The organism is Marinobacter litoralis (assembly GCF_003336705.1).
GTDB classification, from domain to species: Bacteria; Pseudomonadota; Gammaproteobacteria; order Pseudomonadales; family Oleiphilaceae; genus Marinobacter; species Marinobacter litoralis.
In genome coordinates this window covers 679,158-736,828 of record NZ_QMDL01000002.1, presented here as the reverse complement: position 1 = coordinate 736,828, position 57,671 = coordinate 679,158, and the positions used below count along the sequence as shown (strand labels likewise).

Annotated in this window: 49 protein-coding genes, 1 tRNA gene, 1 other RNA gene and 1 pseudogene (2 of these 52 cut by a window edge); 30 read left to right on the top strand and 22 right to left on the bottom strand. The window is 54.4% G+C overall.

All coding sequences use genetic code 11. The annotated features are described in order from the left end of the window. From DOQ08_RS08975 to DOQ08_RS08965, 3 genes are all read right to left on the bottom strand, one after another. Positions 1–472: the 5' portion of a BCCT family transporter gene (locus DOQ08_RS08975; protein WP_114334555.1), read on the bottom strand. Its footprint begins 1,109 nt before the window's first position; the window shows 472 of its 1,581 coding nt (coding positions 1–472); it begins with the start codon at positions 470–472; its stop codon lies off the left edge, out of view. Positions 473–704: 232 nt separating this feature from the next. Then, positions 705–1,760, bottom strand: a complete 1,056-nt coding sequence (locus DOQ08_RS08970; RefSeq protein ID WP_114334554.1) for an MBL fold metallo-hydrolase — start codon at positions 1,758–1,760, stop codon at positions 705–707. A 19-nt stretch (positions 1,761–1,779) separates the two neighbouring features. Beyond that, positions 1,780–2,577 carry an SDR family NAD(P)-dependent oxidoreductase gene (locus tag DOQ08_RS08965; protein WP_114334553.1) on the bottom strand — a complete coding sequence of 266 codons (798 nt, stop codon included), beginning with the start codon at positions 2,575–2,577 and terminating at the stop codon, positions 1,780–1,782. A gap of 140 nt (positions 2,578–2,717) precedes the next feature. Between DOQ08_RS08965 and DOQ08_RS08960 the strand changes: the two genes are divergently transcribed. Further along, positions 2,718–3,725: an AraC family transcriptional regulator gene (locus tag DOQ08_RS08960; protein ID WP_165823637.1), complete on the top strand. Its 1,008-nt coding sequence runs from the start codon at positions 2,718–2,720 to the stop codon at positions 3,723–3,725. On the opposite strand, the gene DOQ08_RS08950 is transcribed toward DOQ08_RS08960, so the two are convergent. The 5 genes and pseudogenes from DOQ08_RS08950 to smpB all read right to left on the bottom strand — a co-directional run bounded on the left by DOQ08_RS08950 (position 3,667) and on the right by smpB (position 6,999). Next, on the bottom strand, positions 3,667–4,596 hold the full coding sequence (locus tag DOQ08_RS08950) for a chemotaxis protein (RefSeq protein WP_114334552.1): 930 nt from the start codon (positions 4,594–4,596) through the stop codon (positions 3,667–3,669). The two genes, DOQ08_RS08960 and DOQ08_RS08950, sit on opposite strands and share 59 nt — an antisense overlap. A gap of 260 nt (positions 4,597–4,856) precedes the next feature. Next, a pseudogene (locus tag DOQ08_RS16070) lies at positions 4,857–5,457 on the bottom strand (putative adenosine monophosphate-protein transferase Fic). Continuing rightward, positions 5,450–5,614: a YhfG family protein gene (locus tag DOQ08_RS15950; protein ID WP_227537558.1), complete on the bottom strand. Its 165-nt coding sequence runs from the start codon at positions 5,612–5,614 to the stop codon at positions 5,450–5,452. The pseudogene DOQ08_RS16070 and the gene DOQ08_RS15950 overlap by 8 nt, the downstream one beginning before the upstream one ends. A gap of 478 nt (positions 5,615–6,092) precedes the next feature. Continuing rightward, positions 6,093–6,456, bottom strand: a transfer-messenger RNA (tmRNA) gene (ssrA, locus tag DOQ08_RS08930). A 63-nt stretch (positions 6,457–6,519) separates the two neighbouring features. Next, positions 6,520–6,999 (bottom strand): SsrA-binding protein SmpB, encoded by a 480-nt coding sequence (gene smpB, locus DOQ08_RS08925; protein WP_114334549.1) that lies wholly within the window; start codon positions 6,997–6,999, stop codon positions 6,520–6,522. 181 nt (positions 7,000–7,180) lie between these two features. On the opposite strand from smpB, the gene DOQ08_RS08920 reads away from it, so the two are divergent. The 3 genes from DOQ08_RS08920 to DOQ08_RS08910 are packed head-to-tail and all read left to right on the top strand — an operon-like array spanning position 7,181 to position 9,564. After that, on the top strand, positions 7,181–8,779 hold the full coding sequence (locus DOQ08_RS08920; RefSeq protein ID WP_114334548.1) for a sodium-dependent transporter: 1,599 nt from the start codon (positions 7,181–7,183) through the stop codon (positions 8,777–8,779). A 57-nt stretch (positions 8,780–8,836) separates the two neighbouring features. Continuing rightward, positions 8,837–9,286, top strand: coding sequence for a type II toxin-antitoxin system RatA family toxin (locus tag DOQ08_RS08915; RefSeq protein ID WP_114334547.1), 450 nt, complete (start codon positions 8,837–8,839; stop codon positions 9,284–9,286). Then, positions 9,286–9,564, top strand: coding sequence for an RnfH family protein (locus DOQ08_RS08910; protein ID WP_114334546.1), 279 nt, complete (start codon positions 9,286–9,288; stop codon positions 9,562–9,564). The genes DOQ08_RS08915 and DOQ08_RS08910 overlap by 1 nt, the downstream gene beginning before the upstream one ends. A gap of 4 nt (positions 9,565–9,568) precedes the next feature. Here the strand turns inward: DOQ08_RS08910 and DOQ08_RS08905 are convergent, their stop codons facing one another. Next, a complete protein-coding gene (locus DOQ08_RS08905) occupies positions 9,569–9,901 on the bottom strand; it encodes an outer membrane protein assembly factor BamE (RefSeq protein ID WP_114334545.1) in 333 nt (110 codons plus the stop codon). A gap of 122 nt (positions 9,902–10,023) precedes the next feature. On the opposite strand from DOQ08_RS08905, the gene fur reads away from it, so the two are divergent. Further along, positions 10,024–10,446 (top strand): ferric iron uptake transcriptional regulator, encoded by a 423-nt coding sequence (gene fur, locus DOQ08_RS08900; protein WP_114334544.1) that lies wholly within the window; start codon positions 10,024–10,026, stop codon positions 10,444–10,446. Between the two features lie 73 nt (positions 10,447–10,519). Here fur and recN read toward each other — a convergent pair whose 3' ends face one another. Next, positions 10,520–12,199: a DNA repair protein RecN gene (gene recN, locus DOQ08_RS08895; RefSeq protein WP_114334543.1), complete on the bottom strand. Its 1,680-nt coding sequence runs from the start codon at positions 12,197–12,199 to the stop codon at positions 10,520–10,522. A 266-nt stretch (positions 12,200–12,465) separates the two neighbouring features. On the opposite strand from recN, the gene grpE reads away from it, so the two are divergent. The 7 genes from grpE (at position 12,466) to greA (ending at position 22,399) form a co-directional block, all read left to right on the top strand. Beyond that, positions 12,466–13,071 carry a nucleotide exchange factor GrpE gene (gene grpE, locus DOQ08_RS08890; protein ID WP_114334542.1) on the top strand — a complete coding sequence of 202 codons (606 nt, stop codon included), beginning with the start codon at positions 12,466–12,468 and terminating at the stop codon, positions 13,069–13,071. A 92-nt stretch (positions 13,072–13,163) separates the two neighbouring features. Further along, the gene (gene dnaK, locus DOQ08_RS08885) at positions 13,164–15,077 is read left to right on the top strand and encodes a molecular chaperone DnaK (protein ID WP_114334541.1); all 1,914 of its coding nucleotides are present in this window, start codon (positions 13,164–13,166) and stop codon (positions 15,075–15,077) included. 77 nt (positions 15,078–15,154) lie between these two features. Further along, positions 15,155–16,285: a molecular chaperone DnaJ gene (gene dnaJ, locus DOQ08_RS08880; RefSeq protein ID WP_114334540.1), complete on the top strand. Its 1,131-nt coding sequence runs from the start codon at positions 15,155–15,157 to the stop codon at positions 16,283–16,285. An 11-nt stretch (positions 16,286–16,296) separates the two neighbouring features. Next, positions 16,297–17,100 carry a 4-hydroxy-tetrahydrodipicolinate reductase gene (dapB, locus tag DOQ08_RS08875; RefSeq protein WP_114334539.1) on the top strand — a complete coding sequence of 268 codons (804 nt, stop codon included), beginning with the start codon at positions 16,297–16,299 and terminating at the stop codon, positions 17,098–17,100. A 382-nt stretch (positions 17,101–17,482) separates the two neighbouring features. Beyond that, a complete protein-coding gene (carA, locus tag DOQ08_RS08870) occupies positions 17,483–18,613 on the top strand; it encodes a glutamine-hydrolyzing carbamoyl-phosphate synthase small subunit (RefSeq protein WP_206074820.1) in 1,131 nt (376 codons plus the stop codon). Positions 18,614–18,693: 80 nt separating this feature from the next. Beyond that, positions 18,694–21,912: a carbamoyl-phosphate synthase large subunit gene (gene carB / locus DOQ08_RS08865; protein ID WP_114334538.1), complete on the top strand. Its 3,219-nt coding sequence runs from the start codon at positions 18,694–18,696 to the stop codon at positions 21,910–21,912. Between the two features lie 4 nt (positions 21,913–21,916). Then, positions 21,917–22,399, top strand: a complete 483-nt coding sequence (gene greA / locus DOQ08_RS08860) for a transcription elongation factor GreA (protein WP_114334537.1) — start codon at positions 21,917–21,919, stop codon at positions 22,397–22,399. A 65-nt stretch (positions 22,400–22,464) separates the two neighbouring features. Here greA and yhbY read toward each other — a convergent pair whose 3' ends face one another. Further along, positions 22,465–22,773, bottom strand: a complete 309-nt coding sequence (gene yhbY / locus DOQ08_RS08855) for a ribosome assembly RNA-binding protein YhbY (RefSeq protein WP_114334536.1) — start codon at positions 22,771–22,773, stop codon at positions 22,465–22,467. A 276-nt stretch (positions 22,774–23,049) separates the two neighbouring features. Here yhbY and ftsH point away from each other — a divergent pair, with 276 nt between their 5' ends. From ftsH to pnp, 13 genes are all read left to right on the top strand, one after another. After that, on the top strand, positions 23,050–24,993 hold the full coding sequence (ftsH, locus tag DOQ08_RS08850; protein WP_264756355.1) for an ATP-dependent zinc metalloprotease FtsH: 1,944 nt from the start codon (positions 23,050–23,052) through the stop codon (positions 24,991–24,993). Between the two features lie 95 nt (positions 24,994–25,088). Further along, positions 25,089–25,919: a dihydropteroate synthase gene (gene folP, locus DOQ08_RS08845; protein WP_114334535.1), complete on the top strand. Its 831-nt coding sequence runs from the start codon at positions 25,089–25,091 to the stop codon at positions 25,917–25,919. Beyond that, the gene (gene glmM, locus DOQ08_RS08840; protein ID WP_114334534.1) at positions 25,919–27,262 is read left to right on the top strand and encodes a phosphoglucosamine mutase; all 1,344 of its coding nucleotides are present in this window, start codon (positions 25,919–25,921) and stop codon (positions 27,260–27,262) included. The genes folP and glmM overlap by 1 nt, the downstream gene beginning before the upstream one ends. An 81-nt stretch (positions 27,263–27,343) precedes the next feature. Then, a complete protein-coding gene (tpiA, locus tag DOQ08_RS08835; protein ID WP_114334533.1) occupies positions 27,344–28,102 on the top strand; it encodes a triose-phosphate isomerase in 759 nt (252 codons plus the stop codon). A gap of 24 nt (positions 28,103–28,126) precedes the next feature. Continuing rightward, positions 28,127–28,489 (top strand): preprotein translocase subunit SecG, encoded by a 363-nt coding sequence (gene secG / locus DOQ08_RS08830; protein ID WP_114334532.1) that lies wholly within the window; start codon positions 28,127–28,129, stop codon positions 28,487–28,489. A gap of 9 nt (positions 28,490–28,498) precedes the next feature. After that, a tRNA-Leu gene (locus tag DOQ08_RS08825) sits at positions 28,499–28,583 on the top strand. A 316-nt stretch (positions 28,584–28,899) separates the two neighbouring features. Further along, positions 28,900–29,361 (top strand): ribosome maturation factor RimP, encoded by a 462-nt coding sequence (rimP, locus tag DOQ08_RS08820; RefSeq protein ID WP_114334531.1) that lies wholly within the window; start codon positions 28,900–28,902, stop codon positions 29,359–29,361. A gap of 53 nt (positions 29,362–29,414) precedes the next feature. Beyond that, positions 29,415–30,908 (top strand): transcription termination factor NusA, encoded by a 1,494-nt coding sequence (gene nusA, locus DOQ08_RS08815; RefSeq protein ID WP_114334530.1) that lies wholly within the window; start codon positions 29,415–29,417, stop codon positions 30,906–30,908. A 20-nt stretch (positions 30,909–30,928) separates the two neighbouring features. Beyond that, entirely contained in the window at positions 30,929–33,469 is a 2,541-nt protein-coding gene (gene infB / locus DOQ08_RS08810) for a translation initiation factor IF-2 (RefSeq protein WP_114334529.1), read from the top strand. Next, positions 33,469–33,900 (top strand): 30S ribosome-binding factor RbfA, encoded by a 432-nt coding sequence (gene rbfA / locus DOQ08_RS08805; protein ID WP_114334528.1) that lies wholly within the window; start codon positions 33,469–33,471, stop codon positions 33,898–33,900. The genes infB and rbfA overlap by 1 nt, the downstream gene beginning before the upstream one ends. Continuing rightward, positions 33,897–34,820, top strand: a complete 924-nt coding sequence (gene truB / locus DOQ08_RS08800; protein WP_114334527.1) for a tRNA pseudouridine(55) synthase TruB — start codon at positions 33,897–33,899, stop codon at positions 34,818–34,820. Before rbfA ends, truB begins: the two co-directional genes overlap by 4 nt. Positions 34,821–34,897: 77 nt before the next feature. Next, entirely contained in the window at positions 34,898–35,167 is a 270-nt protein-coding gene (gene rpsO / locus DOQ08_RS08795) for a 30S ribosomal protein S15 (protein ID WP_114334526.1), read from the top strand. A gap of 346 nt (positions 35,168–35,513) precedes the next feature. Continuing rightward, the gene (gene pnp, locus DOQ08_RS08790) at positions 35,514–37,628 is read left to right on the top strand and encodes a polyribonucleotide nucleotidyltransferase (protein ID WP_227537586.1); all 2,115 of its coding nucleotides are present in this window, start codon (positions 35,514–35,516) and stop codon (positions 37,626–37,628) included. A 231-nt stretch (positions 37,629–37,859) separates the two neighbouring features. Here the strand turns inward: pnp and DOQ08_RS08785 are convergent, their stop codons facing one another. The 3 genes from DOQ08_RS08785 to DOQ08_RS08775 all read right to left on the bottom strand — a co-directional run bounded on the left by DOQ08_RS08785 (position 37,860) and on the right by DOQ08_RS08775 (position 41,112). Further along, complete coding sequence (locus DOQ08_RS08785) at positions 37,860–38,729, bottom strand: alpha/beta hydrolase (RefSeq protein WP_114334524.1); 870 nt, start codon at positions 38,727–38,729, stop codon at positions 37,860–37,862. Beyond that, positions 38,699–40,564 (bottom strand): Lnb N-terminal periplasmic domain-containing protein, encoded by a 1,866-nt coding sequence (locus tag DOQ08_RS08780; RefSeq protein WP_114334523.1) that lies wholly within the window; start codon positions 40,562–40,564, stop codon positions 38,699–38,701. The genes DOQ08_RS08785 and DOQ08_RS08780 overlap by 31 nt, the downstream gene beginning before the upstream one ends. A gap of 83 nt (positions 40,565–40,647) precedes the next feature. Next, positions 40,648–41,112, bottom strand: a complete 465-nt coding sequence (locus DOQ08_RS08775; RefSeq protein WP_114334522.1) for a DUF3015 domain-containing protein — start codon at positions 41,110–41,112, stop codon at positions 40,648–40,650. 297 nt (positions 41,113–41,409) lie between these two features. On the opposite strand from DOQ08_RS08775, the gene DOQ08_RS08770 reads away from it, so the two are divergent. Then, complete coding sequence (locus tag DOQ08_RS08770; RefSeq protein WP_114334738.1) at positions 41,410–41,850, top strand: hypothetical protein; 441 nt, start codon at positions 41,410–41,412, stop codon at positions 41,848–41,850. Between the two features lie 66 nt (positions 41,851–41,916). Here DOQ08_RS08770 and DOQ08_RS08765 read toward each other — a convergent pair whose 3' ends face one another. From DOQ08_RS08765 to DOQ08_RS08740, 6 genes are all read right to left on the bottom strand, one after another. Continuing rightward, entirely contained in the window at positions 41,917–42,618 is a 702-nt protein-coding gene (locus DOQ08_RS08765) for an ABC transporter ATP-binding protein (RefSeq protein ID WP_114334521.1), read from the bottom strand. Between the two features lie 9 nt (positions 42,619–42,627). After that, on the bottom strand, positions 42,628–43,383 hold the full coding sequence (livG, locus tag DOQ08_RS08760; RefSeq protein WP_114334520.1) for a high-affinity branched-chain amino acid ABC transporter ATP-binding protein LivG: 756 nt from the start codon (positions 43,381–43,383) through the stop codon (positions 42,628–42,630). Positions 43,384–43,388: 5 nt separating this feature from the next. Further along, positions 43,389–44,660 (bottom strand): high-affinity branched-chain amino acid ABC transporter permease LivM, encoded by a 1,272-nt coding sequence (locus DOQ08_RS08755; RefSeq protein ID WP_114334519.1) that lies wholly within the window; start codon positions 44,658–44,660, stop codon positions 43,389–43,391. Then, positions 44,660–45,583, bottom strand: a complete 924-nt coding sequence (livH, locus tag DOQ08_RS08750) for a high-affinity branched-chain amino acid ABC transporter permease LivH (protein ID WP_114334518.1) — start codon at positions 45,581–45,583, stop codon at positions 44,660–44,662. The genes DOQ08_RS08755 and livH overlap by 1 nt, the downstream gene beginning before the upstream one ends. Positions 45,584–45,679: 96 nt before the next feature. After that, positions 45,680–46,792 carry a branched-chain amino acid ABC transporter substrate-binding protein gene (locus tag DOQ08_RS08745; RefSeq protein ID WP_114334517.1) on the bottom strand — a complete coding sequence of 371 codons (1,113 nt, stop codon included), beginning with the start codon at positions 46,790–46,792 and terminating at the stop codon, positions 45,680–45,682. A 113-nt stretch (positions 46,793–46,905) separates the two neighbouring features. Continuing rightward, the gene (locus DOQ08_RS08740; RefSeq protein WP_114334516.1) at positions 46,906–47,817 is read right to left on the bottom strand and encodes a tetratricopeptide repeat protein; all 912 of its coding nucleotides are present in this window, start codon (positions 47,815–47,817) and stop codon (positions 46,906–46,908) included. Between the two features lie 201 nt (positions 47,818–48,018). On the opposite strand from DOQ08_RS08740, the gene DOQ08_RS08735 reads away from it, so the two are divergent. Then, positions 48,019–48,513, top strand: coding sequence for a MarR family winged helix-turn-helix transcriptional regulator (locus tag DOQ08_RS08735; protein ID WP_114334515.1), 495 nt, complete (start codon positions 48,019–48,021; stop codon positions 48,511–48,513). Positions 48,514–48,722: 209 nt separating this feature from the next. Here the strand turns inward: DOQ08_RS08735 and lon are convergent, their stop codons facing one another. Further along, a complete protein-coding gene (lon, locus tag DOQ08_RS08730) occupies positions 48,723–51,173 on the bottom strand; it encodes an endopeptidase La (protein WP_114334514.1) in 2,451 nt (816 codons plus the stop codon). A 135-nt stretch (positions 51,174–51,308) separates the two neighbouring features. Here lon and trxA point away from each other — a divergent pair, with 135 nt between their 5' ends. Next, positions 51,309–52,172, top strand: a complete 864-nt coding sequence (trxA, locus tag DOQ08_RS08725) for a thioredoxin (RefSeq protein ID WP_114334513.1) — start codon at positions 51,309–51,311, stop codon at positions 52,170–52,172. Positions 52,173–52,238: 66 nt separating this feature from the next. On the opposite strand, the gene DOQ08_RS08720 is transcribed toward trxA, so the two are convergent. Then, the gene (locus DOQ08_RS08720) at positions 52,239–53,603 is read right to left on the bottom strand and encodes a KamA family radical SAM protein (protein WP_114334512.1); all 1,365 of its coding nucleotides are present in this window, start codon (positions 53,601–53,603) and stop codon (positions 52,239–52,241) included. 649 nt (positions 53,604–54,252) lie between these two features. Here DOQ08_RS08720 and aceE point away from each other — a divergent pair. Together aceE and aceF are read left to right on the top strand one after the other, a co-directional pair. Then, complete coding sequence (gene aceE / locus DOQ08_RS08715; RefSeq protein ID WP_114334511.1) at positions 54,253–56,916, top strand: pyruvate dehydrogenase (acetyl-transferring), homodimeric type; 2,664 nt, start codon at positions 54,253–54,255, stop codon at positions 56,914–56,916. 10 nt (positions 56,917–56,926) lie between these two features. After that, positions 56,927–57,671, top strand: the 5' portion of a protein-coding gene (gene aceF / locus DOQ08_RS08710) for a dihydrolipoyllysine-residue acetyltransferase (protein WP_114334510.1). It continues 929 nt past the right edge of the window; only the first 745 of its 1,674 coding nucleotides appear in the window; the start codon lies at positions 56,927–56,929; its stop codon lies off the right edge, out of view.

Genomic DNA, 57,671 nt, shown 5'->3' with positions numbered 1-57,671 from the left:
AAGCCAAAAAACCCCAGTGCATAAACGATTGCGCCATGGCACTGGCCACGGCCTCAACGGTGCCGGGCTCAGTGTCAAATGCCGGTGGCGTGACCACAAAGTGGTAAACCGGCTCGCCGGCCGCAAAGAATACGCCGCCCCCGGCCAGTAGTGTGCACATAATGATGGAGAGCCAGCGGAAGGTGCTCATTTCCGGGCGGTCCAGATTACCGATTTTTGCTTTTGCAGCGGGAGTGCAAGCCAAGCCAATTGCAATAAAGAAGGTTGCCAGTAGCAACATCTGGAAGTACGTGCCAAAGAACTTGGCAGTCCAGGTGAAGCCGCTGCCGATCGCATCAGCGACGCCTTTGAGGTCGAACAAAGAAAAGCCTACAAACAGCGCAATAAAGCCAACACTGAGCGTAAGTACTACCGGGTCACCAAGTTGAGCTATCGAATAGTCTCCACCTGATTTTTGGTTACCCTGAGCCATAACATGAGCCTTTTTTAATGCATCTTTTAATCTTGGCGCGCGACAGTGCCACAAATAAACCAGCAATTCCAATGCATGGCAGGATTTTCTGCAAACGCACAAAATGAAGGTTAATCGGCATTAGGATGCCGATTAACTCATACAAGTGTAGTTATTAGTGGGATATTTGCTTGCCCGGCTTGGTAATTACGGCAGATCGGGCAGGGGGCATGGCTTTATACATGCCCACGCATTAAGTCGGCGTGTGCAGCCTTCCGTGACGGGCTTCACCAACGTAAAACGCAGGCTTGGCGCCTGGAAATGCCCAAAACGGCGTCATTTCGGAAGAAGGGAATACGTTAGGGAAACGTGGGTCGCGCTGAGAAGGCCCGGCGATGGTCTTTTCCTGCACCATCGAGATGTACTGGTCGATGGAGTTCTCGAGCGTGTTGCCATTGATGATGACCTCGGTTCCGATTGTTTTGGCGTATTTCGCTACGCCGCTGGCGGCCGAAAGGTGCGGAGCGTAAGAGTCCACGCTGACACCGTTCTCGCTGGTGACCCACAGGCCTTCATCGGTGTGAACAACAATGGAGTGATTGCCCTCGGTGTGCCCCGGCGTGTGCACCAGCGCGACGCCATCGCCCAGCATGATCGAGCCGTCAAATTTGATGACCTTGTCTTCGGGCACTCCGGCAATGCCTGACGGGCAATACCAGTCTGCTTGGTACGGATTTAAATCCTGGGCAGATTCCCACTCACGCCAGTGCACCAGCAACTTGGCATTCGGGAATACCGCCTGCTCCTGATCGGTGCCCAGCCAGCGGCGCACATCCTGAGTATGCAGGTGGTCGTAGGTGATGTAGTCGATGTCTTCCGGCTTCAGGCCTAGGCTGGCAACAACCGCCGGCGCGGTGGTTTGCCGGTCCACAATCATGTTGGTGAAAAGACTTGGCGTGTTGTCCTGCAGGCGCCGGAAAAATGGCGTTTCGCCGTTGCGCTTGTAGTCGGATGGCGACACCAGCATGGTCTTTACGCCTTCCTCAGTATCAAACTGCACCACAAAAACGCGGTTCTGTATATGCACGTACTCCACCAGTCGTTCCCGAGAGAAGGCGTTGCGCAATCCGTACCGTGCGGGGTAGGGCACTTTCACGAGATCGAACGATCGGAAATATCGCGCTTTCGGCCCTGCCAGCATGGTCTTCCGGAAACCCTCTGCGGCGGCGCGGGTGTCTTCAACGCGGGCTTGCTGGCCGTACGCACTGCGTGAATTGTCAAAGTCGGTGATCTGTTTGAAAAGTGTCATCGGTTATCTCTTGTTGTTCTCAGCGGAAGTTGTCGGATTCAAAGTTTTTGCGGCCACGTTCCACGGCACGGCGCGTCATGCGCAAGAAAAAGGTTGGCACCGCATTGGAAAGCCGGCCCAGCAGCTTGTCTTGCCACGGCAGGAAGTATTCCAAAGGTTGTTTTTTCAGAACCGGCCCGAGTACGGCTTGGGCGACGTCTTCAGGCGTTAACGCTCGGCTGCTGGCAAAGGTTAGTGCGGAGTTATCGTCGCCGCGCTGCTGTTCCAGCATGGCAGTTTTGACCGGGCCTGGGCCGACCAGTGACACCGCAATACCGTGACGACGAAGGTCACCAGCCGCGGCAATGCTAAAACCGCGCACGGCAAATTTACTGGTGGCGTAAACCGCATTACCCGGAACCGCGCACAAGGAAGCCAGTGAGCCGATGTTAATAATATGGCCGCGATGGCCGCTGGATAGCATGTGCGCGGCAGCTGCGTTGGTGCCAAAAATCACGCCTTTCACGTTCACGTCCAGCGTCAGATTGATGTCTTTGCTGTCCAGGTCGCCGGTACGGCCGCTGCGAAGCACCCCGGCTCCATTGATCAGCACGTCTACTTTCACCTGATCAGAAGCAAGGCGCTGGAATAATGCCTGCCATTGATCGTTGTCCCTAACGTCGAGGGTTTCGCAGCGCACCGCGCTCTGGTTTGCCCAGCGCTTGGCGAGCCCCTCGGCGTTCATGTCGGCGGCGATGACGCTGTGGCCGCTCTGAATCGCTTGTTCAATGATGCATGCGCCTATGCCGCATGCGGCACCCGTTACCATTATTAACATCGATGTTCCTCTCGACCGGGTTGGACATTACTGTTCGACGGATTTCTAACGACAACGGTGACAAAGTGCCTCGTCACTCGCTTGACACGGGCTGCCACGTTTTTAACACTTTACGCCAGCCCATCGATGTCGAGAGTTATATGACCGTTCGCCGCCGATCTATTCCGGCCAGCTTTGCCCTTGCGCTTTATGAGTATCTTGACCAGCGTGGTATCGATGCCGACGCGCTTTTGCCGGTGCCGAGGCCGCCGCAGGACTCCCTATTAAATGCAGATATACCGATAGAACTCTGGCGGCAGCTACTTGAGTGCGCCGCGCAGCATTTGGATGATCCACAGCTGGGGCTTCACCTCGGGCAAACCATCATACCGCGCCATGCGGGGGTGCTTGGCTATGTGATTATGGCTTCTGAAAACCTCGGGGAAGCCATTGCCCACTTCCATCGCTACCAGCGACTGATCTACGACGTGACTCCGCTGATCGTCCGTCAGGATGAGCAGGCGATGGAGCTGGTTTGGGATGCGGAACATGGCCGTCCGGGGCCGTTGGTGGACGAAACGGCCGTTACGGCGCTGGTTAATTTCATCCGACGCCTGACGTTTTCGGGCCTTGTGCCAAAGAGGGTGGATTTTATAAATGCCACGCCCGCGAATATTGACGCCTACACCGAGTACTTCGGTTGCCCGGTCAGGTTCGAGCAGCCAGAAACCGTAATCCGTATAGCGGCCGACAGCTTGGGCCACCCGCTACGAACCTCGGACCCCGCGATGCTGACGATGCTGGAAGCTCAGGCCGATGCGCTCTTGGCCCGCTTGCCATTGAAATCTCCGTTGGTCGATGAGGTGCGCCGGCGGATTGGGCGGTTGTTGTCGGAACAGCAGCCGGATATCGGCACCGTTGCCGCCAATATGGGGGTGTCCACACGCACGTTGCAACGCCAGTTAGCAGCGGAAGGCTCCAGCTTTCTGAAAGAAGTTGCGGCAGTACGGCGCGAAATTGCGGAGCGCTACTTGCGGGAAACCAACTTGGGACTGGTCGATATTGCGCTGATACTGGGTTATTCGGAGCACAGTGCGTTTACGCGGAGTTTCATCCGATGGACCGGGATGACGCCGATTGCGTATCGGCGCGGAAGGTCGAGGAGCTAGCTCCCCGCAGCATGGCTTGCAGTAATTCCTCGGCATCAAACTTGGTTAGGGCTTCGTTGGCTCCGACTTGATTGGCATAGCTAAGACTCATCTCGCTGTTTAGTGAGGTGTGCAAAATGATGTAAGGCTGTTTGAGGGACGAGTTATCTCGTACATTGAACGCCAGCTCATAGCCATCCAGCCCCGGCATTTCGATGTCGCTGACTAATATCTCGATGGGATGACCCGAGCCGTGCTCTTTGAGCAATATGTCGAGTGCGTCGCTACCGTTAGTGGTGACGTGGTAGTGAATGCCTTTGCTATCGAGGACATCGGATAGTTGCTTACGGGCGACCTGGGAGTCGTCGACCAGCAGAATATTCAGGGAACCGAGTGTTTCGCTCTGCACCTCTGAAAGCATCACTTCTTGAGTGTCGAGAGACTCTGGGTACACCTTGGCCAACAAAAGTTCCACGTCCAGCAGCTGAATGATATTGCTACCAGTATCGAGCAGTCCTGTAATAAAGACGTTAGCGCCAAGCGCCTTGGGAGGCGGCATCACGCTTTTCCAGTCAGTCTCGATAATTTGCTGAACGCCGCGAACCAAAAAGCCGATTTCCCGTCGCTGGACGTCAGTCACTATGATGGATGCGTTCTCCCGCTCTTCTTTGGTGAGAGCCGGATAGCCAACGGCCGCTGACATGTCAATCACCGGCACCGCAGAACCTCGAAAAGTCGCGGTGCCAATCACCGCATGATGGCTGTGCGGCAGCTTGGTCACGCGACGGAAGGGCAGTATTTCGCGGATTTTCAGCGTACCGATACCAAATAGCCTCGAACCGAACAGGCGGAACAGCAGAAGTTTCTGGGACTGCTTCCCTTGATTGGACATAAAACGATCCTAAAACGAAAGGGGACTCTGCGTTGGAGAGCGCCGTGGGCAGAGTGTCGGTGTATAAACGAAAAAAGCCCCTGAAGTCAGGGGCTTTGCACCTATTTTATGGCCCACAGAAAATCACAAAAACTCATAAAACAGCCACTTACAAAAACGGCATTTCACACATAACCACTCAAAACCGCAGTTACGTTGACGCATTGTGGACACATTCAGTCGCTATAACATAGCGGCGCTATTGCGCGAGAAATTCAGTTTCAGGGTGCCAATGGCTCACCAATACAGTTTTCAAAAATATCTGCAAGGGGAGCGTAGTTACAAACCACGGTGGCTTCGTTTGCTTTAATCCACCTCTCCGGATTTATTCCTTCCCATGTGATGTCGAACCCAGCGTTCACGATGAGATGTTCGAAGAAGATCCTTTGAGCCCGTCCGTTGCCCTCTCTGAACGGATGAATCATATTGATGTCACCGTAGTATTCTGCGGCCTTTGCGACCAACTGATCCCTGGAGAGCGAAGTAAGGTAGTCCTCTTTTCTGAGCATGCCGAATATCTTGCCGGATTCCTTCTCGATCCATTGCACATTGCAGAACCGAGTGTCCGCTTTCGAGATATCAACCGTTCTCAATTTCACCGGCCCAAGAGTAGATCTCCTGGAGCAGCACACGATGAATCGCTTTAAGGTAGTTCAAGTCATAAGGTGGAGGGCTGAACTCGATGGTATCGGCATTGACGTTCGAGATCTCTCGTTCTGCTTCGTGTAGCAGCTCGCCATCCCTAATGTCGAGAAGGTTGATTAGAACATCTGAGTTTTCATAGCAGTAGCTGTCGTTGCCGACGCCATACTTATTAAGCACACTTCATAGCCAGCTTTTTGTATTTCTGGATCAGTGTGGTTTTGCTCGGCATTTTGGCGCTTTCTTTCATGTGAAAGCCTTCCAGACGCATGCTGGCACGGTAGTTCGCCATCCTGGTCTTTCTCACGTGTGCCGCTTTCTGCTCGTCTGAGGGCATTCTAGTGTCTGCGTTTCGAGCCATCGTAATATAACCCTCTATTCGTTCGATAAACTTGCTCGGTTTTAGCATGATGATACGTTCAAAGAAGCTTCAACCAGCCAATCGTCAGTATATCAGTTCTTCAAAGTCTTACCATTAAGGCTAGAGCTGTTTTGGCTCTATGAGTTTGTTGTATCGTTAGTCCGCGCTATCGCCGAGTCCAAGCCACTTGGGCATGTTTCGATACCTATCGGCAAAAGACGACCTCACACTAGACCCGCCTGAAAACGGGTGTTTTGCTTGTTTCAAGCTCTGCATCCAGCCCATCTCATAGGCGACTCGGATCGGTAGGGGGTCTCGTAGACTCTCCTCGCTTATCGTGCTCATAAGATTCAGAAGGGAGTGTAATCCCTCCAGAAAATAATCGAGGTTTTGAGTAGAGGTAGTACCTGCAGACAAAAAAAGCCCCTAAATTAGGGGCTTAATTCGGTTGGTTTGGTGGAGACGGCGGGAATTGAACCCGCGTCCGCCAGCACTATGCCTTGAGATCTACATGTTTATGTCCTTCTATTGATTTAACCTCAAGCGACCCGAAGGCCAGGGTGCAAGAGGCGAGTTCTTTAAATCTTAGCCGCTAGCCAGTGAACTCTGGATAACGGAGCATCCCGTAAGCGATGACGTCCTGAGATGTTGCTTCCGGGCTACGGGCGACCCGGTCAGGACGACTAGCAGCTTACGCTGCTAGTGCGTAGTTTTCGTCGTTTGCGACTATTGCATTGCAGCTTTGGATTAACGAGATTCGCTGCCATCTCGACATGCACCCAAGGGTTCGCCACCAGCGTCGAAGCCATGTCGTCCCCTTATCCACAGTATATGTGGGCGCCTTGCTTAACTTCAAGGCTTGTTTGTTGCGGTTTGTACGATCAGCCGGCGTTTTCGCGCATGATTCGTTGTTTCTGACGGTTCCAGTCGCGCTCTTTCTCGGTGGCGCGCTTGTCGAACAGCTTCTTTCCTTTCACCAAGGCGATTTCACATTTCACCTTGTTGCCTTTCCAATACAGTGCAAGAGGTACGCAGGTCTGGCCGGCCTGGCTGGTTTCGCCAATCAGCTTGGCCAGTTCTTTGGCGTGCAGAAGCAACTTGCGCGTGCGGGTCGGGTCGGCTATCACGTGAGTGGAGGCAGCGGTCAGTGGCTGAAAATGAGCGCCCAGCAAAAAGGCTTCGCCGTCTTTCAGCAATACGTAGGCATCGGTGATCTGGCCCTTGCCGGCCCGCAACGATTTAACTTCCCAGCCGAGCAGGGCGATACCCGCTTCGAAGCGTTCCTCTATATGGTATTCATGTTTCGCCTTTTTGTTGAGGGCGATGGTGCTGCTGGGCATACCAGGCTTTTTCTTGCTCATGAAACCTTCTCGGAATCTGAAAAATGAATCTGCTGGCCAAGTGTATGGCTATCAGCAAAACGAGCATTGTAGCCCAGTAGGGCCAGACGGGTCACGATTTGACCCGGAAAGGCCTGTCGGCATTCGTACCTAGGCCACACTGTCGGCTACAATAACGAGCCTTTTGACATTAGGGATCACAATGTCGAGTAAGTATCAGACATCTATCGGGTCGTTTACCCGAAAATCAACCTTCTTTTGGGCCTCGGTGGGCGCAACTGTGGGGCTCGCCAATCTGTGGCAATTCCCGTATCTCGCCAGCGTTCATGGCGGTGGGTTGTTCGTACTGGCTTATCTGGTTTGCCTGCTCGGGGTCACGTTACCGCTGATGGTGACCGAAGCTGCGATTGGCCGGCATTCCCGCCATGGAATGGTTCTGGCAATGGATGGCTTGGTTAAGAACGCAGGAAGTTCGCCGGTATGGCGCTTGGCAGGGCCATTAAGCATTCTTGCGTCGTTTCTGGTGCTTTCGTTTACAGCCGTGTTTGGCGGCATTGTTGTTGCCTACATTTTCTTTGGCGCAACGGATAGCTTCGGGGGGGGAAGCACCGTAGAGGCCACGGGGATTCTGGCCGAACTGGTGTCGAGCTCTGGACGTTATCGGGAGTTTATGGGCTGGCATGCCTTCTTTTTATTGTTGGTGGTATGGGTCTCTGCACGAGGCGTGGTGAGCGGCGTAGAGCGTTCATTACGGATGATTGTGCCCGGCGGTTTGGTGTTAATGCTCGGCCTGTTTGCAGTGGCTGCAACACATGGCCAGTTGGCATCGGGCGTTGAAAGTATTCTGGTTATGCGCCCTGAGCAGTTTGGCCTGGAAAGTGTTCAGGCCGCCTTCTTCCACGCTTTCTTCACGCTGGGCTTGGGGGTGGGCGTATGGGCCATTTTCGGGGCCTATAGTACCTCGCATACCCGGTTAAAGCGCTCACTGCTGGCGGTTGTTCTGATGGATACATTAATCGCCATTGTTGTCGGTGTAATGATGTTTTCCGTGGCATCCGGCAGTGGCAGTCTTGATGGGCAGCATGGGTTCGGGCTGTTATTTGTTTCTTTGCCGGTCACGCTGGCGTCGGTACCGCTCAGCCAAGTTGTGATTGCTGCGGTTTTTTTGGCGGTCATGCTGGTTGTTTGGGCAACCTCGATAGCGCTGCTGGAGTCGGTCGTTGCTTGGTTTCGGGAGTGGACGGGGGCGCCAAGAGCCTGGTCGGTGATCATTGTGGGGGCCGCCGTTTGGCTTGCGGGGTTGGCCTCTTTGTTTTCATTCAACGTATGGTCTGAATACCGGTTGGCGGGTGCCACAACCTACCGCTGGATAGAGTTGATTGCGGGCGGTGTGTTGATACCGGCGGTGGCCATTTTGGTCGCAACGTTTGCCGGGTGGGGGCTGACTAAACGCTACTCTGCCAGCATGCTGGGCGACGCACCTGTACTATTCCGCAAAGCGTGGCTCTGGTCTATGCGCCTGATACTGCCGTTGGTCGTTGCATGGATTGGCACTCAATACATCGCAGTCTCGTTGGCGAACTTGTGCGAAAATGGCAGTGCGGCTGTCTGGTGCTCGACAAGCCAAGGCACGGTTGCGGAAGAACCGACTGCCTCCGAGCTTGAGTCGGGCTCCGAATCTCAGGGCGAGACGGGGGAAGGCGCGAGCGTAACAACCTCGACGAAAGCGAGCACGAGTGAAGAAGTAAATCGAGAGCAGGCGGACCCCGGCGAAGACGATATCCTTTATCATAGTGTTTAGCGAATCGGTCGCGCTCAGCTTGGCGCGTATACATTGTAAGGTAGGAATTCCGGTTTTATGGCTCATCAGATAGACAAAACAGCGCTGGTCATGCACTCATCGGAGCGTATGTTTCATTTGGTCAATGATATAGCGCGCTACCCTGAGTTTTTACCTTGGTGCGCCGGGGCTGAGGTGCATAAGCAAACCGATGAAGAAATTATGGCATCGCTGGAAATTGCCAAGGGGGGCGTTAGGCATACGCTCACTACCCGTAACCAGTTGTTGATGCCGGAATCCATCGAGATGAAATTGGTGGAAGGACCACTCAAGAATCTGACCGGCCGCTGGCACTTTCGGTCGCTGGATTCGAATGCCTGTAAGGTGATCCTGAGTCTGGAGTTTGAATTCTCGGGTTCGCTGGCTCGAATGACCTTCGGGCCGGTGTTTAATCAGGCGGCGAACACCATGGTGGATGCGTTTTGTCGCCGTGCCGATGAGGTCTATAAAACAGGGGAGATTTGCTGATGCGAGTTGAGGTGGCCTATGCGCGGCCAGATAAACAGCAAATTCTGGAAGTTGCTGTGCCAGAGGGTACAACGGCGCTGGAGGCTGTCAAAGCGTCAGGTATTGTCGATGTGTTCCCCGAAATTAATCCTGACGAAATCGATATGGGGGTTTTCGGTAAGGTCGTGAAAAAGCCGGCAAGCCACGTTCTGCAAGAAGGCGATCGGGTGGAACTTTACCGGCCTTTGATTATAGATCCCAAGCAGGCTCGGCTAAACCGAGCCAAGAAAAAAGCCTGATTTTTTAATAAGCCGGGGTTTCTTCCAGCAATTTGGCTTCGTGGGAGCGGTAGGTGTCGCCATCGTAGTGGACAACAATACGTTGCTCTTCGATGTCGCCGCCGCGGCGCTGGAAGGTATAGATGTAATATTCCTGTGAAGGGTCAACAGGATTTAGCAGCAAGGGAGTTCCCAGCAGCGCGTGTACCTGGCTCCGTTGCATGCCTTCCGACAAACTGGACAGCTCTTCGTCAGTGACAATGTTGCCCTGTTGGACGTTGATTTTGTAAACGCCCGGGAAAACACATCCCGCCAGAGATATAATGCTAATAAGAACGATAGCGGTGAGCTTTTGCATCGCTTAGGGAAATCCTCTATCTTGAGTTCGCCTGCCTGGAGCAGGAGTGAAACGGGCTAACCGTTGAACGGCGGCTTCATCATACCGGAAGCCGTAAGGCACACCAAAGAGTGAATACTAGCATGTCATCTGAAAACACCGAATTACGAAAAGTCGGTCTTAAGGTAACTCTCCCGAGAGTTAAGATCTTCAATATCCTTGAGAATGCTAAAGAGCATCATTTGAGTGCCGAGGATGTCTATAAAAAACTGTTAGACCAAGGCGACGACGTGGGATTGGCAACGGTGTACCGGGTGCTGACTCAATTCGAAACTGCGGGGCTGATTCTCCGGCACAATTTTGAAGGCGGCCATGCCGTGTTCGAGATGGCTGGTGAAGACCACCATGACCACATGGTGTGCACCCAGACCGGCGAAGTTGTCGAGTTTGTCGATGAAGTGATTGAAGAGCGTCAGAAGAAAATTGCCGCAGAGCACGGCTATGAAATCGTTGAGCACAGCCTCATTTTGTACGTTAAGCCAATAAAATCTGACGACAACAAGTAAGTAAAAACAATAAAAAAAGGGGCCGGCATAGGCGGGCCCCGAAAACTCTCGAAATCGAGAGGGGATTCTTTACTTAGTGATGGGTTGCCTGGCCTTTCACGACCATTTCTTTCGCGTGGGCAATGGTTTGCTCTGTCATATCCACGCCGCCCAGCATGCGGGCCACCTCATCAATTCTGCCTTGGTCATTCAGTGCTTCGATGCGCGAGAAAGTGGCTTCTTTATCAGTAAATTTGCTCACGAACAGGTGCTGGTGACTTTGCGCCGCCACTTGGGGCAGGTGAGTCACACAAAGCACTTGGCCGTTGCTTCCCAGAGACCTCAGCAAGCGACCAACCACTTCGGCGGTACCGCCGCCAATACCAACGTCTACTTCGTCGAATACCAGTGTCGGTGTGGTTGAGGTTTGCGCGACTACAACCTGAATGGCGAGGCTGATTCGCGACAATTCACCGCCAGAAGCCACTTTCGCCAGTGGTCGGGCCGGTTGACCGGGGTTGGCGCTGACCAGGAATTCTGTGTCTTCCAAGCCGTGGGGCGCGGGTACGCCGTCTTTGTCCCGGTTTAAATGAGTGACAAATTGCACGGATGGCATGCTCAGTTGAGCCAGTTCGTGTGCGATTCGCTGGTCCAGCTCTGCAGCGGCCTGTTCGCGCTTGGCCGACAGTTGCGCGGCAACTGCGTCAAACTCGGCTTTATATTTCTCGAGTTCTGCTTCAAGTTGCTCCAAGCTACCTGCGCCGCCATCCAGCTCCTCCAGTTCGTCCCTTAGGCGCTGGTGAAGCTCAGGCAGTTCTTCGGGCCCGATGCGATGTTTGCGTGCCATTTGGTAAACAGCACTCAAGCGTTCTTCAACTTCGGCAAGCCGTGCCGGGTCTGCCTCATAATCATCAACAAAGCGACGCAAGTTATCGCCTGCTTCGGAGATCTGGATTTGAGCTTCGTTGAGCATTTGTAAGGTGTCGGCGAGTTCCGGAACCTCAACCGGTAATTGTTCAAGCAACTGCAGTGCGTGGCGCAGGCTGTTCCCGGCGCTTGATTCTTCCTCTGTGCAAAGCTGCGCCGCCTGATGGCTGCAATGCAGGATAGCGTCGGCCTGACTGAGTGTTGCCTGCTCCTGCTCGAGTGCTTCCTGTTCGCCGTCTTCCAGTGCCAATCGATCGAGTTCTTCTACCTGATATCGCAGCAGTTGAAGCTTGGCTTCGGTTTCGTCGGCATTTTGCTGGCGTTGATGCAGTTTTTGTTGGGTTTGGTGCCAGTTCTTCCAGGCAGCTTTCGTGTGCTCGGCCAGCTGTTCCGCGCCGGCAAATTCATCCAGTAATTTGCGATGGGTGTCTTTACGAAGCAGAGATTGGTGCTGGTGCTGGCTGTGAATGTCCATCAGCAACGCGCCTAGTTCCTTCAGTTGGGACAGAGGCGAAGGCTGACCGTTGATGAAGGCCTTGGAACGGCCGTCTTTGCTGATGGTCCGCCGCAAGATGCACTCGTTTTTCTCGTCCAGATCGTGGCTTTCCAGCCATTTGCCGGCATCGGGGATGTCCGAAATGTCGAAGCTGGCGGTGATATCGGCACGTTTGGCACCGTGGCGCACTGCACCCGCGTCTGCGCGACCGCCCATGGCCAGCCCCAACGCATCCAGAACAATGGATTTTCCAGCGCCGGTTTCACCGGTTAATGCTGTCATGCCCTTGTTGAATTGCAGCTCAACGCGTTCGGCGATGGCGTAGTTGGAAACGGTAAGTTGTGTAAGCATGCCGATACCTCTGCTTGGCCCCGTGAGGGCTTCTGAGAACAAGAAATCGATACTGTTCGTCTATACAGTTGCTGTGAATATATACAGTGATTTTTGGGTTTGCAAATTTTGGTGTGCAAAAAAACGAAAGAATCGGCCGTTGAAAAGGTTGAATCTGAATCTCGGAACCCCATATCGGTTCGCAAAGCATATTTTCCTGCCGTTTTGATCGGCGGGCTCTATTCGCCGCGTGCCTTTGGGCGCTGGAAAACGTATTAGGAGTGATCATGAGTGCTGACGATAAGCGCAACGAGCAAGTAGAAGAGCAGGTAGAGGTAGAAGAGGCGGCAGCAAACGCAGAACAGCAGGCAGCTGAAGAGCAGGTTGACGCTGGCGAAGGTACTGAGCTGGATGCGCTGAAGGCGCAGCTTCAGGAGTATCAGGATCAAGCTTTACGTGCTCAGGCTGAGATGCAGAACGTTCGTCGTCGAGCGGAGCTGGATGTTGAAAAGGCCCACAAGTTTGCCTTGGAGAAGTTCGTGAAAGAGCTTCTGCCGGTTGCGGACAGCCTGGAAAAGGCGGTTGAGAGCACCGAAGGGAGTGAGGAATCCGGTGAGCTTGTGGCTTCCATTCGACAGGGTGTTGAAATGACGCTGAGCTTGTTCCTGGGTAGCCTCAAAAAGTTCAATGTTGAGCAATTAAACCCGGTTGGCGAGCCGTTTGATCCGCAGCAGCATGAAGCTATGTCAATGGTGCCTGCGCCCGACGCTGAACCCAACAGTGTCGTGGCGGTTGTGCAGAAAGGTTATCTGCTTAATGGGCGTGTAGTTCGCCCGGCCATGGTTGTAGTAGCTAAGGCAGAAAGTGCACCAAAAATCGACGAGCAGGCTTGAAAAGCCGAATAAAGCGCCAATATAGCCATTAAACAGAAGCAACCGGGGTGTCAGCACTTCGGCCAGATTTCAGCAAGATTTGGAGTGAATATATGAGCAAGATTATCGGTATTGACCTCGGAACCACCAACTCCTGCGTGGCCGTAATGGACGGCGACAAGGTAAAGGTAATTGAAAACGCCGAGGGTGATCGCACCACCCCTTCCATCATCGCGTACACCGATGATGGCGAAACGCTGGTTGGCCAGTCAGCCAAGCGTCAGGCGGTAACCAACCCGGACAACACTCTTTACGCCATCAAGCGTCTGATCGGTCGTCGTTTTGAAGACGACGTTGTTCAGAAAGACATCAAGATGGTGCCTTACAAGATCACCAAGGCAGACAACGGAGATGCGTGGGTTGATGTTAAGGGTCAGAAAATGGCTCCGCCTCAGGTGTCTGCTGAAGTCTTGAAGAAAATGAAAAAGACCGCTGAAGACTATCTCGGCGAGAAAGTTACCGAAGCAGTTATCACCGTGCCGGCATACTTCAACGATAGCCAGCGTCAAGCCACCAAAGACGCCGGTAAGATCGCGGGTCTGGAAGTTAAGCGCATCATCAACGAGCCGACCGCAGCTGCTCTGGCCTACGGCATGGACAAGCAAAGCGGCGACCGCACCGTAGCTGTCTACGACTTGGGTGGTGGTACCTTCGACCTGTCCATCATCGAAATTGCCGATGTAGACGGCGAGCACCAGTTCGAAGTTCTGGCCACTAACGGCGACACCTTCCTGGGTGGTGAAGACTTCGACCTGAAAGTGATCGAATACCTGGCGGACCAGTTCAAGAAAGACAGCGGTATCGACCTGCGTGGCGACTCACTGGCGATGCAGCGTCTGAAAGAAGCTGCCGAGAAAGCGAAAATCGAACTGTCCAGCAGTCAGCAGACTGACGTGAACCTGCCGTACGTAACTGCAGACGCGTCTGGTCCTAAGCACATGAACGTCAAGTTGACCCGTGCCAAGCTGGAATCTCTGGTAGAAGATCTGGTTCAGCGCAGCCTTGAGCCGTGTAAAGTGGCCCTGAAAGACTCTGGCCTGAGCGCTTCTGAAATCGATGAAGTGATTCTGGTTGGTGGTCAGACTCGTATGCCGCTGGTTCAGGAAAAGGTTAAAGAGTTCTTTGGCAAAGAGCCGCGTAAAGACGTTAACCCGGACGAAGCCGTAGCCATGGGTGCCGCAATTCAGGGTGCGGTATTGTCGGGTGACGTTAAAGACGTACTGCTGCTGGACGTAACTCCGCTGACCCTCGGTATCGAAACCATGGGTGGCGTAGCGACTCCGCTGATCGACAAGAACACCACGATTCCGACCAAGAAGTCGCAGACTTTCTCTACGGCGGAAGACAACCAGACTGCGGTGACCATTCACGTAGTTCAGGGTGAGCGTAAGCAAGCGGCACAGAACAAGTCGCTGGGTCGTTTCGACTTGGCCGACATTCCGCCGGCACAGCGCGGTGTTCCGCAGATCGAAGTGACGTTCGATATCGATGCGAACGGTATTCTGAACGTGTCTGCAAAAGACAAGGCGACTGGTAAAGAGCAGTCCATCGTAATCAAGGCCTCTTCTGGTTTGAACGATGACGAAATCGAAAAGATGGTGCGGGATGCCGAAGCGAACGCTGAGGAAGATCGCAAATTCGAAGAGCTGATTCAGGCTCGTAACCAGGGTGACGGCATGGTTCACGCCGTACGCAAGACCCTGAGCGAAGCTGGCGACAAGGTGAGCGACAGCGAGAAAGAGTCTATCGAAGCTGCGATCAAGGATCTTGAGGAAGCTCTGACTGGCAGCGATAAAGACGATATCGAAGCCAAGACTCAGAAGCTGACCGAAGTGTCCTCCGAGCTGGCGCAGAAGATGTACGCGGATCAGGCTGAACAGGCCGCAGGCCAGGAAGGCGAGGAAGCTCAGGCAGCTGACGACGCCGTCGATGCCGAGTTCGAAGAAGTCAAAGACGACAAGAAGTAAATCCTAAGTACATCAGGTAGTTGGAAAGCGCGGGCCGATGTCCGCGTTTTCCGCGTTATAGCAACAGGATTTTAAGCATGGCCAAACGCGATTATTACGAAGTACTTGGGGTCTCCCGGGGCGCGGAAGATAAAGAGATCAAGCGGGCGTACCGAAAGCTCGCGATGAAATACCATCCCGACCGCAACCCGGATGATGCAGACGCCGACGACAAGTTCAAAGAGGCCAGCGAAGCCTACGAAGTGTTGATGGATGCCAACAAACGCGCAGCCTATGACCAGTTTGGGCATGCTGGCGTAGACGGCCAGGCCGGCGGTGGCGGCGGCTTCGGTGGTGGCAACTTCTCAGACATCTTCGGGGATGTATTTGGTGACATCTTCGGCGGTGGCGGCGGTGGTCGCGCCCGCAACACCCGGGGTTCCGATCTGCGTTACACGCTGGAGCTGGACCTTGAAGAAGCGGTCAAAGGTAAAGACGTCAAAATCACGATTCCAGGCCATAAGGAATGTGACAGCTGTGACGGTAGCGGTGCTGAGAAAGGCTCCCGTCCCGAAACCTGTGGCACCTGTCAGGGTATGGGGCAGGTGCGTATGCAGCAGGGTTTCTTCACCGTGCAGCAGGCGTGCCCGACATGCCGTGGTTCGGGTCAGATTATCAAGAACCCGTGTAAATCTTGCCATGGCCAAGGCCGCGTAAGGCAAGAAAAAACCCTGTCTGTGAAAGTGCCCCCGGGCGTAGACACGGGTGATCGCATTCGCTTGTCAGGCGAAGGCGAAATGGGTGTTGATGGCGGGCCTCCTGGTGATCTCTATGTTCAGGTGGCGGTGCGTGAGCACGCAATCTTTACCCGCGACGGTCGTAACCTGTATTGCGAAGTACCCATCAGCATCGTCGATGCCGCCCTCGGTGGCGAGCTGGAGGTGCCGACCTTGGATGGCCGGGTGAAACTGAAAATTCCGGCCGAAACCCAAACCGGCAAACTGTTCCGCTTGCGTAACAAAGGCGTTAGCCCAGTGCGCGGTGGTCCGGCAGGCGATTTGTTGTGTCGTGTGATGGTTGAAACGCCGGTGAATCTGACCAAACGCCAGAAAGAATTGTTGGGTGAATTCCAAAAGACACTGGACGACTCCAACGGCTCCGATCATGCTCCGAAGAAAACCTCTTGGTTTGAGGGTGTGAAAAGTTTCTTTGATGAAATGAAATTCTGAGGACAGAGCTGATGCGGGTAGCAATCATTGGCGCCGCCGGGCGCATGGGAAAAGTGTTGATTGAAGCGGTAGATGGCACCGAAGGGCTTGAGCTGGGCGCGGCGATCGTCGAGCCGGATAGCAGCCTGATTGGCGCAGATGCCGGTGACATGACGGGCATAGGCAAAACCGGCGTTAAGCTGGCTGCCAGTCTGGCGGACGTGAAAGACGACTTCGACGTATTGGTTGACTTCACTTTCCCGGACCTGACCCTCGAAAACGCCGAATTCTGCAAAGCCAACGGCAAAATGCTCGTCATCGGCACCACCGGCATGACCGACGCTGAAAAAGAGCAGCTTGCTCAAGCGGCAGAGTCAGTTCCCGTTGTGTTCGCGCCTAACATGAGCGTTGGCGTAAATGTGGTGCTGAACCTGCTCAAAACGGCAGCGGCAACATTAGGGGACGACTACGACGTAGAAATCATCGAAGCCCATCACCGCCACAAAAAAGACGCACCTTCCGGTACCGCACTGCGCATGGGCGAAGTGGTCGCCGATGCGCTGGGGCGAGACCTTAAAGAATGTGCCGTCTATGGGCGTGAAGGCTTCACCGGTGAGCGCACCCGCAAAGAAATCGGCTTCGAAACCATTCGTGCTGGCGACGTGGTCGGTGATCACACCGTTCTGTTCGCCACCGAAGGCGAGCGAATCGAAGTGACCCACAAGGCCAGTAGCCGAATGACCTTCGCCAAAGGCGCCATGCGTGCAGCATTGTGGCTGAAGGATAAACCGGCAGGTTTGTACGACATGCAGGATGTGTTAAATCTCAAAGGCTGATTTACTTGAGGTTTGACCGGCCGATTCTGAGGTAGGGGATCGTGGGTTCGCGTTCAGAAAATTTCGAAGGCCAAGGATGGCCTGAGAGAAGCGCACATGGATGTGCTCGTAGCGGTTTTCTGAACGCGAACCCGCGAGCCACTGCCGGAGCTTGGGGTTGCAGGGCGAAAGGTCACCTATATCAAGCCAGATCGTAATTCGCGATGGACAAAAAGCGACAAAATTCGTAGAATAAGTCGATTTTTTTGCACCAAGCGTACCTTTGAAAAGTTTCTAGGAAAGCGGGACCGAGTTAATACTTAGTCTCGCTTTTTTGCAACCTGACTTTGCGCTTGCGTTCCTGTTCGTGACGAACTTACGCCACTCGATGAGGATACAAGCCTTGAGCACACCAGCAATCCTTGCACTCGCAGACGGAAGCCTGTTTTACGGCACCGCCATCGGCGCAGACGGAGAAACCAGCGGCGAAGTGGTATTCAATACCGCAATGACCGGCTACCAGGAAATCCTGACCGACCCGTCCTACTCGCGCCAAATCGTCACCTTGACGTATCCCCACATCGGCAACACCGGCGTTAACGAAGAAGACGTGGAATCTGACCGCGTACACGCCGCAGGCCTAATTATTCGTGACCTACCGCTCGTTGCCAGCAGCTGGCGCAGCCAGGGTAGCCTCGAAGACTACCTGCGAAGCAACAACATTGTTGGCATTGCTGACATAGACACCCGCCGCCTGACTCGCATTCTCCGGGACAAAGGCTCCCAGAACGGCGCCATTCTGGCCGGTGAAAACGCAACAGCCGAGCGCGCACTTGAGCTGGCAAAAGCCTTCCCAGGCCTGAAGGGTATGGATTTGGCCAAAGAAGTCACTTGCGAAAAGCCGTATCAGTGGAAACAGTCCGAATGGGATCTGGCTACTGGCTACGGTGAGCAAACTGACGCCAAATTCAAAGTGGTCGCTTGGGATTACGGCGTGAAGTACAACATCCTGCGCATGCTGGCTTCTCGTGGTTGTGACATTACCGTCGTGCCGGCTCAAACTCCGGCATCCGAAGTGCTGGCTATGAACCCGGACGGCATCTTCCTGTCGAATGGCCCTGGCGACCCAGAGCCATGTGACTACGCGATCAATGCGATCAAAGACGTGTTGGAAACCGACATCCCGGTTTTCGGCATCTGCTTGGGTCACCAGTTGCTGGCGCTGGCCAGTGGTGCCAAATCCATGAAAATGGGCCACGGCCATCACGGTGCCAACCACCCGGTACAAGACCTGGAAAAAGGCACGGTCATGATCACCAGCCAGAACCACGGTTTTGCAGTGGACGAATCAACCTTGCCTTCAACGGTTCAGGCGACCCACAAATCATTGTTTGACGGCACCCTGCAGGGTATTCGCCGGACCGATAAGTCGGCCTACAGCTTCCAGGGGCATCCTGAAGCTAGCCCGGGTCCTCATGACGTGGCACCTCTGTTCGACGAGTTTATCCAGTTGATGGAAGCACGATCCGCCTAAGGGTGGATCACCACGGATAACGACAGGCGCCGCGTTCTGCGCTGCAAGAATTCAAAAGTTGCTGACAGGTTTACCGAGACATGCCAAAACGTACCGACATCAAAAGCATCCTGATCCTGGGCGCTGGCCCCATCGTGATCGGGCAGGCGTGCGAGTTCGACTACTCTGGAGCCCAGGCTTGTAAAGCCCTGCGTGAAGAGGGTTACCGGGTTATTCTGGTGAACTCCAACCCGGCTACCATCATGACCGACCCGGTTATGGCCGATGCCACCTACATCGAGCCTATCAACTGGAAAACGGTCGAAAAGATCATCGAGAAAGAAAAGCCTGATGCCTTGCTGCCGACCATGGGTGGCCAGACCGCACTGAACTGTGCGTTAGATCTGGAAAAATATGGCGTTCTCGAGAAGCATGGCGTAGAGATGATCGGCGCTAACGCCGACACCATCGACAAAGCCGAAGATCGTCACCGTTTCGATCAGGCCATGAAGAAAATTGGCCTCGAGTGCCCGCGTGCTTCCATTGCCCATTCCATGGAAGAAGCCTGGGAAATTTCCAAAGAGATCGGCTTCCCGTGCATTATTCGTCCGTCGTTCACCATGGGTGGTTCCGGTGGTGGTATCGCGTACAACAAAGACGAATTTGAAGAAATCTGTACTCGTGGTCTGGATCTATCTCCGACCAACGAACTGCTGATCGACGAATCCCTGATCGGCTGGAAAGAGTACGAGATGGAAGTGGTTCGTGACAAAAACGACAACTGCATCATCGTCTGCGCCATCGAGAACTTCGATGCCATGGGCGTGCATACCGGTGACTCCATCACCGTAGCCCCGGCTCAGACCCTGACCGACAAAGAATACCAGATCATGCGTAACGCCTCGTTGGCGGTACTGCGTGAAATCGGCGTTGAAACCGGTGGTTCTAACGTCCAGTTCGGTATCAACCCCGACACCGGCCGTATGGTCGTGATCGAGATGAACCCGCGGGTATCCCGTTCTTCGGCGTTGGCCTCTAAAGCAACCGGCTTCCCGATTGCCAAGGTCGCGGCCAAGCTGGCGATTGGTTACACCCTCGATGAGCTGCAGAACGAAATTACCGGTGGTGTCACCCCGGCGTCGTTTGAGCCGAGCATCGATTACGTGGTTACCAAGATTCCTCGCTTTACCTTCGAGAAATTCCCGCAGGCAGATGCTCGCCTGACCACGCAGATGAAGTCGGTGGGTGAAGTCATGGCCATTGGCCGGACCTTCCAGGAATCGGTTCAAAAAGCGTTGCGTGGTCTGGAAGTGGGCTCCGAAGGTTTCGACGAGAAGCTGGAAGATCTGGATTCAGAAAACTCCCGCGAAACTTTGACCACCGAGCTGAACGTACCGGGCGCAGAGCGTATCTGGTACATCGGCGATGCCTTCCGTGCAGGCATGACGGTTGATGAAGTCTTCAGGCACACCAAGGTAGATCCTTGGTATCTGGTGCAGATTGAAGACCTGATCAAAGAAGAGACTGCCCTGAAGACAGCAGGCAAGGCGGATATCGATTACGCCACCTTGTTCCGTCTGAAGCGTAAAGGCTTCTCAGACGCACGTTTGGCCAAGCTGCTCGGCATTTCCGAAGCCAGCATGCGCAAGCTGCGTCACGACCTGGGCGTGCGCCCGGTCTATAAGCGTGTGGACACCTGCGCCGCTGAATTCGCCTCAGACACCGCCTACATGTACTCCACTTATGAAGAAGAGTGCGAGGCGGATCCGTCCGATCGTGAAAAGATCGTGGTCATCGGTGGTGGTCCCAACCGCATTGGTCAGGGTATCGAGTTTGATTATTGCTGTGTTCACGCCGCGTTCGCGATGCGCGAAGACGGCTACGAAACCATCATGATCAACTGCAACCCGGAAACCGTGTCCACCGACTACGACACCTCCGATCGCTTGTACTTCGAGCCGATCACTCTGGAAGATGTTCTGGAAATTATCGCTGTTGAAAAGCCGAAGGGTGTCATTGTTCAGTACGGCGGCCAAACGCCGTTGAAACTGGCGCGCGGCCTGGAAGCGGCCGGTGTTCCGATTATCGGTACCAGCCCGGACGCCATCGACCGTGCCGAAGACCGTGAGCGTTTCCAGCAGATGATCCAGCGCCTGGGTCTGAAACAGCCGGAAAACGCCACCGTGCGCAGCCACGAAGAAGGCATTGTCGCCGCACGCGAGATTGGCTACCCGCTGGTGGTTCGCCCGTCCTACGTGCTGGGCGGTCGCGCCATGGAAATCGTCTACGACGAAACCGAACTGGTTCGCTACATGCAAAGTGCCGTACTGGTGTCTAACGACAGCCCGGTGCTTCTGGATCACTTCCTGAACGCTGCGATTGAGGTGGATATCGATGCCATCTCTGACGGCACCGACGTCGTGATCGGCGGCATCATGCAGCACATCGAGCAGGCGGGTATTCACTCCGGTGACTCCGCGTGTTCATTGCCGCCTTACAGCTTGCCGGCAGATGTACAGGACGCGATGCGTGACGCGGTCAAGAAGATGGCCATCGAGCTGGAAGTTATCGGCCTGATGAACGTTCAGCTGGCTTGGCAGGATGGCGAAATCTACGTGATCGAGGTGAACCCTCGTGCCTCTCGTACTGTGCCATTCGTGTCCAAGGCCATTGGCTTGTCTCTGGCGGCCGTTGCAGCCCGGGTTATGTCAGGCAAAACTCTGAAAGAGCTGGAATTCACGCAGGAAATCGTACCGACTTACTACGCGGTAAAAGAGTCTGTGTTCCCGTTCAACAAGTTTCCGTCGGTTGACCCGATTCTTGGGCCGGAAATGAAATCGACCGGTGAGGTGATGGGGCTGGGTGACAGCTTCGACGAAGCCTTCGCCAAGGCCTCGCTGGCCATTGGTGACAAGTTGCCGACTCAGGGCACTGCGTTCATGTCGGTCAGAAATGTCGATAAGCCGGGTGCCATCGAGGTTGCGCGAGAACTGATTGATGCTGGCTTCAAGGTCATTGCCACAACCGGTACGGCAAAAGCTCTGGAGCAGGCCGGCATTCAGGTGGCGCACGTCAACAAGGTTCGCGAGGGTCGTCCGCACATTGTTGATGCCATCAAGAATGGTGAGGTGCAGCTGATCATCAACACGACCGAAGGCCGTAAGGCAATCTCTGACTCGTCGCAGATCCGTCAGTCGGCGTTGCAGAGCAAGGTAACCTATACAACGACTCTGGCAGGTGGCGAAGCCTACTGTCGAGCCATTAAGTTTGGTCCGGAGCGCACAGTACGTCGCCTTCAGGACTTGCACGCAGGGAAGTAACGATATGTCTAATGATAGAGTTCCTATGACCAAGTTGGGCGAAGCCCGCTTGCGTGAGGAGCTGAAAAAGCTGAAATCCGAAGATCGCCCACGGGTGATTCAGGCTATTTCTGATGCCCGCGAGCATGGCGATTTGAAAGAAAACGCCGAATACCACGCTGCTCGTGAGCAGCAGAGCTTCATCGAAGGCCGTATTCAGGAAATTGAAGGCAAGCTTTCGGTAGCTCAGGTGATCGACGTGACCGCGATGGAAAACACCGGCAAGGTGATTTTCGGTACCACGGTTGAGTTGGTGAATATGGACACCGATGAAGAAGTGACCTACCAGATTGTTGGCGAAGATGAAGCTGACATCAAGGCAGGAAAACTTTCCGTGTCGTCACCGATTGCGCGGGCGCTGATCGGTAAAAGTGAGGGTGATGTGGTAGCCATCCGCATTCCGTCCGGTACCGTTGAGTACGAAATTGCCGAGGTGCAATACATCTAACGTATTGCAGGCAAAGAAAAGCCGGCCGGAGGGAACCTCGGGCCGGCTTTTTTATTGCACGGGCGTTATTTGTTTCTGAGCAGGTTTGAAAGCTTCGGATTCGGCTTTTTGGACCGGCGCAGAATCACGGCAATTTTGCCGATGGTTTGCACGAGCTCGGCTTTTGCGCTTTTGCACAGGGCTTCAATGGCTTCTTGGCGTGCTTCGCGATCCTGGCTGGCGACCTTGATTTTGATCAGCTCGTGATCGTTCAGGGCGCGGTCCAGCTCCTCTTGGAGTCCTTCGGACAGGCCTTTGTCGCCGACAATGATGACGGGCTTCAGGTTGTGGGCGATGGCGCGGTATTCCCGGCGCTGTTCCGATGACAAACTCATGATGGAATCTCTTTATCAATGCTATTAACAAAAGGTCAGCGGCTTAAAAGCTGACAACGGCGTATAATAGGAGGATTGTAACAGATAGCTGCCCGCCACAAATGGCTGTAATCACTTACAAGTGTCGTTTGTGGATTTCGTGGGCGGGAACGTTTTCCCGAAATCTGTGTCTTTTACGGATAGGCCGCTTCTGGTTTACGAGCGTACATTTGGTGTAAGGTGTTCGAAAAGGGTCGGCGGTTAGGCTGCGACTCTGCAATTCACAGGTGATGATCCTTGAACGATATGGCAAAAAATTTAGTTCTCTGGCTAGTAATAGCCGCTGTGCTGCTGATGGTGTTTCAGAATTTCACTCCCACCACCAGCGGGCAACAAGTTAATTATTCCCAGTTTGTCGAAATGGTCCAGCAGGGTCAGGTTCGTCAAGTGACGGTAGACGGGCTGGAAATTCAAGGTATACGAGGAGACGGCTCCCAGTTCCAGACGGTTCGCCCTCAAGTGCCAGACAACAAGCTGATGGACGATCTGCTTGCCAATCAGGTTGAGGTGATCGGTAAAGAGCCAGAGCGCCAGAGTCTGTGGACTCAATTGTTGGTGGCCGCGTTCCCGATTCTGATCATCATCGCGTTGTTCATGTTCTTCATGCGCCAGATGCAAGGCGGTGGCGGCGGCAAAGGGCCAATGTCTTTCGGAAAGAGCAAAGCTCGCCTGCTCAGTGAAGACCAGATCAAAACGACCTTTGGCGATGTGGCGGGTGTTGAAGAGGCCAAAGAAGACGTTAAAGAGTTGGTCGACTTCCTGCGTGATCCGAGCAAATTCCAGCGTCTGGGTGGCCGAATTCCGAAAGGTGTTCTGATGGTCGGCCCCCCGGGTACCGGTAAAACCCTGCTGGCGAAAGCCATCGCGGGTGAGGCGAAAGTGCCGTTCTTCTCCATCTCGGGTTCTGACTTTGTTGAGATGTTCGTCGGTGTGGGTGCTTCGCGTGTTCGGGATATGTTCGAGCAGGCCAAGAAGCAAAGCCCCTGCATCATCTTTATCGACGAGATCGATGCCGTAGGTCGCCATCGTGGTGCCGGCATGGGTGGTGGTCACGACGAACGTGAGCAGACCCTGAACCAGTTGCTGGTTGAGATGGATGGCTTTGAAGGTAACGAAGGCGTTATCGTGATTGCCGCGACTAACCGTCCGGACGTGCTGGACCCGGCGTTGCTGCGCCCGGGCCGTTTCGACCGTCAGGTAGTTGTCAGCCTGCCCGACATCAAGGGGCGTGAGCAGATCCTGAAAGTGCACATGAAAAAAGTGCCGCTGGCCGATGGTATCGATCCGGCTGTGATCGCGCGTGGTACGCCTGGCTTCTCCGGTGCCGACTTGGCCAACCTGGTGAACGAAGCCGCGTTGTTTGCGGCCCGCCGCAACTTACGTCTGGTCTCGATGGAAGAGCTGGAGCTGGCAAAAGATAAAATCATGATGGGCGCTGAACGCAAGTCCATGGTGATGAATGAGAAAGAGAAGCTGAATACGGCCTACCATGAGGCAGGGCACGCGATTGTGGGGCGTCTGGTGCCCGAGCATGATCCCGTTTACAAGGTGAGCATTATTCCTCGCGGCCGCGCTTTGGGTGTGACCATGTTCCTTCCTGAGGAGGACAAGTACAGTCATTCCAAGCGTTACCTGATCAGCTCCATTTGCAGCTTGTTTGGTGGTCGTATCGCGGAAGAACTCACGTTAGGTACGGATGGTGTAACAACCGGTGCATCGAACGACATTGAGCGTGCCACCAGTCTCGCGCGCAACATGGTTACCCGTTGGGGCTTGTCCGATAAGCTCGGGCCGCTACAGTATGATACTGACAGCGAAGAGCCGTTCCTGGGGCGCTCGGCGGGACAGTCGCACACGGTTTACTCGCCGGAGACTGCTCAGCGCATTGATGAGGAAATTCGCAATATCATCGATTCTTGCTACGAAACCGCCAAGCAGATCTTGGTCGAGAATCGGGAGAAGCTCGATATGATGGCTCATGCTTTGATGAAGTATGAAACCATCGATCGCTTCCAGATTGACGACATCATGGAAGGCCGTGATCCTCGCCCCCCGAAAAACTGGGGTGACGGTGGTCCCTCCGCCGGTGGAACGCCGGAAAGTGCGGAGCCCGCACCCGAGCCAAAAGGTTCGGATGATGGCGAGCAGCCCGGAGTAGGGCGCCCAGCTGGCGAGCACTGATCAGCTCGAAAGCACTGAGTAATAGCCAGCGCCGCCCATTTACTGGGCGGCGTTTGTTTTTGTCTACCTGAAAGTGTGTCTCCGGAGTCTGTGTTATGAAGGTTAACTTTGCTGGCCGTCAACTTGATCTGTCCGATTGTCATGTGATGGGCATTCTTAATGTGACGCCCGACTCTTTCTCGGATGGTGGCCAGTTCAATAGCGTGGATGCTGCGTTGCTTAGGGCGAAGCAAATGGTTGCGGACGGAGCAGCCTTTATCGATGTGGGCGGCGAGTCTACCCGTCCGGGCGCGGCCCCCGTATCTACGCAGCAAGAGTTGGACCGGGTGTGCCCGGTTGTGGAAGCGATCGCCCGTGAGCTGGATGTAGTGGTGTCGGTGGATACCAGTAACCCGATGGTTATGGCCGAGACGGTTAAAATCGGCGCAGGCTTGATCAATGACGTTCGAGCCCTTCAGCGAGACGGTGCGCCGGAAGTAGCGGCACAAGCCGGTGTGCCCGTGTGCCTTATGCATATCCAGGGCGAGCCCGACACCATGCAGGATTCGCCGAATTACCGAAATGTGCGCCGGGAAGTGAGCTCGTTTCTGACCGAGCGTGTCCGGGTGGCGGAGGCGGCTGGTGTGTTGCCGGAGAATATTATTCTGGATCCAGGCTTCGGGTTCGGAAAAACCGTTGAGCACAACGTTCAGCTTCTGGCCGGTATGGAGCAAATGCATATGCTAGGTCATCCACTCCTGATCGGCATCTCAAGAAAGTCGATGCTCGGTGTCATCACAGGCCGCGAGGTGAATGAAAGGTTGTCTGCAAGCCTTGCAGCCGCGACAATATCGGCCATGAAAGGCGCGAGCATTCTGCGGGTGCATGACGTCAGGGAAACTGTGGACGCCGTTAAAGTGGTAACGGCAGTTAAGGAGGCAATGTAATGTCCCAGCGTAAATATTTTGGTACCGACGGCATTCGCGGTCGAGTGGGTGAGCAGCCGATTACGCCGGAGTTTATGCTCCATCTTGGCTGGGCCGCCGGTCAGGCCTTCAAAAAAGCGGGTCAGCGCAACAGTGTGTTGATTGGTAAAGATACTCGCCTGTCAGGTTATATGTTTGAGTCCGCGCTGGAAGCAGGGCTCTCCGCTGCCGGGGTCGATGTGAAGTTGTTAGGCCCTATGCCGACGCCGGCCATTGCCTATCTCACGCGAACGTTTCGGGCCTCGGCGGGCATCGTAATCAGTGCCTCCCACAACCCGCATCATGACAACGGAATCAAGTTTTTCTCGGCTGCGGGTACCAAGCTGGATGACGCGCTCGAGGCTGAAATCGAACGCTGGTTAGATAAGCCGATTGAAGTGTGTGAGCCGAACGAGCTGGGTAAGGTCAGTCGTGTAGATGATGCGCCAGGCCGATATGTTGAATTCTGCAAGAGTACCGTTCCGAACGAGTTTACGCTCGACGGTCTGCATGTGGTGCTTGATTGCGCCCACGGCGCAACCTATCACGTGGCACCCAAGGTGTTTCGAGAGTTGGGTGCCAAGCTCACCGTTATTGGCGCAGAGCCTGATGGCCTGAATATCAACTTGAATGTGGGTTCCACCCATTTGGAGTCGTTGAAGCAAGCCGTCACAGAGAAAGGGGCCGATCTTGGTATTGCTTTCGATGGCGATGGCGACCGGGTGTTGATGGTCGATCGGGACGGTTCGGAAGTGGATGGTGACGAGTTGCTGTACATCCTGGCTTCTCAGCGTCGAGCTGAGGGTCGCCTTGAGGGTGGTGTGGTTGGCACGCTAATGACCAATTTGGGTGTCGAGCTGGCGCTGCAAGAGCTGGATATACCCTTCGAACGGGCAAAGGTAGGCGATCGTTATGTTATGGAGCGGTTGCTGGCTAATGACTGGTTGGTGGGTGGCGAAGGCTCCGGCCACATGGTGATTCGGGATTGTATCGGCACGGGCGATGGTGTGATATCTGCCTTGCAGGTGCTTCTGGCCATTGGTAACTCGGGCAAAACATTGTCAGAGCTGCGTAGTGGTATGAATAAGTTGCCGCAAACCATGATTAACGTAAGAGTCGAGCAGCGCTTCGATCCGCTTAGCCGGGACGACATTGTGAGCGCGATGCGTCAGGCTGAAGCAGATCTGGGCGATTCGGGGCGGATTCTCTTGCGGGCATCGGGCACCGAGCCGTTGATTCGGGTGATGGCGGAAGGCAAAGATGCAGCCGAAATTGCCCGGGTCGCGGAGACCCTGGCAGAGGTGGTTGAGCGGTCAACTGCCTGATTCAAAACGGGGCGGTTGTGCAGACGAAATCTCTGCTGTATAGTTCGCCCTCGCTTACGCTCAGGACGTTTGAGAGTTCATATGCGCCGTAAAATTGTAGCCGGAAACTGGAAGATGAACGGGTCGAAAGATCTCGTGCAGCAACTGGTTGGCGTGATTTGTGATCGTGCTGTCGGGCTGGATGACGCTGCTGAAGTGGTTGTTATTCCCCCTGCACCATACGTGCCTCTGGTTCAGCAGCAATCCGATGGCAAGCTTGCCTTGGGTGTGCAGAACGTTAGTGAGTGGCAGTCTGGAGCTTACACCGGCGAAGTGTCTGCCGATATGGCGAAAGATCTGGGTTGCAGCTTTGTGCTTGTAGGTCATTCCGAGCGTCGTCAGCTTTTTGGTGAAAGTGATGATGTGGTGGCCCGCAAGGTTGAGCGTGTGCTCGAGAGCGGTTTGACGGCGGTTCTCTGTGTGGGCGAAACGCTGGAGCAGCGTGATGCCGGCGAGGCTGAGCAAGTGGTTGCCGAGCAGGTCAGACGTGGTTTGGCCGGTGTTGCAGGCGATCAGTGGGAAGGGATTGTAGTGGCTTATGAGCCTGTTTGGGCCATAGGTACGGGCAAAACAGCTACGGCTGAAGATGCCCAAGCGATGCATGCGGAGATTCGTAGTGTCCTGAAAACGATGGATGCACCCGCAGAAGAGATTTCGGTACTTTACGGCGGCAGTGTAAAAGCGGATAATGCTGCCGCTCTGTTTTCAGAGCCCGATATCGATGGTGGTCTTATAGGTGGAGCTTCCCTTAAGGCTGACGAGTTTATTAGTATCTGTCGGTCATTCCCGGCGGGTAGCTAAGCCGAAACGAATACGAGAGTCTGTATGGATTGGATCGAAACACTAGTAGTTGTTGTTCACGTCGTTATCGCCGTGGCGCTGGTTGGTGTCGTCCTGATTCAGCAGGGCAAGGGCGCGGATGCCGGTGCGGCGTTCGGTGGTGGTGCTTCCCAGACCGTTTTTGGTAGTCAGGGCAGTGGCAGCTTTTTGACCCGTGTAACCACCTTGATGGCGGTTGTATTTTTTGTGACAAGTTTTTCGCTGGCGATTTTTGCCAAGCAGCGTGCTGAAGTGGCCGGTGAAGCTGGCATCCCTATGCTTCAGGAATCGTCTGCAGAGCAGGTTCCTGCTCTGGATGAGGGCGCAAGCAGCGATTCGAAAGAAAACGAGCTTCCTGAGCTCGAGTAAAGAGTTTTTGCCCAGGTGGTGAAATTGGTAGACACGCCATCTTGAGGGGGTGGTAGCGAGAGCTGTGCCGGTTCGAGTCCGGCCCTGGGCACCAATTTTCAACAAAGACGGCTTGGTTTAACCAGGCCGTCTTTGTTTGGTCGGTCCTTGACCGATCCGCTTCGTATCTCTATACTTCCGCGGATATTGGAGTCAGCGATTCGTCCTGGCTTCCAGGCAGGCCAGGTGTCTGTCGGCAGTTAGCCGTTTTGGGTTTGGCTTTCTGCGAATTCTTGCAACAAAAAGCCCCATTTTCAGGGGCTTTTTGATTAAGGGGCCTGGCGCAAGGGCCCTAGTGCATAAAAGGGCTGATCAACAGCCCTTTTTTTGTTTTTGTACATTGAAAATTCTCAAGACGGAGGCGGCGACACTTGTCAGCCAAGCTTAATCAACTCGAAGAGATACTGCGCCCGGTGGTAGAAGGGCTCGGATATGAGTTTTGGGGTATCGAATTTCGTTCTCGTGGCTATCAGTCGATGCTTCGGGTTTTTATCGATGACGCCGAAAACGGTATTGGCATTGAAGACTGCGAGAAAGTCAGTCGTCAAGTCAGTGGCGTGATGGATGTGGAAGACCCCATTCAGAGTGAATATACGTTGGAAGTTTCATCCCCGGGGATGGATCGGCCGCTGTTTCGTCTTGAGCATTATCAGGCGTTTGTTGGGCACAAGGTTCAACTAAAGCTCCGTATGGCTTTTGAGGGGCGCAGAAAATTCCAAGGCCTGATCAAGGGTGTTGAAGGTGATGAGGTTGTTATCGTGGTTGATGATCACGAGTACCTGTTGCCGTTCGACAGTATTGATAAAGCCAATATCGTTCCGGTTTTTGAATAAACGAATTCAAGAACTTTTAGGTGTACTGATTATTTTGAAGGCAGGGCAATCGCATGAGTAAAGAGATCTTGCTGGTAGTGGAAACCGTCTCGAACGAGAAGGGCGTCGACAAGGACGTGATTTTTGAGGCCATCGAGCTTGCGCTCGCCACTGCTGCCAAAAAACGTTATGAAGATGAAGAGGCGGATATCCGCGTATCCATCGACCGTCGTACCGGCGAATACGAAACCTTCCGCCGCTGGTTGGTGGTAGACAACGACGCGGTTCCCGCATTGGGCACCGAGCTGACCATGCAGGAAGCGGAAGAAATTGATTCCTCGCTGCAGCCGGGTGACATGTACGAAGAGAAAACAGAATCCGTTGCTTTCGGTCGTATCGGCGCACAGGCTGCCAAGCAGATTATCTTCCAGAAAGTTCGTGAAGCTGAACGCTCCAAAATCGTAGACAGCTACCGCGATCGTGTGGGCGAGCTGGTTTCCGGTACGGTTAAGAAGGTAACCCGCGACAACGTAATCGTGGATCTGGGCAGCAACGCTGAAGCACTGTTGCCTCGTGAACACCTGATTGCTCGCGAGACATTCCGGATGGGCGATCGTGTGCGCGCCCTGTTGCTGGAAATCCGCGTTGATCATCGTGGTCCGCAGTTGATTCTGAGCCGTACTGATGCCCAGATGCTGATCGAGTTGTTCCGCATTGAAGTGCCCGAGATCGCCGAAGAGCTGATCGAAATCCGTGGCGCTGCCCGTGATCCCGGTTCACGTGCCAAGATTGCCGTGAAAACCAATGACCGTCGTATCGATCCGGTTGGGGCGTGTGTGGGTATGCGCGGTTCACGTGTTCAGGCCGTTTCTAACGAGCTGGGCGGTGAGCGTGTGGATATCGTTCTTTGGGACGACAACCCGGCACAGCTGGTTATCAATGCCATGGCTCCGGCCGAAGTTGCCTCCATCGTGATGGACGAAGATCGTCACACCATGGACGTTGCTGTTGCTGAAGACAATCTGGCCCAGGCTATTGGTCGAAACGGGCAGAACGTTCGTTTGGCCACAGAGCTGACTGGCTGGACATTGAACGTGATGACCGAAGAAGAAGCGGGCGAGCGTCAAGAGCAAGAGCTTGGCCGTTTGCTTGAGCACTTCACTAAGCATCTTGATGTTGATGAAGAATTTGCAAGTGTCCTGATCGAAGAAGGCTTCTCCTCCATTGAAGAAGTGGCCTATGTGCCGATGGAAGAAATGTTGGCCATCGACGGACTGGACGAAGACACCGTGACTGAACTTCGTAAACGCGCCAAAGATGCCTTGTTAAACCAGGCCTTGGCCGGTGAAGAAGCCCTTGAAGGATCAGAGCCTGCTGACGACCTCCTGGAAATGGACGGTATGGAGCGAGCACTGGCGTTTAAGTTGGCCGGCATGGGCGTTCGCACGATGGAAGATCTCGCAGAGCAGTCGGTTGATGATCTGCTTGAGATCGAAGGTGTTGATGAAGAGCGTGCAGGTCAACTGATTATGACAGCACGTGCACCCTGGTTTGAAGACCAGGCCTGATTCGGGAGAGGAGGACCAGTATGACTGATGTAACGGTAAAACAACTGGCCGCAGATGTAGGCGCTCCCGTGGATCGTTTGCTGAAGCAGATCGTTGAAGCCGGGCTGCAAGCTCGTAGCGAAAATGATGCTGTGTCTAGCGATGAGAAACAGCAGTTGCTGGATTATCTGAGAAAGAGCCACGGCGATGACGAAGCAGAGCCGCGGAAGATCACGCTCAAGCGCAAGACAACGACCACGTTGAAAGCGGGTAAAGCCAAAACAGTTAATGTGGAAGTGCGCAAGCGTCGTACTTATATCAAGCGTGCCGAACTGCAGCCTGAGCCGGAAGCCGAAGCTCCGAAGCAGGAAGAGCCCGTAGAGCAGCCGGTTGTGCAAGAGGCTGCGCCACAAGAAGCGCCGCAAGTGGCTGCCGAGCAGGCACCAGTCCAGCCGGAAACTGAAGCGCCGAAAGAGCAGGCTGAAGTGGCAGAAGCGCCTAAAGCGCCTGAAGCCAAAGAGCCAGAGCCGGTCGTTGAAACTGCGCCTGAGGATATTCCGATGCCTCCGCCAGAAGAAGACGGGCGGGATCGCAAGCCGAAGAAAAAGAAAGAGAAAGGGCGTGAGCGCGGCGATGATGATGACGGCAAGCCTAAGAAGAAGCAGGCTGGCCATCGCGGTCCACGTAGCCGACCAGAGGAGCCTCTGGTGATTTCCGAGGATGATGAAACCGTTCCTCGCAAGCAGCTACGGGCCAAAAAGAAAACGAAAGAAAAGCGTCATGCTTTCGAGAGGCCAACCAAGCCCATGGTAAGAGAAGTACAGATTCCAGAAACGATCACCGTTGGTGATCTCGCCCAGCGTATGGCTGTTAAAGCCGCTGATGTCATCAAAACTCTGATGGGCATGGGCGTGATGGCCACCATCAACCAGCCTCTGGATCAGGAAACTGCCATCCTGGTAACTGAAGAGTTGGGTCACAAGCCGGTAAGCATCAGTGATGACGCACTTGAAGAAGAAGTGCTGAGCAACATCACCGATCAGGACGAAGGCAAAGAGAAGATCAAGCGCGCTCCGGTTGTGAGTGTAATGGGCCACGTTGACCACGGTAAAACTTCCCTGCTTGATTACATTCGTCGCACCAAAGTGGCGGCTGGCGAATCCGGTGGTATTACCCAGCATATTGGTGCATACCACGTTGAAACCGATCACGGCATGGTGTCCTTCCTGGATACCCCGGGCCACGCAGCCTTTACAGCGATGCGTGCTCGTGGTGCCCAGTGCACCGATATCGTCATTCTGGTTGTAGCGGCCGATGACGGTGTAATGCCACAGACCAAGGAAGCAGTAGAGCACGCCAAGTCTGCCGGTGTACCGCTGGTTGTTGCCATCAACAAGATGGACAAAGAAGAAGCGGATCCTGATCGCATCAAAACCGAACTGTCGGCGTTGGATGTCATTCCGGAAGACTGGGGCGGTGACGTCCAGTTTGTGCCGGTTTCAGCGCATACTGGTTTAGGTATCGACAGCTTGCTCGAAGCGGTGCTGCTGCAGGCCGAAGTACTTGAACTTGAAGCTTCTCCAGATGCGTCTGCGAAAGGTGTTGTCGTTGAATCCAGTCTGGAACGCGGCCGTGGTTCGGTTGCGACGGTTCTGGTTCAGAACGGTACTCTGCGTCAGGGTGAAATGGTTGTTGCTGGATCCTTCTTCGGTAAGGTTCGCGCCATGACCAACGAAGCTGGCAAGCAGGTTAAGTCTGCGGGTCCGTCCATCCCGGTTGAGATTTTAGGCCTGAACGGCACACCGGATGCAGGTGACGAATTCTACGCCGTGTCTGACGAGAAGAAGGCAAAAGAGCTGGCCGAATTGCGCCAGACTCGCGAGCGTGAAAGCCGTCTGCAGCGTCAGCAAGCAGCCAAGCTTGAGAACATGTTCGAAAACATGGGCAAGGATGAGGTTAAGACCCTTAACGTTGTTCTGAAGACCGACGTGCGCGGTACCCTCGAGGCGATTACCAAAGCCTTGCGCGATATGGGTAACGACGAAGTGCAGGTCAAGGTGGTGTCTTCCGGTGTCGGCGGTATCGCCGAAACTGACGTGAGCCTGGCCATGGCCACCAACGCGGTTATCTTCGGCTTCAACGTTCGTGCCGATACCGCGGCTAAGCGATTGGTCGAGAAAGAAGGTCTGGATCTTCGTTACTACAGCATCATCTATAACATGCTGGATGACGTTAAAGCGGCCCTGACCGGCATGCTGAAGCCAGAATTCCGCGAAGACATCGTCGGTATCGCCGATGTGCGCGACGTATTCCGTTCACCGAAGTTCGGTCAGGTTGCCGGCTGTATGGTTACCGAGGGTAATGTATACCGCAACAAGCCGATCCGTGTACTGCGTGACAACGTGGTGATCTTCGAGGGCGAGCTGGAATCTCTGCGCCGCTTCAAAGACGACGTACAAGAAGTACGTAACGGTATGGAGTGTGGTATCGGTGTTAAGGGTTACGATGTGAAAGTGGGCGACCAGATCGAAGTCTTCGATCGCGTTCGCGTTGAACGTCAGCTCGAGTCTACGGGGGCCTAATGGCACGGGATTACAGTCGCATCGATCGCATTGGCGATCAGATGCAACGTGAGCTGGCCCAGATCATACAGCGTGAGGTAAAAGATCCTCGCGTTGGCATGATCACGGTAAACGATGTAAAAGTCAGCCGTGATCTGGGCTATGCCGATATCTACGTTTCGCTGTTATCGACCGAAGAGCTAACCGAGCAATCTCCGGAAGTTCAGGAATCCCTGAAAGTGCTTAATAAAGCCTCCGGATTTTTGCGCGGCCAGGTAGCACGTGCGATGAAATTGCGCGTTGTGCCGATGCTGCGGTTCCACTTCGACAGTCTGCTTGGCCACAGCCGCAAACTGGATCGTTTGATCCGGGAAGCTGTGGGTGATCAGCCTGCCGTTGCTCGGGATGACAGCGACGAATCTGACACGGACAGTTCGGAGCGTGACGCTTGAGTCGAAGACGTAAAGGTCGTGACGTAAATGGTATCCTGGTGATCGATAAACCCCAGGGTGTCACCTCAAACGGTATTCTTCAGCAGGTGAAGCGCCTCTATGGAGCCGCTAAGGCGGGCCATACTGGCGCTCTTGACCCCTTGGCCACTGGCGTGTTGCCTTTGTGCTTCGGTGAGGCCACCAAGTTTTCCCAGACAATGTTGGACAGCGATAAGGCCTATATCACGACGGCCCGCTTAGGTGTTCGTACAGAGACCGGGGATTCCGAAGGCGCGGTTGTTGAAGAAAAACCGGTTCCCTCCTTAACGGAAACCGAAGTAGAAGCCGTTCTGGAAAACTTCCGGGGCGACATCCAGCAGGTTCCGTCGATGTATTCCGCACTCAAACATCAGGGTAAGCCCTTGTATGAGTATGCGCGTGAAGGCATTGAAATCGAGCGTCCGGCGCGGCCCGTTACCATCTACGAATTAAAGCTGCTTGCGGTTCGCGACAATGAACTTGATTTGGCGGTAACCTGCACCAAGGGTACGTACATCCGCTCATTAGTCGAGGACATCGGCCAAGAGTTAGGTTGTGGTGCTCATGTGGTGGCTTTGCGCCGTACATTGGCGGCAGGTTATACCCTTGATAACGTTCAGAATATCGAAACGTTGGAGGCGATGCGGGAGCGCGATGAAAGCCTTGACGGTTTGTTGTTGCCACCAGAAAGCGCGCTGACCATGTTTCCGGAACACCGGCTTTCAGGCCCGGCGTTGGTATCGATATTGAACGGTCAACCAGTTAGAATACCCGGTCAGCCCTTTGAAGGATTTGTGCGTGTTTACGGCAATCATTCTTTTGTCGGGTTGGCGGAAGCTCAACCGGAAGGCGAAGACACCGTGCTGGTGCCTCGTCGGCTGGTCAAGAACACCGGCAGATAAGCTGCCGCTGTGTAGCCGGGCTGTAGAGATGCGCGGTTCGGCCGGATTTATCAGCATCGCAAACAATGAGGTGTTATATGGCACTTACTGCCAGTGAGAAAGCTCAAATCGTTACAGATTTTCAGCAAGGTGAAGGCGATACCGGTTCCCCTGAAGTTCAGGTGGCTCTGCTGACCGCTAACATCAACAAGCTGCAGGATCACTTTAAGGCCAACAAGCAGGATCACCATTCCCGCCGTGGTCTTATCCGCATGGTAAACCAGCGTCGTAAGCTGCTGGACTACCTGAAGCGTAAAAATGCTGACCGTTACCTTGAGTTGATCAAGCGTTTGGGTCTGCGTCGCTAATCGGATTTAGTGACCTGAAGGCTGGCCCGGGGGTTCCCGCGGCCAGCCGAGTTTTCTCCTCCGCTGTCTGCGCTTGCTGGTAAGGCAACCAGATGGTCATCTGCTGCAGTTGATTTGTCCGTGACACCAAAGGATTTTCCCTGTCGTAATGGAAAGCCGATATTGAAAGCAGGTTGTCGAAAAGCCGGGGCGTTGCCGGGTTTTTGCGACAGCCTGTTAGCTTTCAGACGGGTTGCCTTTTGGTTCACAGTTCAGACTGCTGCGGCATAAATGAAAAACACGGGCTATGATGAATCATTCATCAGCTACGTATTAAACAGTTGAAAAGCAGGAGTAAATTGTGGATCTGCAACCACGAACGAAAACATTTGAAATGGGTGGACACACCTTCACACTGGAAACCGGCCGCGTTGCTCGTCAGGCAACGGGTTCTGTTTTGGTTACCTGTGGTGATACCTCCGTTCTGGGTACCGTTGTTGGTGTCCGTGAAGCGAAGCCGGGCCAGCCTTTTTTCCCGCTGACCGTTAATTACTCCGAGAAGACTTACGCTGCGGGCAAAATCCCTGGCGGTTTCTTCAAGCGTGAGGGTCGTCCTTCCGAGAAAGAAACTCTGACGTCGCGTCTGATCGACCGTCCGATTCGTCCTCTGTTCCCGACTGGCTTCATGAATGAAGTTCAGTTGATTCTGACGGTTATGTCGACCGACAAGAAGCAGGACCCGGATATCGCTGCCATGTTGGCCGCTTCTGCTGCCTTGGCTATTTCCGGTATTCCTTTTGACGGCCCGATCGGCGCTGCGCGCGTTGGTTTTACTAACGACAAAGGTTACTTCCTGAACCCGTCTTTCGAAGAGCTGGAAACGTCTCTTCTGGACATGGTTGTTGCCGGTACTGACGAAGCCGTGCTGATGGTTGAGTCCGAAGCTAAAGGTCTTTCTGAAGACCAGATGCTGGGCGGCGTTCTTTACGCCCATCAGGAAATGCAGGCCGCTATCAACGCCATCAAAGAATTTGCTGCAGAGAATGGCAAGCCGCGTTGGGACTGGCAGCCAGAGCCGGAAGACACCGGATTGCTGGAAGCGATCAAAGCCGACTTCGTTGGTCAGATCGAAGAAGCCTATGCGATTCGCGACAAGATGGCTCGTTACGAGCGCTTGGGTGAAATCAAAGCCGCTGCCGTTGAAAAGCTGGCCGGTGAAGAAGAAGACCAGCCTTCAGCCGACTTGGTGAAGAAGTACTTTGGCAAAGTCGAGAAGACGGTTGTTCGTCAGCAGGTTATCGATGGCAAGCCGCGCATCGACGGTCGTGATAACAAGACTGTTCGTCCGATCCAGGTGGAAGTGGGCATTCTGCCTTCTGTTCACGGTTCTGCGCTGTTCACCCGTGGTGAAACTCAGGCGATCGTGACTACAACTCTGGGTACCACCCGTGACGTTCAAACCATCGACGCACTGGAAGGTGAGCGTAAAGATCCGTTCATGTTCCACTACAACTTCCCTCCGTACTCTGTCGGCGAAGCCGGCCGCGTAGGTACTCCGGGTCGTCGTGAAGTGGGTCACGGTCGTTTGGCTAAGCGTGGCGTTCTGGCAGTTATGCCGACTATCGAAGAATTCCCGTACGCTATCCGTTCGGTTTCCGAGATCACTGAATCTAACGGTTCCAGCTCTATGGCTTCCGTTTGTGGTTCAAGCCTCGCGTTGATGGACGCTGGTGTGCCGATCAAGGCGCCGGTTGCCGGTATCGCGATGGGTCTGGTTAAAGAGGGCGACAAGTTCGCTGTTCTGACCGACATCCTGGGTGACGAAGATCACTTGGGCGATATGGACTTCAAGGTTGCCGGTACCAAAGAAGGTATCACTGCTCTGCAGATGGATATCAAGATCAACGGTATCACTGACGAGATCATGGAGATCGCTCTGGAGCAAGCACAGGCTGCGCGTTTGCACATCCTGGACGAGATGAACAAGGTTATCTCTGAGCCGCGTTCTAAGCTGTCTGATCGTGCGCCTAGCATCACGACTATCAAGATCCACCCGGACAAGATCCGTGACGTGATCGGTAAGGGTGGCGCGACTATTCGTTCTATCTGTGATGAGACCGGTGCGTCTATCGATCTGGATGACGATGGTAACGTGAAGATCTACGCAGAAAACGGTGAAGCGGCTCAGGCGGCGATGAATCGTGTTAAGGAAATCACTGCTGAGATCGAAGTGGGCGCTATCTACAAAGGCCGTGTTGAGCGGATTGTGGACTTCGGTGCGTTTGTGAACATTCTGCCTGGCAAGGATGGTCTGGTGCACATTTCCCAGATCTCTGAGCGCCGTATCGAGAACGTGACTGATGAGCTGAGCGAAGGTCAGGAAGTTCTGGTTAAGGTTCTGGATGTGGACAACCGTGGCCGCGTTAAGCTGTCCATGAAGGAAGTTAAGGAAGGCGAGCAGGCAACTGAATTCGCTGACTAAGATTTCTGGTTTGTCTTGAGAAAACCCGCCTTTTGGCGGGTTTTTTCGTTTCTGGCTGTTCTCAAGTATGGGGTAGCGTGGTTTGGGAAAGGCACTTTCAAAAGACGCTACGAGCACATCCATGTGCGCTTCTTTCGGGCCGTCCTTGGCCCTCAAGACTTTTGAAAGTGCCTTTCCCAAATCACGCACCGGTCTTGGTCAGTGGTTTCGAAACACACTTTAGCTTCGAAACTAGAGGCTACCTTTCATAAACTCCAGAACCGCCTCACGGTACGCAGGGATCACGAACGTGGCCGCGTGAGGGGTGTCCGTCTGGAGAAATTCTTTTGGTTGCTCAGCGGCATCATAGAGCCTTGTGCCGTGGTGGAACGGGATAATGCCGTCCCGGATGCTGTGGATGATCATCACCGGTACGGGCGCTATGTCTGCAATTCGGTCGGTACCTTCGTAGTTGTCGGGGATGGTCCAGCTCAGGGGGTATTGGAAGGGCCAGGTTAGCCAGAGGTTGTTGAGTTTTTCCCGGGCGATGTAGCGGAAGCCGGAGAAGGTGCCGTCGAGGATGACGCCGTTGAGTTCGGGGTGTTCGTTGCGTTGTACCCATTCGTTGGCAAGGGCAATCCCTAGTGCACCGCCGAGGCTTTGGCCGAGGAGGTATAGGGGTTGGTCGGTGTGGTGTTCGGCTAGCCAGCGTAGGCCGGTTTCTACGTCATGTAGGGCGCCTTCGATGTCGGGGGCGCCGGTGGATTGGCCGTAGCCTCGGTAGTCTATCGTGAAGACGTTGTAGCCTTGTGGTGGCAGCCAGGCGACGTTGAGTATGTGAGCGCTTACGTTTTGGGCATTACCGTGGAGATAGTAGATGGTGCCCTTGGCGGGTTCGTCCGTGCGAGCGGGGAGCCACCAGCCGTGTAGGGTTTCTCCGTCGGCGGTGTTCAGGAATACGTTTTCATAGTCCAGTTCGAGCCGGTCTGGTGTGATGTAGGTGGTGTTGTTCGGATAGAAGAAAACACTGCTGCAACCGGTTTGCAGCAGTGCTAGAAACACCAAGAAAACGCTGGTGAGCGCTTTGGGATTCAGAAGTACGCGTGGATGCCTGCCTGCCATGTGCTTTGGTACCTATCGAAGTGGTCTTCTCGGGTGAATTCGGTGAATAGGCTGAATTCTCGGCCGATGTGGTAGTTGGCTTTCAGGTAGAGCTGGTCTTGCCGGTGTTGGCTGCTGACGATCCAGGCTTTGGTTTTTACTCCACCGAGTAAGCTGAAGCGGGGGCTTTGGTGCAGCGCGCCAAGGTCTGCGCCCGGGGCGAAGTCGTAGCCGCGGCGGATGTCGTCGTCGATTTCGAGGTCAGCCGTTGCCATGGCGAAGAGTTGGCTGTTGTCGCCAAGGCTCCAGCTTCCTCCGGCTCCACCTTCCAGATAAGGCGCGAGCACTCGCTTGGTTCCCGTGTCGGTGCGGCGGCCGCCGAAGCCGACTTGCCAGGAGGTGGGCGAGAAAAACTGGTTGCGGGGGCTCAAGGAGCGAATTTCGACGCCAGTGATTTGTTCGACCTGAAGTTCGTCGTTGTCATGATAAAGGCGTGCATCCAATCGCAAGAACTGCAGCTGCGCACCGGTTCGGTAGCCTTCGGGTGGATCGACGATATCGTGATAGGCCGGCCGGATGGTCAGTTCGGTGAATTCGTTGTGAGCCAGTTGGCCGGAGCTCAGGCTGAGCCTGAAGGTGTCGTGGCCTTGGTCGTCTCGCACAGTGGGTTCCGGCACTGGAGGAATCGGTTCGGCGTTGTCGATGCGGCTACGGGTAACCAGCAGCTGGTGTGATAACGGGGCTGCAAACTCGCGGGGCCAGTTGTCGGCTTCGCTCTGGTAGCGAACGTAGTCGTAGGTGGCGTCGAGCAAGCGTGCCTTTTCACCGGGAGGCAAGTTCAGGACTTCCGGGTCGTCCAGTTTCACGTAACCGTTGGCAATCGCTGCGGCGATGGTTTGGTGCTCGTCGGGCAGGGATTCAAGGTTGTGGCTAACGGCTGTTGCGGCGGACGGCCGGTAATGGATGCTTTCAACCAGATCTTTGTCGCGTACCCAGCGCACTGTGTCGGAAGGGATAGCGTGAGTGCTTACTTCCTCTAGCAACTCTGTTCCCGGGCGGGCTACGTCAATAAGCGCGAGCAGTCGGTAGGCGCAGTTTTCGTCGAAAAAGTAATAATCGAAGTTCTTGTCTTGGATTTCCCAGGTGTGGGCTAGCATGGTATCGACTTCGGCCTGGCTCAGGTTCAGGGTGTATTCCCATAAGTCCCGGTGTTCGATGTCGTTGTAAAGGCGAATCATCTCGTAATAGGGCTTGATGGAGGTGATTCCCGGGTAACCACCGAAGATGCCGCGATAGGCAAACAGCAGCTCGCTGTCGTGTTCAGCAGCATCGGCGGCATAGGAAATGGTGTTCGCCAGCAGCAAGTCGGTTTCGTTGTCGTCCTGAGGTGGGTCTAGCCTCAGGAAGGTGTGGCCAAACATGGACGACGGGCTATTCAGGTAAGACGCTGCAAACACCAGTGTGACCTTTTCTGTGTTTAGCGTGTCAGCCCAGTCTTCATAAGCCGGGCAAGTTACCGGATCATCGGGCAGGTCAAGCTGTTCTCTTAGCCAGGCATCCCGGGCCGGGAAGCGGCAGCGGGCGTGATCATCACCTTCACCGGGCTGTTGAATCGCTTCAAGGGTGGCGGCGAGTTCTGCCTCGGGGCTGGTCTTGCCGCTTGAGCTCAGAAAAAACTCAGGATCATCGGCCTGGCTGGTGTAGCCGCTACCAAAACGGTTTTCGTGATAATGGCCGAGCGTGAGCCAAACGGGATGTTCGTGTAGGTTTTCGAGATTTGAAGCGAAGGCAGTGTGGGTTGCCAAGGTGCTCGCAAGCCATAAAGCAGCCTGCCCAGTGCGCAAGAGGTAGCCCATGGGTGTTTGGTACATCCGGTTTGAGTGGAGACAAGGATAGTGCGCCATCCATAGCGCAGGTTCAATCCTTCGGGGCTAGGCGATTAGGCCGCTACGTACTTGCTCAGAGATTTGTTCTGCTCAAGCAGGGCTACGATAGCGTCTACCGCTTCGCCAGACGTGGTTTCAGAGTTCGGGAAAATGGTTGCGAAGTTGTCCTGCAGTACCTGACGGAAATCAGCGCGATCCGCTTCTTCTACGCCAAGAAGAACGGCCAGTGTGTCCAGGTTTTCACCGGAGCCGCGGGACATGTCACGGGCAACCTTGTCGATGTTGCTGTCCATGTACATGGCCATGGATTGAACCGACTGGTTAGTGGAGCAACCCAGTGTACCGGTCGTCATACCAAAGGTCTGGTTACCGAAGGTTCCGTTGGTGGTGGCCGCCAGCACGTGTGGAGCAATGCCGGACTGTCCCTTCCAGATCATTGCACCAACACCACAGCCGGGCTGCGCGAATGCCATAGAAGAAGCACCTAGAAGAATTGCACCTGCGATCAGTTTTTTCATTATCCACTCCTTGTGTGGTTTTTCTCTCGTCACAAAACGCCTAAACGTTAGGCTAATCATTTATTAGATGAGAACGGCTCGGAGGATAGTGCCCTGATTTCAAACCGCTCAGGTAAGTATAGACAAGTTTGGAAAAACGCAAACTATACGAAGTACTTAGCTTGATTTTATGAACAGGTTCTTATTACTAATTCGTTTATAAAGGCGGGAGTTATATTGGGTTGTCATAGAAGAGCGCGTTGCGTATAGTTCCGCCCGCCAAGATGGCGACCTAAAAAGACACATGGAGACATGATTGTGAAAAAATTGCTTATTGCCTCAAGCCTTGTAATGGCCGGCGCGTTGACTGGTTGTAGCTCCCTGAACACCAGTGCTCCTTCTCTGCCTCTGACCGGTGCTGTTGCCACTGACGTTAAAGCTGACATCGAAGTTGGCGAAAAAATCACTGGCGAATCTTCTGTTACTCAGCTGTTTGGTCTGCTGACTCTGGGTGCTGAGAACGAATACGCTGACGGCGTTGCTTACGGTGCTAACGGTGGCGGTTCTCTGCTTTCACTGGGTGGTGCTTCTCTGACTGAAAAAGTTAAAGCAGCTGCAGCTTACAACGCCATTACCGAGTCCGGCGCTGATGTGATCGTAGCTCCTCGCTACACCATCAAGCAGGAAGGCTACGGCTTCTTTGGCACCATCGACGTAAAAGTTGAAGGTTACAAAGGCACAATCCGAAGCATTAAATAAGCTTTGTGAGTGCAAAAAAGCCGGAGCAGGGCAAATCCCCTCTCCGGCTTTTTTGATGGGCACAGGTCAGCCCCCCAGATACGCTTCCCGAACCTCCGGATTGTTCAGTAAGTTCTTTCCTGTATCGTGCAACCGGATCTTCCCGGTTTCGAGCACATAGCCCCTATCCGCCAAATTCAGCGCTTGATGCGCGTTTTGCTCAACGAGAAATACCGTAATACCCTCATCTCGCAAGTGACCGATGATCTCGAAGATCTGCTGAATGATGATCGGGGCCAAGCCCAGTGATGGCTCATCCAGAATGATCATGTTGGGCTTGCTCATCAGTGCCCGGCCAATGGCAAGCATTTGCTGCTCACCGCCTGACATGGTGCCGGCGCGCTGGTTTTCACGTTCTTTGAGACGAGGGAACAGCTCGTAAACGTGATCTTGGCTTTTACGAATTTCCGACTTGGTGTTGAAGAAACCGCCCATGTGCAGATTTTCTTCCACGGTCAGGCCGGAAAATACCCGCCGGCCTTCCGGCACGATCGAAATGCCGGAGCGCATGATGCTGGAGGTGGCATCGTGAGTGATGTCCTTGCCTTCCAGAATAATACGCCCGGAACTGGCCTGCGGGTTGCCGCATACCGTCATTAGCAGGGTGGTTTTACCAGCGCCGTTCGCACCAATCAGCGAAACGATTTCTCCCTTGTTCACTTCAACAGAGACGCCGTGTAACGCCTCGATTTTGCCGTAATGTGTATGAACGTTTTCCAGTACTAGCATGCGTCTTCCTCAGGCCTCGCCCAGATAAGCTTTGATCACGTCGTCGTTCTGGCGAACTTCGTCGGGGGTACCGCTGGCCAGAGGGCGGCCTTGGTTAATGACGGTAATCCGGTCGGAGATGTCCATAACGAGGCTCATGTCGTGCTCGATGAGCAGCACTGAAACGTTGTAATCCTCTTTCAGGCTCACGATCAGCTGATTGAGATCTTTGGTTTCGGCCGGGTTGAGGCCGGCAGCGGGCTCGTCGAGCATCAATAGCTTGGGCTCGGTGACCATGCAGCGGGCGATCTCCAAACGGCGTTGCTGGCCGTAGGCCAGGTTGCCGGCTTCCCGGTTGGCGAGTTCCAGAAGGCCAACCCGTTCCAGCCAATAGGCGGCCTTGTCCAAAGATCGTTTTTCCCGGGAGCGATAATCTGGCGTTTTCAACAGCCCGGAGAGCAGATTGGTGTTGAGATGGCGGTGCTGAGCAACCAGTAAGTTCTCGACCACTGACATTTGGCCAAATAAACGAACGTGCTGGAAGGTGCGCACCATGCCAAGCCGTGAGATTTTATAGTCTGGCTTGCCTTGTACCTCTTTGCCTTCAAAGAGAATCTTGCCGCCAGTGGGTTTGTAAAACCCGCTGAGGCAGTTGAACACGGTGGTTTTGCCGGCACCGTTAGGGCCGATCACCGAGACGATTTCATGCTTCTGAACGTCCAGATTTACGCCGTCCACGGCCAGCAGACCGCCGAAGCGCATGGACAGATCTTGTACTTCTAACATACCTGTCACTCCTGCCGGTTCAGTGCAATGGGAATTCGACGCATCGGCATCAGACCTTGAGGCCGCCATACCATCATCAGAACCATTGCGGCTCCAAATACGAGCATGCGGAAGTCTGAGAACTCACGCGCGAGCTCCGGCAGAATGGTAACGGCTATGGCCGCGAGAATAACGCCTATCTGGGACCCCATACCGCCCAGCACCACAATCGCCAGAATGATGGCCGATTCCAGGAAGACGAAGGATTCCGGGCTGATGAAACCCTGTTTGGAAGCGAACACGGTGCCGGCAAAACCGGCAAAGAAGGCGCCAATGGTGAATGCAGAAAGCTTCACGGCGGTGCGGCTCAAACCCAGAGAGCGGGCTGCGATTTCATCTTCGCGAAGCGCTTCCCAGGCCCGTCCAACTGGCATGCGCATTAAGCGGCGAATCACCAGTGCGGTAATGACCGCCAACACCAGAGCAATCAGGTACAGGAAGATGACCTTGTGTTCACCGCTGTAGGCGATGCCAAAGGTTTCGTGGAAGGAGGTGTTGCCTTCTTCTTTGACCCGGCGACCGAATTCCATACCGAACAAGGTCGGGTCGGGAATGCCGCCGATACCGTTCGGGCCGCCGGTAACCGCCGTCCAGTTGTTCAAAAGAATGCGAATAATTTCTCCAAAGCCCAGCGTTACAATGGCCAGATAATCGCCCCGCAGCCGTAACACCGGGAACCCGAGCACCATGCCAAAGGTGGCGGCCAGCAAGGCACCAACCGGTAAGGCCATCCAGAAGGTGAAACCGAAGTAGTGGTAAAGCAGGGCGAAGGTGTAGGCGCCGACGGCATAGAAGGCGACGTAGCCAAGGTCGAGCAGACCGGCCAGACCGACTACCACGTTCAGGCCTAGAGCCAGCATGATGTAGATAAGCACCAGTGTGGCCAGATCGACCGCGCCACGCGACACCACGAAGGGCCAGAACAAGGCCAGTACGATAATGCCGGTAAGCACCCAGGCCTCGACTTTCGCCCGTTTCTCCGCGGGCATGGGTTCGCGACCGCTGAGCGGATTCAGCTTGGGCAGTTTGCCCAGGTTGCCCATGATGCTGTCACGGAACAGCTGGAAGAAGAATACGATACCGGCCGCCAGAAATATCGAAATAATGGTGCTGGGTGTTGCGCCTTCCAGCCCGATTTCGGTGCCTTGTGCCACCAGATTGAGGCCAAGAATCGGGTAGGCGATCACGACCGTAACGATTGCGCAGAACAACGCGTGTTTTAAGTTGTGTGTTGCCATCAGATCTTCTCAACCTCCGGTTTGCCAAGCAGGCCGGTGGGTTTGAACAGCAGAATCAGTATCAGCAAACTGAACGAAACAACGTCTTTGTATTCGCCGCTCAGATAGCCGGAGGTCATGCTTTCCGAGACACCGAGAATCAAACCGCCGAGCATGGCGCCGGGAATGCTGCCAATGCCGCCCAGTACCGCTGCGGTGAAGGCTTTCAGGCCGGCTATAAAACCAAACAGAGGGTCAACCGATCCGTAGTACATGCCCAACAATAAACCGGCAACCGCCGCCAGCGATGCGCCGATGACAAAGGTCGCCGAGATGATTCGGTTGGTATCGATACCCAACAGGTTGGCCATGCCCAAATCCTGGGAAACGGCTCGACACGCCCGCCCTATGCGAGAGCGTGAAATGAACAGGGAAAGCAAGGTCATGCAGATCAGCGTGGTGATAAAAATGGTGATTTGCATGTAGGAGAGCGAAAGCTGGAAGCTTTCAGGCGCGCCAAAGCGAAAACCGCCGTCGATCAGTGCCGGAAAGCCGATGTTGCGCGAACCTTGGGCCAAATGGACGTAGTTCTGCAGGAAGATCGACATACCGATAGCGGAGATGAGCGGTATTAGCCGGTGACGACCGCGCACCGGTCGGTAGGCGACCCGTTCAACGGCCCAGCCCATGGAGCTGGAAACGATCACTGCGCAAATCAGCGCAACCAATAAAATCACAGGTAACCAGGCAACGCCGAGAGTGGCTAAGCCGGTAATGGCAATAAGCGCGGTGTAGGCGCCGATCATGTAGATTTCGCCATGGGCGAAGTTGATCATGCCGATAATGCCGTAAACCATCGTATAGCCGATGGCGATCAGGGCGTAAGTGCTCCCGATCGTGAGCCCGTTAACGAGCTGTTGGGAAAAATACAGGAGGTCTTGCATGCTGGGGGAGCTCCGAATGCATACGGCCAGAAAAGCACCTTCCCCCGGATCGCGGTTGGAAGGTGCTCTTATTTATACCTCGGAAGAGGGTTTGGCTTACTGTGCCGGAGTCTTGCTACCGTCAGAGTGCCATTCGTAAACCACGAATTCGAAGGACTTCAGGTCCCCGGCTTTGTCGTATTGAACGGTTCCGATCGGAGTTTCAAAGCTGTTGGCGCGCAGAGCGGCGGCAACGTCAAACGGATCTTTGGAATCGGCTTGTTTGATGCCTTCAGCTACCAGCTGAACGGCGGTGTATGAAGGCAAAACAAACGGGCCGGATGGATCTTCGCCTTTGTCTTTGAACGCTTTAACCAGCTCCTGGTTCTCGGCTTTTTCATCAAAGCTTGGCGGTAGGGTGACCAGCAAGCCTTCAGCGGCTTCACCGGCGATGGTGTTGATGTCTTTGTTGCCAACCCCTTCAGGGCCCATGAACTTAGCTTTAACATCGGTCTGGCGAGCCTGACGCAGGATTAGCCCAAGCTCCGGGTGATAGCCGCCGTAGTAAACGAAGTCCACGTTGGCTTGTTTGATTTTGGTGACCAGCGAGGAGAAGTCTTTGTCGCCGGCGGTGATGCCTTCGAACATGGCCACTTCGATGCCGGCATCTTTCAGGGTGTCACGAACCGCAGTGGCAATGCCTTCACCGTACTGTTGTTTATCGTGAACAACGGCAACTCGCTCCGGCTTCTGGCTGGCGATGTAGTTACCTGCGACGGGGCCTTGCATGCTGTCCAGGCCGATGGTGCGGAACACCAGCTCATAACCGCGCTCGGTGATTTCCGGGCTGGTGGAGGCCGGGGTGATCATCAGAATGCCTTCGTCTTCATAGATGTCGGAGGCAGGCTGGGTAGAACTCGAACACAGGTGGCCAATAACGTACTGAACGCCTTCGTTCACCAGGCGGTTAGCCACGGTCACGGCTTGCTTTGGGTCGCAAACGTCATCGACTTCAACGGCAACCAGATCTTCGCCCATCACACCGCCGGCGGCGTTGATGCGTTCGATGGCCATGCGGGCGCCTGAGAACTGCATGTCACCATACTGAGCGACCGGGCCTGTCATCGGGCCTGCAATGCCTATTTTAATATCAGCAGAAGCATGGCCTGCGGCCATCAGGGCTACGGACGCGCTTACAGCGGTAGCGAGTTTCTTTGCGGAAATGTTCATCGTGTTTTGTTCCTGTGTGTCAGGGTTATTCTTATGTTCACAATGAGTTAAGAAACACCACAGCTCAGGCCTTGTCAAGCAAATGCGTCTAGGGCCGCGATACATCCGCCAGTTTAGGTGTCTTCCGGGTCATCGCGGTCGATATAAACCAAATTTTTGAAGTTTTCGTGATCGTGCAATTGCTCGAAGCTTGGATCAACCGATGCGTCGTCTCGATAGGCTTCGGAGATCTCGATGGCTTTGGCAAGGTTGGCAACGGCATCTTCCCAGCGGCCAATCTCGGCAAAGGCACAGGCAAGCTGGTAAAGCGCGTGACCGTTGTCCGGTGCCAGTTTGAGGGCACGGTTACACAGGCTGATGGCCCAGAGCGGTTCTTGTATTTCGAGAACGGCATCGGCTTTGTAGCTTAGCGCTTCCACATCGTCTGGTCGTAGCTCCAGGATCTGGTCGTAGGTGTTGATCTTGTTCTGTTGAGACGTTTCTTGGCTGGCTTTCAGCCAGAGCGCATGCACCTCGTTGGTCAGCTCGATTTCCGCCTGGTTCTGGTGAATGATCTCAGACTTTTGCTGCAACTGGACTTCGATGGCTTTCAAGCGTTTTTCGTATTCCACCACCAATTCATTCACCCGTTCCTCTGCCAAGCCGGTGAGCTGGTGGCGCATGTCCCGAATCGAGTTCCAGCCGATAACGACCAGGATAGAGGTGGCGCCGGCAATCAAATAGAAGAAGTAGGTGACCGTATCGGCGGCATAAGACATGGATTTGTCCGCTACGGACAGTTCTTTTTCGACAACTTTCTCGATAAGTTCCGCTCGGGTGTTTTGCATGTCTTGGCGAAGCGCTTTGGTTTCGTCGAGCAGGTATAGCTCCACGAAAGGGGTATACATCGGTTTTTCCAGCGTTTTGATGCTTCCTTCCAGGTCTTCGTCGGTCAGCTCTTTATCCGGGCCAAGTTCCTGCCCTTGTGCATGGAGGTGTCCGGCAAAAATAAGGGCGAGGATGAAAACGAGGTAGTGCCTGATCATTAAAGGTGTCCGTTTTTCGTTGAGTAGAACAGTATCCGTGATTGACCTTAGCACAGTGGCCATTAGAAATAATGTCGAGGGGCCGCCCGGATTGTCGGCACCAGGCTGCGCAGCTGAGCTAGGTAATATTCGCACTTGCATCGAGAGGTTCGAAGACCTCTAATAGTTAGAGGTATAAATAAATCGCTTGGGAGTCGAGTTTTGGATAGTTACGAGCAGGTGTTGGTAGCGCTTCGGCGAGTTATCCGGGCAACGGATTTGCATTCGAAACGGTTGAGTAAGCATGCCGGGCTGACCGGGCCTCAGTTGCTGATTATGCGTACCATTCGTGACTTGGGGGAGGTGACAATCGGTACGATTGCCGAAAATGTCAGCCTCAGTCAGGCGACGGTAACGACCATTCTGGACCGTCTTGAACACCGCAAGTTGGTTTATCGTGTGCGTAGCACTAAAGATAAGCGCAAAGTGCATGCCCATTTGACCGAAGATGGGGCCGATCTGTTGGCTCGTGCACCGAATCCTTTGCAGGAAGATTTTATTGAGAAGTTTCAGAATCTGGCAGAGTGGGAGCAGACGATGATTTTGTCGTCGTTGCAGCGCGTGGCCCATATGATGGATGCCGATGATATTGATGCTTCGCCGGTTCTGACAGTGGGGTCGGTATTGAAGGATGATGGCTGGAAGGAAAAGGCCTGAGGCTGGTTGTTTGAAATTTGGGGGCTGGCACTGGGTGGGGCGTGTGTTTTCTTTGGAAAAATAACTCGCTTCGCTCAGACATCTTTTTCCGGCAGAAAACACACGCCCCGCCCAGCGCCGACGAAATTAGTCAGTATGCTGTCAGCAAGAAGCTTGCGACGGGGGCTGTCCCTACGAGGACAGACCCCCATTCTCCGAACTTACGGGAATTAGTGCACGCTAGACCCACTCTTCGGCTTATTGCCAAAGCACACCTGGAACACATCGTTGTAGTTCTTGGCAAAGTTCACGGTTAACCCTTCTTTGAGATAATCCGGCAACTCTTCGTAGTCCCCCCGGTTCGCCTCCGGCAGAATCAGATTACTGATCTTCTGTCGTCTTGCGGCAATCACTTTTTCACGAATCCCGCCAACGGGCAGCACCTGCCCAGTAAGTGTCAGTTCGCCAGTCATGGCAATGTTCTGCTGCGGAGCTTCTCTGCGAGCGATAGAAACCAACGCCGTGGCCATGGTGATACCGGCACTGGGGCCGTCCTTCGGTGTTGCACCTTCGGGCACGTGCAGGTGGACGAACGACTTTTCGAAAAAGGTCGGGTCGCCTTTGAACCGCTTCAGGTTGGAGGCCACGTAGCTGTAGGCAATTTCTGCGGACTCGCGCATCACGTCGCCCAGTTGCCCGGTCAGTTTGAAGCCCCGGTGGTTGGTATGCACGCGGGAGGCTTCGATGCTCAAGGTCGCTCCGCCCATGGCGGTCCACGCGAGGCCAGTCACCACGCCGGTGCCTTTCAGGGACTTCTCTTTACGGAACGCCGGTTGGCCAAGGTAGGTGGTTAAGTCGCCCACACCCACTCTGACCGGTTCGTCCGGATTTTCCAGCAGTTTCACAATGCCTTTGCGGATGATTTTGTGCAGCAGTTTTTCCAGGCTGCGCACGCCAGCTTCCCGGGCGTACCCTTCAATCACTTGCCGCACGGCAGCGTCTGAAATGTTTAGCTGTTTTTTCAGTAAGCCGGCACGCTTGAGCAGTCGAGGGATCAGGTAATGCTTGGCAATGGCGAGCTTTTCTTCACCGATGTAGCCAGACAGCCGGATGACATCCATCCGGTCCAGCAGTGGCCGGGGAATGGTGTCTAACTGGTTCGCGGTGCAAATGAACAGGACTTTGGACAGGTCCATGCGCACATCGAGGTAGTGATCCAAAAACTCTTTGTTTTGCTCCGGGTCCAGGGTTTCCAGCAGCGCTGATGCAGGATCGCCCTGGAAGGATGAGCCGATTTTGTCGATCTCATCCAGCATGATCACCGGGTTGGCCACTTTGGTGTCTTTCAGTGCCTGCACAAACTTGCCGGGCATTGCGCCTATGTAGGTGCGGCGATGGCCTTTGATTTCGGCTTCGTCGCGCATACCGCCAACACTGAAGCGGTAGAATTCCCGGCCCAAAGCATCTGCTACGGAATGACCGATGGAGGTTTTACCCACGCCGGGTGGGCCCACCAGCAACAGGATGGAGCCGCTCATTTCGCCCTTGAACGAGCCTTCGGCGAGGAATTCAATGATACGGTCTTTGACATCGTTGAGGCCGTCGTGGTCCCGGTCCAGTATTTTGCGCGCAGCCGCGAGGTCGAAGTGGTCTTCGGAGTATTTGCCCCAAGGCACTTGCGTGATCCAGTCGAGATAATTGCGGGTTACACCGTATTCCGGTGAGCCTTGCTCGAGTATCTGCAGTTTCTGGATTTCTTCAGCGAAACGTTCTTGCACGGCTTCCGGCGGATTCAGTTTGGCCATCCGCGCTTCGAAGCGCTCGGCATCGGCGGTTTTGTCGTCTTTGGCGATGCCCAGTTCCCGCTGAATGACTTTCAGCTGTTCGCGCAGGAAGAATTCGCGCTGGTGCTTTTGCACCTTTTCGTTCACTTCTTCGTTGATCTCGGACTGCAGGCGCGCGACTTCCAACTCTTTGCGCATGAGCAGGAGTACTCGCTCCATGCGGCGAAGCAGTGGCACGGTATCCAGAACGTCTTGCAGCTCCTGACCGGGCGCGCTGGTCATGGATGCCCCGAAATCGGCCAGCGGTGAGCTGTCGTCCGGGCCGAAGCGAGACAAGTACTGCTTTACGTCTTCCCCATAGAGCGGGTTGGTACGCAGCAGCTCTTTGATGGCACCGATGATGGCCAGCGTGTAGGCCTTGAGCTCGTCGGCCGGCTCTTCTGGTTCTTCGGGGTACTCGACCTCCACCAGATAGGGCGGGCGGCGGCGCAGCCATTGCACGATTTTGAACCGGTGCAGGCCTTGGGCGATGAACTGCACTTTGCCGTTCTCGCGCTGGGCCTGGTGAACGCGAACCGCGCAGCCCATAACCTCCAGCTCGTCGCTGGTGGGCACACCGGATTCGCTTGCCGTGTCTTCAACAAAACAAATGCCCAGCATTTTGTGGTCGGTGTCCGCCACCCGTTTCAGGGTTTCGTGCCACGGATCTTCGTTGACCATCACCGGCTGCACCTGTGCCGGAAAGAAAGGTCTATTGGTTACTGGCAACACGTACATCCGTTGCGGCCGTGCCTGTTGGGGTAACGCAAGCGCTTTGTTGTTGTCCTCTTTGCCGATGTATTCGGTCACGTCGTCTTCAAATTCTTCCAGGGAGTCTTTGCGGTTCTCGTCATTCATACCGTTTCGCTCTAAAGGCGTGAGTGTTTACTATCTTATGTAACGGCGATGGCGGGATTTTCAAGTTGGCTTGATTTTTTATTGTCTGGCCCCCATTACCAAAGCCATTAAACATCCTTATGACCGGGTAACTTTATGACTGCTTCACCCTATATCTTTGACGCCACCATGGACAACTTTCCGCAGGAGGTAATGGAAGCCTCCGCCAAAACGCCCATTTTGGTGGATGTCTGGGCGGACTGGTGTGCGCCGTGCAAGCAGCTGATGCCGATACTGGAAAAGCTGGCGGACGAATACCAAGGCAACTTTTTGTTGGCCAAAGTGAATGCCGATGAGCAGCAAGAGCTGACCTCGTCCTTGGGGGTGCGCAGCCTGCCGACCGTGATTCTGGTAAAAGACGGCCAGGCTGTAGACGGCTTCAACGGTGCCCAGCCGGAAAGTGAAATTCGCAAAGTGCTGGAAAAGCATGTGGAAGCGCCGGCAGAAGACCCGTACGAAAAAGCTCACGCGCTCTGGGAAGCGGGTGATCTGGACGGTGCTCTGGCGATCCTGACGGAAATGAACCAGAAGGATCCTGAGAACCTCAACGTACTGATCGATCTGGCCCAGCTAAAAGCCGAGCAGGGCGACCTGGAAACCGCCGAGCAAGTGCTGGACAGTCTGCCGCCGGAAGAAAAATTGCAGACCAAAGCCAAGCAGCTGGCGGCCCGCGTTAAGTTTTTGAAGCAGTCCAGCGAACTGCCGGCCATCGAAGGCTTGGAGCAAACGCTGGAAGCCAATCCGAAAGATCCAGAGGCTTTGCATCAGTTAGCGCTACACAAAGTACTACAAGAGCAGAATGCCGAGGCGATGGATTTGTTGATCCGGTTAATGCAGGCGGATAGCACTTATAAAGATGGTGTGGCCAAGACGACCTTGGTGGAGCTGTTTGAGAAACTGGGGAACAACAATGCGGATGTGCGGACGTATCGGAGGAAGTTGTATACGTTGATGCATTGAGGTTGCAGTAAAAGGCCAGATGAATTCCTTCATCTGGCCTTTTTGCATCTACTTCAGGCTATGGCCTTAACCATTCCCTTTCTTCATCTGTTCAAACTCATCTTCAAAGAAGAACTTCTCCTCTCCGAAAGCCGGTTCCAGCTCGTGCAACCAAGTGGCTGTTTCGCTGTACTTGGCGAAGAACGGGCGCTGTACCCAATCCGGGTTGCGGCCCTGCAGGAAGCGCAGCACGAAAACCTTCTCGCCTTGGATTTCGGCGATGCCCTGGATTTCTACCTTGCCGGGGCCGGCGCTCATGCTGGGGCCTCGAGCGGTACGGGCCAGGCCAGAGACTTTCTTCATGGCTTCGCGGTAGATGTTGTAGGCTTCCGCTAGTGGCACTTCGAAGTAGTTCTTGGCGCCGGTGTCCCGCTCTACAAACATGTAGTAGGGGATGATGCCCAGCTTCACTTCACGCTTCCACAGCTTCGCCCAGTCATCGGCGTTGTCGTTAACGTGTTTGATCAGCGGGCCCTGTGCTCGGATTTCAGCACCGGTGGCACGGATGCGGCGAATGGCTTCTTCCGCGATGTCGGTGGTGATTTCCTGCCAGTGGTTGTAGTGCGCCATGATCGCCACGTGCTTGCCGGCATCAACCAGTTTGGCGAACAGTTCGATCAGTTCGTCTGCATCCTTGTCAGTCACGAAGCGGTAGGGCCAGAAAGTCAGGGCCTTGGTGCCGATACGGATGGTCTGAACGTGGTCGAATTCCGGCTGCAGCAGTGGCTCCAAATACTGAACCAGGTTCTTGGTTTTCATCACCATCGGATCGCCACCGGTCACCAGCAAGTCGGTTACCTCGGTGTGCTCCTGCAAGTAGCCGTGCAGCTTCTCGGCTTCGGTGCTGGCCATCTTCAAGTCTTTGTCGCCGACAAATTGCGCCCAGCGGAAGCAGAAGGTGCAATAAGAGTGGCAGGTCTGGCCTTGGGCCGGGAAGAACAGCACGGTTTCGCGGTACTTGTGCTGAACGCCGTCCAGTACTTCACCGTCCAGCTCCGGCATGTTCATTTCCATTTGGCCGGCTGGGTGCGGGTTCAGGTCGTCGCGGATTTGCTTGGCAAGAGCCTGAATGTCTTTCTTGTCTGCGCCGTCCCGGTGCAGCTGTGCCATCTGTTCGTAATGCTCGTCCTTTAGCATGCCCTTTTGCGGGAACACCAACTGGTAGATGGGATCGTTCGGTACCTTGTCCCAGTTGATCAGCTCGTTGATGACGTATTCGTTGACGCGGAAAGGCAGCACGCTGGCCACAACCTTCATCTCAAACAGGGTTTCTTCTGGCAGATCCTGAATGGCTTCAATTTTGTCGAGCTGGCGGTCAGTAAACACCTTGAATCGGCGTTCTTCGAATTCCTGCACCGGGATACGGTTAGGAAAGGTGACGATGGAGTTCATAGATCGCCCTCTGTTGGGAAATAAAAATAAAAGAAGGCTATAGCACCTTCACAGTTGTCTAAAAAACGGGCCGAAAATTATACAGAATTCTGAAAATATTTTCAGTTCTAATTAATTTGCAGGTCGGGTCGAATTGCCGCTGAGGTTGCTGTTTTGGGCTGAAGGCCTGTGGTTGAGGGGTGCGCTCATTCGTTGGAGGCCGGAAAAGTATTTAGCAACGCGAAGGTTTGTAAGGGGCGTAGGTGTATCAGACCTTGGTCTGAGGCGTGTTGTTTTAGTGTGGTGAGTTGGTCATTATTACGTAAATAAACAGAAATCAGGCGGATTCTTCAGTCGTTATTTCAAGTTTCTGACGAAAATGCGTGTTTGTTTTGCTAAAAGTACGTAATTTTAGCCGTTTTCTTTCCTGGTTTAGTGGTGGGCTAAGGCCGCTGTGTTGTCTTTTCTAAGGGCGCGGTTGTATCGGCCTGCCCAGGAAAAAAATGAAAGCTGTTCTATGCTTGAGGGAAGTCATGCAGGCCACTCAGCATTTCTCGCAAGCTGTTACTTCAACAATAAAGCTGCCTGTTATCGCAGTTTCCAATTTCGCATCGTGTTCGGCTGCTGATCGTGGCGCACGTTGCATTCGTTAGGTTCAGGGGAGGGTTAGATGTACCAGGATGATGATCCCATTGAGACCAGAGAATGGTTAGATGCACTGGAATCTCTGATCGAGAATGAAGGTATAGACCGAGTTAAATACATATTGGAGCGCCTTTCCGAGCGAGCCAGTCGAGATGGCACCGAGTTGCCGTACTCCATCACCACGCCATTCCGCAATACGATTCCGGTGACGCAGGAAGCGCGGATGCCGGGCGATCTGTTCATGGAACGCCGAATTCGCTCACTGATTCGCTGGAACGCCATGGCCATGGTGGTACGGGCTAACAAGCGCCCGGGCGATTTGGGTGGCCACATTTCTACGTTCTCTTCTGCCGCCACATTGTATGACGTGGGCTTCAACTACTTCTTCCACGGTGGCGATGACAAGCGGGATTCCGATTTGGTGTATTTCCAGGGGCATGCGGCGCCGGGTATCTATGCGCGTTCGTTCCTTGAAGGCCGGTTCAGCGAAGAGCAGTTGGACAAATATCGTGAAGAAACCGGCGGCGAAGGCCTGTCCTCCTACCCGCACCCATGGTTGATGCCTGACTACTGGCAGTTCCCGACTGTCTCCATGGGGCTCGGACCAATCCAATCCATCTATCAAGCGCATGTGATGAAGTATTTGCATAGCCGCGAACTGATCGACATGGGCGATCGAAAAGTGTGGAGCTTCCTGGGCGACGGCGAGTGTGACGAGCCCGAAACCCTCGGCTGTATCTCCAAGGCTGGCCGAGAGAAGTTGGACAACCTGATCTTTGTAGTGAACTGCAACCTGCAGCGTCTGGATGGTCCGGTTCGTGGTAACGGCAAGATCATGCAAGAGCTGGAAGGCGTCTTCCGGGGTGCCGGCTGGAACGTCATTAAAGTCGTTTGGGGCCGTATGTGGGATCCGCTGTTTGAACAAGACGAAGACGGCATCATGCAGCGCGCCATGGATGAGGTGTGCGACGGCGATCTGCAGAACTACGCGTTCAAAGGCCCGGCTGCTACCCGTAAAGAGTTCTTCGGAAAATATCCGGAATTGGCCAAGCTGGTTGAACGCCTGTCGGATGACGACATCGCCAAGCTGAACCGTGGCGGCCACGATCCATACAAGGTCTACGCGGCCTACCACCGCGCCGTGCACCAGAATAACGGCAAGCCGACGGTGATTTTGGCCCACACCATCAAAGGTTACGGCTTTGGTGCCGCGGGTGAAGCGCAGAACACGGCGCACTCGCTGAAGAAACTCGATCTGGATACGCTTAAGGCGTTCCGGGACCGTTTCGGTGTGCCACTGAAAGACGAAGAGCTGGAAGATGTGCCGTATTACCGTCCGGCACCAGACAGCCCTGAGCTGGTTTACATGAAGAAGAAGCGCCAGGAACTGGGCGGCTTCTATCCCAAACGCAACAAAGAGTGCCAGCCTTTGCAGATACCCGATCTGGATATCTTCAAAGCGGTGCTGGAAGGCTCCGGTGACCGTGAGATTTCCACCACCATGGCGTTTGTGCGTCTGCTGGGTGCTTTGGTTAAAGACAAGCGCGTGGGCAAGCGTGTGGTGCCGATTGTGCCAGACGAAGCCCGCACCTTTGGTATGGAAGGTATGTTCCGTCAGCTGGGCATCTATACGTCCGAAGGGCAAAAGTACGTGCCTCAAGACCGTGACCAGATCATGTATTACCGTGAAGCCAAGCAGGGCCAGATCTTGCAGGAAGGCATCAACGAAGCAGGTGCCATGGCGACTTGGATGGCCGCGGCTACGTCCTACAGCAATAACAGCTTCCCGCTGATTCCGTTCTACACCTTCTATTCTATGTTTGGTTTCCAGCGAATTGGTGACCTGGCCTGGGCCTCGGGCGATATGCAGGCTCGCGGGTTCCTGATTGGCGGTACCGCAGGGCGAACCACGCTGAACGGCGAAGGTCTGCAGCACCAAGATGGCCACAGCCATGTGCTGGCCAACACCATTCCGAACTGTAAAGCCTACGACCCGGCCTACGGGTACGAGATGGCGGTGGTGATCCACCATGGCATGAAGGAGATGTTTGAAGAAGACAAGAACGTTTTCTACTACTTGACCATGGAAAACGAGAACTACGTGCAGCCTGCGATGCCCAAGGGCTGTGAGGAAGGCATCATCAAAGGCATGTACCTGTTTGAATCCGTTGAAGCCAAAGGCAAGAAAAAATCGCCGCGGGTTCAGTTGATGGGCGCCGGTGCCATTTTCAACGAAGTGCGCGAAGCCGCTCAGTTGCTGAAAGAAGACTGGGGAGTGGCATCGGATGTCTGGAGTGTAACCAGCTACAACGAACTGGCCCGCGATGGTCAGCACGTTGAACGTTGGAACGCACTGCACCCGGATGACAAGCCGCGTAAGGCATACGTCACCCAGTGTCTGGAAAAGCAGAAAGGGCCGGTGATTTCATCAACCGACTACATCAAGCTGCATTCCGAACAGCTGCGGGCATACATCCCGGCTACCTACATGACGTTGGGCACCGACGGCTTCGGCCGTAGCGATACCCGCGAGAAGCTTCGTAACTTCTTCGAGGTAGACCGTTATTACGTCACGGTTGATGCGTTGGCGGCTTTAGCTAAAGACGGCGAAATCGACCAGAAGCAGGTTCTCGAAGCGATGCGCAAGTACGGTATCGATCGCAACAAACCGAACCCGGCGCACAGCTAAGGAGTCCGCTATGAGTGAACAGGAAATTAAAGTTCCCGATCTCGGCGGTGCTGATGAAGTCGAGGTGATCGAAATCATCGCCAGTGAAGGGGATACAGTCCAGGAAGAAGATCCGATTCTGACGGTTGAAACCGACAAGGCGACGGTCGAATTACCGTCACCTGCAGCCGGAAAGATCAGCAAGATCACCGCCAAAGTCGGTGACAAAATCAAAGAGGGCGACGTGGTGGCGATGCTCGTTGCCAGCGATGACTCCGGCGATTCAGGCGATGAGGAAGAGGGTTCCGGGAGTGCGGAGGCTGAAAGCAAATCCGACTCGGAAGAGAAGCCTGAAGCCAAGTCCGAAGACAGCAAGCCGGCTCCGAAGAAGCAGTCGGGTGGCTCGCGCACGGAACGAGTGAAAGTACCCTCGCTCGACGGTATGGAAGACATTCCGGTCATCGAGATTAACGTCTCGGAGGGTGACACGGTTGCAGTAGACGACCCACTGGTGACCGTGGAATCCGACAAAGCGACCATGGAAATTCCATCTCCTTTCGCCGGCAAAGTGAGTAAATTGCTGGTGAAAGAAGGTGACAAACTTTCTGAAGGCGCCGACTTGCTGGATCTGGTCGTCGAAGACGAAAGTGGGGAAACGGACGAATCTGAAGCCGAAGAAGAGAAAGCGCCAGCCAAAGAAAGCGCAGACGAGGCAGAAGCCAAATCCGATGCCAAGCCGGAAAAAACAGAAGACAGCCCGGCTCAAAGTGCCACCT

Coding starts and splice junctions, on each gene's coding strand:
- dnaJ (WP_114334540.1), top strand. CDS start 15,155: ATGGCCAAACGCGATTATTACGAAGTACTTGGGGTCTCCCGGGGCGCG.
- livG (WP_114334520.1), bottom strand. CDS start 43,383: ATGTTAGAAGTACAAGATCTGTCCATGCGCTTCGGCGGTCTGCTGGCC.
- yhbY (WP_114334536.1), bottom strand. CDS start 22,773: ATGAGTTTGTCATCGGAACAGCGCCGGGAATACCGCGCCATCGCCCAC.
- carB (WP_114334538.1), top strand. CDS start 18,694: ATGCCAAAACGTACCGACATCAAAAGCATCCTGATCCTGGGCGCTGGC.
- fur (WP_114334544.1), top strand. CDS start 10,024: ATGTCATCTGAAAACACCGAATTACGAAAAGTCGGTCTTAAGGTAACT.
- DOQ08_RS08745 (WP_114334517.1), bottom strand. CDS start 46,792: ATGAACATTTCCGCAAAGAAACTCGCTACCGCTGTAAGCGCGTCCGTA.
- recN (WP_114334543.1), bottom strand. CDS start 12,199: ATGCTTACACAACTTACCGTTTCCAACTACGCCATCGCCGAACGCGTT.
- DOQ08_RS15950 (WP_227537558.1), bottom strand. CDS start 5,614: ATGCCCTCAGACGAGCAGAAAGCGGCACACGTGAGAAAGACCAGGATG.
- tpiA (WP_114334533.1), top strand. CDS start 27,344: ATGCGCCGTAAAATTGTAGCCGGAAACTGGAAGATGAACGGGTCGAAA.
- DOQ08_RS08785 (WP_114334524.1), bottom strand. CDS start 38,729: ATGGCAGGCAGGCATCCACGCGTACTTCTGAATCCCAAAGCGCTCACC.
- lon (WP_114334514.1), bottom strand. CDS start 51,173: ATGAATGACGAGAACCGCAAAGACTCCCTGGAAGAATTTGAAGACGAC.
- DOQ08_RS08765 (WP_114334521.1), bottom strand. CDS start 42,618: ATGCTAGTACTGGAAAACGTTCATACACATTACGGCAAAATCGAGGCG.
- greA (WP_114334537.1), top strand. CDS start 21,917: ATGTCTAATGATAGAGTTCCTATGACCAAGTTGGGCGAAGCCCGCTTG.
- DOQ08_RS08755 (WP_114334519.1), bottom strand. CDS start 44,660: ATGGCAACACACAACTTAAAACACGCGTTGTTCTGCGCAATCGTTACG.
- nusA (WP_114334530.1), top strand. CDS start 29,415: ATGAGTAAAGAGATCTTGCTGGTAGTGGAAACCGTCTCGAACGAGAAG.
- glmM (WP_114334534.1), top strand. CDS start 25,919: ATGTCCCAGCGTAAATATTTTGGTACCGACGGCATTCGCGGTCGAGTG.
- DOQ08_RS08920 (WP_114334548.1), top strand. CDS start 7,181: ATGTCGAGTAAGTATCAGACATCTATCGGGTCGTTTACCCGAAAATCA.
- DOQ08_RS08910 (WP_114334546.1), top strand. CDS start 9,286: ATGCGAGTTGAGGTGGCCTATGCGCGGCCAGATAAACAGCAAATTCTG.
- DOQ08_RS08970 (WP_114334554.1), bottom strand. CDS start 1,760: ATGACACTTTTCAAACAGATCACCGACTTTGACAATTCACGCAGTGCG.
- DOQ08_RS08965 (WP_114334553.1), bottom strand. CDS start 2,577: ATGTTAATAATGGTAACGGGTGCCGCATGCGGCATAGGCGCATGCATC.
- trxA (WP_114334513.1), top strand. CDS start 51,309: ATGACTGCTTCACCCTATATCTTTGACGCCACCATGGACAACTTTCCG.
- livH (WP_114334518.1), bottom strand. CDS start 45,583: ATGCAAGACCTCCTGTATTTTTCCCAACAGCTCGTTAACGGGCTCACG.
- infB (WP_114334529.1), top strand. CDS start 30,929: ATGACTGATGTAACGGTAAAACAACTGGCCGCAGATGTAGGCGCTCCC.
- smpB (WP_114334549.1), bottom strand. CDS start 6,999: ATGAGCAAGAAAAAGCCTGGTATGCCCAGCAGCACCATCGCCCTCAAC.
- folP (WP_114334535.1), top strand. CDS start 25,089: ATGAAGGTTAACTTTGCTGGCCGTCAACTTGATCTGTCCGATTGTCAT.
- DOQ08_RS08780 (WP_114334523.1), bottom strand. CDS start 40,564: ATGGGCTACCTCTTGCGCACTGGGCAGGCTGCTTTATGGCTTGCGAGC.
- aceE (WP_114334511.1), top strand. CDS start 54,253: ATGTACCAGGATGATGATCCCATTGAGACCAGAGAATGGTTAGATGCA.
- DOQ08_RS08720 (WP_114334512.1), bottom strand. CDS start 53,603: ATGAACTCCATCGTCACCTTTCCTAACCGTATCCCGGTGCAGGAATTC.
- secG (WP_114334532.1), top strand. CDS start 28,127: ATGGATTGGATCGAAACACTAGTAGTTGTTGTTCACGTCGTTATCGCC.
- DOQ08_RS08740 (WP_114334516.1), bottom strand. CDS start 47,817: ATGATCAGGCACTACCTCGTTTTCATCCTCGCCCTTATTTTTGCCGGA.
- rpsO (WP_114334526.1), top strand. CDS start 34,898: ATGGCACTTACTGCCAGTGAGAAAGCTCAAATCGTTACAGATTTTCAG.
- DOQ08_RS08960 (WP_165823637.1), top strand. CDS start 2,718: ATGACCGTTCGCCGCCGATCTATTCCGGCCAGCTTTGCCCTTGCGCTT.
- dapB (WP_114334539.1), top strand. CDS start 16,297: ATGCGGGTAGCAATCATTGGCGCCGCCGGGCGCATGGGAAAAGTGTTG.
- grpE (WP_114334542.1), top strand. CDS start 12,466: ATGAGTGCTGACGATAAGCGCAACGAGCAAGTAGAAGAGCAGGTAGAG.
- DOQ08_RS08915 (WP_114334547.1), top strand. CDS start 8,837: ATGGCTCATCAGATAGACAAAACAGCGCTGGTCATGCACTCATCGGAG.
- DOQ08_RS08905 (WP_114334545.1), bottom strand. CDS start 9,901: ATGCAAAAGCTCACCGCTATCGTTCTTATTAGCATTATATCTCTGGCG.
- DOQ08_RS08950 (WP_114334552.1), bottom strand. CDS start 4,596: ATGTCCAATCAAGGGAAGCAGTCCCAGAAACTTCTGCTGTTCCGCCTG.
- DOQ08_RS08775 (WP_114334522.1), bottom strand. CDS start 41,112: ATGAAAAAACTGATCGCAGGTGCAATTCTTCTAGGTGCTTCTTCTATG.
- dnaK (WP_114334541.1), top strand. CDS start 13,164: ATGAGCAAGATTATCGGTATTGACCTCGGAACCACCAACTCCTGCGTG.
- rbfA (WP_114334528.1), top strand. CDS start 33,469: ATGGCACGGGATTACAGTCGCATCGATCGCATTGGCGATCAGATGCAA.